This is a genomic window from Salipiger sp. H15 (assembly GCF_040409955.1).
Classification (GTDB): domain Bacteria; phylum Pseudomonadota; class Alphaproteobacteria; order Rhodobacterales; family Rhodobacteraceae; genus Salipiger.
Genome location: NZ_CP123385.1, coordinates 275,573 through 333,243 on the forward strand (window position 1 = coordinate 275,573; position 57,671 = coordinate 333,243).

The 57,671-nt window shown below is 69.2% G+C and carries 39 protein-coding genes, 1 tRNA gene, 4 pseudogenes and 1 other annotated feature (2 of these 45 running past the window's edge); of the genes and pseudogenes, 22 read left to right on the forward strand and 22 right to left on the reverse strand.

The window, feature by feature from the left end; translation table 11 throughout:
- Nucleotides 1-679 carry the beginning of an ABC transporter ATP-binding protein gene (locus PVT71_RS15650; RefSeq protein WP_353474997.1) on the reverse strand. 1,115 nt of this gene lie to the left of the window's left edge, so 679 of the gene's 1,794 nt are visible here — the first part of the coding sequence; the start codon lies at nt 677-679; its stop codon lies beyond the left edge, outside the window.
- 264 nt (nt 680-943) lie between these two features.
- On the opposite strand from PVT71_RS15650, the gene PVT71_RS15655 reads away from it, so the two are divergent.
- The 3 genes from PVT71_RS15655 (at nt 944) to PVT71_RS15665 (ending at nt 6,583) form a co-directional block, all read left to right on the forward strand.
- Complete coding sequence (locus PVT71_RS15655) at nt 944-1,969, forward strand: mitochondrial fission ELM1 family protein (protein WP_353474998.1); 1,026 nt, start codon at nt 944-946, stop codon at nt 1,967-1,969.
- Between the two features lie 250 nt (nt 1,970-2,219).
- Complete coding sequence (locus PVT71_RS15660; protein WP_353474999.1) at nt 2,220-3,815, forward strand: BCCT family transporter; 1,596 nt, start codon at nt 2,220-2,222, stop codon at nt 3,813-3,815.
- A 362-nt stretch (nt 3,816-4,177) separates the two neighbouring features.
- Entirely contained in the window at nt 4,178-6,583 is a 2,406-nt protein-coding gene (locus tag PVT71_RS15665) for a membrane-bound PQQ-dependent dehydrogenase, glucose/quinate/shikimate family (RefSeq protein WP_353475000.1), read from the forward strand.
- Nucleotides 6,584-6,638: 55 nt separating this feature from the next.
- Here the strand turns inward: PVT71_RS15665 and PVT71_RS15670 are convergent, their stop codons facing one another.
- The 9 genes from PVT71_RS15670 to PVT71_RS15710 all read right to left on the reverse strand — a co-directional run bounded on the left by PVT71_RS15670 (nt 6,639) and on the right by PVT71_RS15710 (nt 17,416).
- A complete protein-coding gene (locus PVT71_RS15670; protein ID WP_353475001.1) occupies nt 6,639-8,135 on the reverse strand; it encodes a tripartite tricarboxylate transporter permease in 1,497 nt (498 codons plus the stop codon).
- Nucleotides 8,136-8,144: 9 nt separating this feature from the next.
- Nucleotides 8,145-8,762 (reverse strand): tripartite tricarboxylate transporter TctB family protein, encoded by a 618-nt coding sequence (locus tag PVT71_RS15675; RefSeq protein WP_353475002.1) that lies wholly within the window; start codon nt 8,760-8,762, stop codon nt 8,145-8,147.
- 4 nt (nt 8,763-8,766) lie between these two features.
- Nucleotides 8,767-9,705: a tripartite tricarboxylate transporter substrate-binding protein gene (locus tag PVT71_RS15680; RefSeq protein ID WP_353475003.1), complete on the reverse strand. Its 939-nt coding sequence runs from the start codon at nt 9,703-9,705 to the stop codon at nt 8,767-8,769.
- Between the two features lie 41 nt (nt 9,706-9,746).
- On the reverse strand, nt 9,747-10,262 hold the full coding sequence (locus PVT71_RS15685) for a hypothetical protein (RefSeq protein ID WP_353475004.1): 516 nt from the start codon (nt 10,260-10,262) through the stop codon (nt 9,747-9,749).
- Nucleotides 10,263-10,265: 3 nt separating this feature from the next.
- The gene (locus PVT71_RS15690) at nt 10,266-12,245 is read right to left on the reverse strand and encodes a primary-amine oxidase (protein ID WP_353475005.1); all 1,980 of its coding nucleotides are present in this window, start codon (nt 12,243-12,245) and stop codon (nt 10,266-10,268) included.
- A 260-nt stretch (nt 12,246-12,505) separates the two neighbouring features.
- Nucleotides 12,506-13,537: an AraC family transcriptional regulator gene (locus PVT71_RS15695; RefSeq protein ID WP_353475006.1), complete on the reverse strand. Its 1,032-nt coding sequence runs from the start codon at nt 13,535-13,537 to the stop codon at nt 12,506-12,508.
- A 123-nt stretch (nt 13,538-13,660) separates the two neighbouring features.
- Nucleotides 13,661-15,901 (reverse strand): xanthine dehydrogenase family protein molybdopterin-binding subunit, encoded by a 2,241-nt coding sequence (locus PVT71_RS15700; RefSeq protein WP_353475007.1) that lies wholly within the window; start codon nt 15,899-15,901, stop codon nt 13,661-13,663.
- Complete coding sequence (locus PVT71_RS15705; RefSeq protein ID WP_353475008.1) at nt 15,894-16,919, reverse strand: xanthine dehydrogenase family protein subunit M; 1,026 nt, start codon at nt 16,917-16,919, stop codon at nt 15,894-15,896. The genes PVT71_RS15700 and PVT71_RS15705 overlap by 8 nt, the downstream gene beginning before the upstream one ends.
- Nucleotides 16,916-17,416: a (2Fe-2S)-binding protein gene (locus tag PVT71_RS15710; RefSeq protein WP_353475009.1), complete on the reverse strand. Its 501-nt coding sequence runs from the start codon at nt 17,414-17,416 to the stop codon at nt 16,916-16,918. Before PVT71_RS15710 ends, PVT71_RS15705 begins: the two co-directional genes overlap by 4 nt.
- A gap of 97 nt (nt 17,417-17,513) precedes the next feature.
- On the opposite strand from PVT71_RS15710, the gene PVT71_RS15715 reads away from it, so the two are divergent.
- Complete coding sequence (locus PVT71_RS15715; RefSeq protein WP_353475010.1) at nt 17,514-18,065, forward strand: helix-turn-helix domain-containing protein; 552 nt, start codon at nt 17,514-17,516, stop codon at nt 18,063-18,065.
- Nucleotides 18,066-18,196: 131 nt separating this feature from the next.
- On the opposite strand, the gene PVT71_RS15720 is transcribed toward PVT71_RS15715, so the two are convergent.
- Complete coding sequence (locus PVT71_RS15720) at nt 18,197-31,771, reverse strand: CBM35 domain-containing protein (RefSeq protein ID WP_353475011.1); 13,575 nt, start codon at nt 31,769-31,771, stop codon at nt 18,197-18,199.
- Nucleotides 31,772-32,823: 1,052 nt separating this feature from the next.
- Here PVT71_RS15720 and PVT71_RS15725 point away from each other — a divergent pair.
- The gene (locus tag PVT71_RS15725; RefSeq protein ID WP_353475012.1) at nt 32,824-33,123 is read left to right on the forward strand and encodes an SH3 domain-containing protein; all 300 of its coding nucleotides are present in this window, start codon (nt 32,824-32,826) and stop codon (nt 33,121-33,123) included.
- Between the two features lie 77 nt (nt 33,124-33,200).
- Here PVT71_RS15725 and PVT71_RS15730 read toward each other — a convergent pair whose 3' ends face one another.
- On the reverse strand, nt 33,201-34,550 hold the full coding sequence (locus PVT71_RS15730; RefSeq protein ID WP_353475013.1) for an aspartate ammonia-lyase: 1,350 nt from the start codon (nt 34,548-34,550) through the stop codon (nt 33,201-33,203).
- Nucleotides 34,551-34,762: 212 nt separating this feature from the next.
- Between PVT71_RS15730 and PVT71_RS15735 the strand changes: the two genes are divergently transcribed.
- Nucleotides 34,763-35,716: an asparaginase gene (locus PVT71_RS15735; RefSeq protein WP_353475014.1), complete on the forward strand. Its 954-nt coding sequence runs from the start codon at nt 34,763-34,765 to the stop codon at nt 35,714-35,716.
- Between the two features lie 3 nt (nt 35,717-35,719).
- Here the strand turns inward: PVT71_RS15735 and PVT71_RS15740 are convergent, their stop codons facing one another.
- A complete protein-coding gene (locus tag PVT71_RS15740; protein ID WP_353475015.1) occupies nt 35,720-36,532 on the reverse strand; it encodes a helix-turn-helix transcriptional regulator in 813 nt (270 codons plus the stop codon).
- 138 nt (nt 36,533-36,670) lie between these two features.
- On the opposite strand from PVT71_RS15740, the gene PVT71_RS15745 reads away from it, so the two are divergent.
- The 3 genes from PVT71_RS15745 (at nt 36,671) to PVT71_RS15755 (ending at nt 39,821) form a co-directional block, all read left to right on the forward strand.
- Entirely contained in the window at nt 36,671-38,098 is a 1,428-nt protein-coding gene (locus tag PVT71_RS15745; RefSeq protein ID WP_353475016.1) for an alanine/glycine:cation symporter family protein, read from the forward strand.
- 106 nt (nt 38,099-38,204) lie between these two features.
- Nucleotides 38,205-39,170 carry a DMT family transporter gene (locus tag PVT71_RS15750; protein ID WP_353475017.1) on the forward strand — a complete coding sequence of 322 codons (966 nt, stop codon included), beginning with the start codon at nt 38,205-38,207 and terminating at the stop codon, nt 39,168-39,170.
- 435 nt (nt 39,171-39,605) lie between these two features.
- Complete coding sequence (locus tag PVT71_RS15755) at nt 39,606-39,821, forward strand: hypothetical protein (protein ID WP_353475018.1); 216 nt, start codon at nt 39,606-39,608, stop codon at nt 39,819-39,821.
- 158 nt (nt 39,822-39,979) lie between these two features.
- Here the strand turns inward: PVT71_RS15755 and PVT71_RS15760 are convergent, their stop codons facing one another.
- The 4 genes from PVT71_RS15760 to PVT71_RS15775 are packed head-to-tail and all read right to left on the reverse strand — an operon-like array spanning nt 39,980 to nt 43,676.
- Nucleotides 39,980-41,209 carry an ABC transporter permease gene (locus PVT71_RS15760; protein WP_353475019.1) on the reverse strand — a complete coding sequence of 410 codons (1,230 nt, stop codon included), beginning with the start codon at nt 41,207-41,209 and terminating at the stop codon, nt 39,980-39,982.
- Entirely contained in the window at nt 41,206-41,910 is a 705-nt protein-coding gene (locus PVT71_RS15765; protein ID WP_353475020.1) for an ABC transporter ATP-binding protein, read from the reverse strand. The genes PVT71_RS15760 and PVT71_RS15765 overlap by 4 nt, the downstream gene beginning before the upstream one ends.
- Complete coding sequence (locus tag PVT71_RS15770) at nt 41,907-43,268, reverse strand: efflux RND transporter periplasmic adaptor subunit (RefSeq protein WP_353475021.1); 1,362 nt, start codon at nt 43,266-43,268, stop codon at nt 41,907-41,909. Before PVT71_RS15770 ends, PVT71_RS15765 begins: the two co-directional genes overlap by 4 nt.
- A gap of 60 nt (nt 43,269-43,328) precedes the next feature.
- Nucleotides 43,329-43,676, reverse strand: coding sequence for a hypothetical protein (locus PVT71_RS15775; protein ID WP_353475022.1), 348 nt, complete (start codon nt 43,674-43,676; stop codon nt 43,329-43,331).
- Nucleotides 43,677-44,503: 827 nt separating this feature from the next.
- Here PVT71_RS15775 and PVT71_RS15780 point away from each other — a divergent pair.
- From PVT71_RS15780 to PVT71_RS15835, 12 genes and pseudogenes are all read left to right on the forward strand, one after another.
- Nucleotides 44,504-45,184, forward strand: a complete 681-nt coding sequence (locus PVT71_RS15780) for a spermidine synthase (protein ID WP_353475023.1) — start codon at nt 44,504-44,506, stop codon at nt 45,182-45,184.
- 321 nt (nt 45,185-45,505) lie between these two features.
- On the forward strand, nt 45,506-47,437 hold the full coding sequence (locus PVT71_RS15785; RefSeq protein ID WP_353475024.1) for a DUF3604 domain-containing protein: 1,932 nt from the start codon (nt 45,506-45,508) through the stop codon (nt 47,435-47,437).
- Between the two features lie 156 nt (nt 47,438-47,593).
- Nucleotides 47,594-48,232 (forward strand): glutathione S-transferase family protein, encoded by a 639-nt coding sequence (locus tag PVT71_RS15790; protein WP_353475025.1) that lies wholly within the window; start codon nt 47,594-47,596, stop codon nt 48,230-48,232.
- Nucleotides 48,233-48,578: 346 nt separating this feature from the next.
- Nucleotides 48,579-49,172: a TetR/AcrR family transcriptional regulator gene (locus PVT71_RS15795; RefSeq protein ID WP_353475550.1), complete on the forward strand. Its 594-nt coding sequence runs from the start codon at nt 48,579-48,581 to the stop codon at nt 49,170-49,172.
- A gap of 431 nt (nt 49,173-49,603) precedes the next feature.
- On the forward strand, nt 49,604-49,732 hold the full coding sequence (locus tag PVT71_RS15800; RefSeq protein WP_353475026.1) for a hypothetical protein: 129 nt from the start codon (nt 49,604-49,606) through the stop codon (nt 49,730-49,732).
- A 15-nt stretch (nt 49,733-49,747) separates the two neighbouring features.
- Nucleotides 49,748-50,497 (forward strand): annotated as a pseudogene (locus tag PVT71_RS15805) (BMP family ABC transporter substrate-binding protein); the annotation flags it as partial.
- Nucleotides 50,497-51,294: an isochorismatase family cysteine hydrolase gene (locus PVT71_RS15810; RefSeq protein WP_353475027.1), complete on the forward strand. Its 798-nt coding sequence runs from the start codon at nt 50,497-50,499 to the stop codon at nt 51,292-51,294. The pseudogene PVT71_RS15805 and the gene PVT71_RS15810, both read left to right, overlap by 1 nt.
- Complete coding sequence (locus PVT71_RS15815) at nt 51,291-51,749, forward strand: RidA family protein (RefSeq protein WP_353475028.1); 459 nt, start codon at nt 51,291-51,293, stop codon at nt 51,747-51,749. The genes PVT71_RS15810 and PVT71_RS15815 overlap by 4 nt, the downstream gene beginning before the upstream one ends.
- Nucleotides 51,727-51,897 (forward strand): annotated as a pseudogene (locus tag PVT71_RS15820) (hypothetical protein); the annotation flags it as partial. The gene PVT71_RS15815 and the pseudogene PVT71_RS15820, both read left to right, overlap by 23 nt.
- Nucleotides 51,828-52,922, forward strand: coding sequence for an ATP-binding cassette domain-containing protein (locus PVT71_RS15825; RefSeq protein ID WP_353475551.1), 1,095 nt, complete (start codon nt 51,828-51,830; stop codon nt 52,920-52,922). The pseudogene PVT71_RS15820 and the gene PVT71_RS15825, both read left to right, overlap by 70 nt.
- Complete coding sequence (locus PVT71_RS15830) at nt 52,919-53,200, forward strand: hypothetical protein (RefSeq protein ID WP_353475029.1); 282 nt, start codon at nt 52,919-52,921, stop codon at nt 53,198-53,200. The genes PVT71_RS15825 and PVT71_RS15830 overlap by 4 nt, the downstream gene beginning before the upstream one ends.
- Complete coding sequence (locus PVT71_RS15835) at nt 53,197-54,231, forward strand: hypothetical protein (protein ID WP_353475030.1); 1,035 nt, start codon at nt 53,197-53,199, stop codon at nt 54,229-54,231. The genes PVT71_RS15830 and PVT71_RS15835 overlap by 4 nt, the downstream gene beginning before the upstream one ends.
- Nucleotides 54,232-54,548: 317 nt before the next feature.
- On the opposite strand, the gene PVT71_RS15840 is transcribed toward PVT71_RS15835, so the two are convergent.
- Nucleotides 54,549-54,722 carry a hypothetical protein gene (locus tag PVT71_RS15840; protein WP_353475031.1) on the reverse strand — a complete coding sequence of 58 codons (174 nt, stop codon included), beginning with the start codon at nt 54,720-54,722 and terminating at the stop codon, nt 54,549-54,551.
- Nucleotides 54,723-54,776: 54 nt separating this feature from the next.
- Here PVT71_RS15840 and PVT71_RS15845 point away from each other — a divergent pair, with 54 nt between their 5' ends.
- A complete protein-coding gene (locus PVT71_RS15845; protein WP_353475032.1) occupies nt 54,777-55,145 on the forward strand; it encodes a hypothetical protein in 369 nt (122 codons plus the stop codon).
- Between the two features lie 165 nt (nt 55,146-55,310).
- On the opposite strand, the pseudogene PVT71_RS15850 reads toward PVT71_RS15845, so the two are convergent.
- From PVT71_RS15850 to lon, 4 genes and pseudogenes are all read right to left on the reverse strand, one after another.
- Nucleotides 55,311-55,841, reverse strand: a pseudogene (locus PVT71_RS15850) (transposase); the annotation flags it as partial.
- Nucleotides 55,451-55,561 (reverse strand) — a sequence feature (AL1L pseudoknot). It overlaps the preceding pseudogene by 111 nt.
- 52 nt (nt 55,842-55,893) lie before the next feature.
- Nucleotides 55,894-56,724: pseudogene (locus PVT71_RS15855) on the reverse strand (IS3 family transposase); the annotation flags it as partial.
- Between the two features lie 321 nt (nt 56,725-57,045).
- Nucleotides 57,046-57,120: transfer RNA gene (locus PVT71_RS15860), tRNA-Val, on the reverse strand.
- Between the two features lie 251 nt (nt 57,121-57,371).
- Nucleotides 57,372-57,671 carry the 3' portion of an endopeptidase La gene (lon, locus tag PVT71_RS15865; protein ID WP_353475033.1) on the reverse strand. The gene runs 2,106 nt beyond the window's last position, so the window shows 300 of its 2,406 coding nt (coding positions 2,107-2,406); its start codon lies beyond the right edge, outside the window — the gene reads right to left on this strand; the stop codon is at nt 57,372-57,374.

Below are 57,671 nucleotides of genomic sequence, written 5' to 3' on the forward strand. Positions count from 1 at the left end.
AGCCCGCCAGCGCCTCGCTCAGAAGCCGCGCGGTCTCGCGCGTGGCGCGCATGCGCTCGGCGCCGACCCGGCGCATCGGCCCGCGCACCGCGGCGAAGATCGCGCCGTAGCCGAGCCCCAGCAGCAGCCCCATCGTCAGCGCCGCGCGCGGCTCGACCACCACCAGCATGATCGCCAGCGAGGCCGCGGTGCTGACCCCGGTGAGCAGGCGCACGGCGTTCATCATCACCCCGTTCACCACCCGCTCGACCTCGGACTGGATGTTGCTCACCAGCTCCGCCGAGTGCCGCCGCAGCCGCGTGTCGAGCGGCGCGCGCATGTAGCGCGACACCAGCCGCGAGGCGAGGCTCACGCTCTGGCCCCGCACGAAACCGCGCAGGAAGGTATGGCCCCAGATGCGGAAGAGGATGGCCGCGGTCAGCATCCCGAGCGAGCCGAGCGCCAGCAGCACCAGGAACCCCGTCTCGCCCTCGATGCCGAGCGCGCCGCGCAGCGCCGCGAGCCGCGGGTTCTCGAGCGCCGCCTGCGGGCGCGCCGCGACCATCAGGAAGGGCGCTATAGACAGCACCGCCGCCATGTCGGCGAGCCCCATGCCGATGCTGACGGCAAACACCCGCCAGAGCCGGCGGCGGGCGCGGCTGTCGAGCAGGAAGAGGATGCGATCCATCGTGCCGCCCAAGACAATCTCCCATGGGCTTCGCGGTCGAAATGCATGTTGCCGCCTTGCGGGACCGGAAGGCCCGGCGCGGGGCGGATGAAATATGTCGTCTGGAAATCGAGACCTCAGGATCGCCGATCCGGGCCGGAGAGCAAGGCTTTCCTCCGCCGGTGCCGGACCGTGCCCGGTCGCGCGGCGGAATCCCGCCGGTGCGCCCCGGGGGCGCCGCCCGGCCGTGCAGCAGGGCGGCTTGCCCCGTGCCGGGCGGCGGATAAGCTCGCCGCGATGACACAGCCTGACTTCGGCCCCATGGCCGACCCTTCGGATCGCGCCGCGGTGGTGTGCCTGACGCTGGGCGACGGCGGGACCCGGGCGCAGGCGCTCGGCCTTGCCGAGGCGCTGGCCCGCCGCTTCGACGCGCTCCTCGAGGAGCGGCGCTTCGCCTTCCGCCGCTGGTCGCGGCGGCTCTCGGCCCGGGCCTGGCACGGCGCGGCTCGGGTGGTTCCCGGCTGGCCCGAACTCGGGCTGGCGGAGGGCGCGCGGGTCATGGCGCCGCTGCCCACGGGCGGACCCGCCATCGTGCTCGGCGCGGGACGCCACGCCGCGCCGCTGGTCGCGGCGCTCTCGCGCCGGACCGCCGCGGCGGCGGTGATGATCCTCGACCCGGAACTGCCGCACGCGCTGTTCGACGCGGTGATCCTGCCCGCGCATGACGGCGTGACGGGCCCTTCGGTGCTGACCACGCTCGGCTCGCTCGGGCGGGTCACGCAGGAAAACATCACCGAGGCGGCGGGTGTGCAGGCGGCCCGCTTCGCCCATCTTCCCGGCCCGCGCCTCGCGGTGCTGCTCGGCGGCCCGGCGCGCGAGTTCACCTGGACCGGCGCCGACACCGGGCGCCTTGTGGCAAGCCTCGCGGCGGTGCAGGGCGCGGGCTGGTCGCTGCTCGTCACCCCCTCGCCGCGCAGCGATCCGGCGGTCATCGCGCAGCTGCGCGCGGCGCTGTCCGCGTCGGGCTGCTGGATCTGGGACGGGCAAGGCACGAACCCCTACCCGGCCCTGCTCGGCCTTGCCGACGCGGTGCTGGTGACCGAAGATTCGGTCAACATGGTCTCGGAGGCCGCCACCAGCGGCCTGCCGGTGCACGCCTTCCGGCTGACCGGGCGCGTGGCGAAGATGGACCGGTTCTACCAGGCGATCGAGGCGCAGGGCGCAGTGCGCGGCTTCCAGGGCACGATCGGGCGCTGGAGCTACCCGCCGCTCGACGAGACCGCCCGCATCGCCGCGATCCTCGGCAGCCGCCACCTGCGCTGAGCGCCCCGCCGCGGGCGGCGTTTTCAAATAGTCTCACAACAATTCGCCGCCACGCTTGCGCCATTCCCCGGGCCGCGACGCGGCCGTGTCACCCCCAAGGCCGAAACGCGGCCATCCCACCCCCAGGCCGCGAAGCGGCCGTCCCACCTCAAGGCGCCCCGCAGGGCAGCCCGTTCCCGAACGCGCCGGCCCCCATGGCCCGGCCGAAGGCCCCCCTGTGCCGCGCGCCCCTCCCCGAGGAGACCGCCCCATGCCCGCAGAGACCCGGACCGCGCAATTGCAGCTGAGGACGGTGCCCCAAGGCTTCTACCGCGGGTTCAACCCGGCCGTGTCGATCACCGCCAAGGCGCTCATCGTCGCGCTCATGCTGCTGATCCTGCTGGCGCCGGGACCGGCCACGGGCGAGCTGCAGGCGCTGAAGGACCTGGTGCTCACCCGCTTTGCCGGCTGGTACATCTACCTGCTGGCGGGCTTCGTGCTCTTCAACCTCGTGGTGATCTGCCTGCCGGTCTCGGGACGGCTGCGGCTCGGCCCGCCGGGCGCGCGGCCCGAGATCGGCACCTTCTCGTGGCTGGCGATGATGTTCTGCGCGGGGATCGGCATCGGCATCCTCGTCTTTTCCGTGAGCGAGCCGGTGTCCGACTTCCTCGCCAATCCCGACATCCTCGCCGGTGAGCTGCCCGCCGCCCGGCCCGAGACGCTGACCTCCGCCATGCGCTTCGTGTTTTTCCACTGGGGGCTCTCGGCCTGGAGCAGCTACGTCATCGTCGGGCTGGCGCTCGGGCTCGCCTGCCACCGCAACGGCCACCCGCTCACCATGCGCTCGGCGCTCGAGCCGCTGGTCGGCAAGCGGCTCGAGGGGCGGCTCGGCGACGTGATCGACGTGCTGGCCATCCTCGCGACGGTCTCGGGCATCGCGACCACGATCGTGCTCGGGCTCGAACACATCTGCTCGGGCCTCTCGGAGCTGACCGGCAGCGCGTTCTTCGCCGACCAGGCCGGCAACCCGCCGCTGGTCGCGCTGCTGACCGCGCTGGTCCTCGCCCTCGCCGCGACCATCGCCTCGATCTGCTCGGGGATGGAGCGCGGGGTGAAATGGACCTCGCATTGCGGCATCGCGCTGGCCTTCGTGGTGCTGGCGGTCTTCGTGGTCTGCGGCGGCGGCACCGGGGTGATCCGCGTCTTCGCCGAGAGCCTCTGGCACTACGCCGCAACGCTGCCGCGCCAGATGGTGACGCTCTACGACCCGGTCGCCGAGCGCGCCGAGCACCTCTGGCAGGGCGACTGGACGATCTTCTACTGGGCATGGTGGATCGCCTTCGCCCCCTTCGTCGGGCTCTTCCTCGTGCGCATCTCGAGGGGGCGGACGGTGCGCGAGTTCATCCTCGGCGCGATGCTCGGCCCGTCGCTCATGTGCTTTGCCTGGTTCTCGGGCACCGGCGGCTCGGCGCTGCTGATGGAGATCGACGGCCGCGCCGGCGGCACGATCCTCGGGGCCGAGCACGCCTACCGGCTGGTCGCGGCGGTGAACGTGATGCTGGGGCCGACCGGGGCGGCGCTGATGACCGGCGTTCTGACCCTGCTCTTCGTGGTGCTGATCATGGCCTCCTCGACCGCCGCGATCATCGCCATCAAGTCGATCGGCGCGGCGGGCAGCCCGCTGGGCGAGACGCCGCTGCACTCGATGCTCTGGGCCGTGGCGATCGCCGCGCTGACCGGGGCGATCATTGCTGCGGGCGGGATCGGGGCAATCCGCGACGCCATGCTGGTGATGACGCTGCCCTTCTCGCTGGTGCTGGCGGCGATGTTCCTCGCGGTGCTCCGGCAGCTGCTGCGCGGGGCCTGAGCCCCGACGATACCCGGCCTCTGCGGAGTGACTTCGCGGCACATCCCCTCCCGGCACCTTGAAAATGACCGGCGGTCACAATATTCCTGACCGCTGGTCATTTTCGGACAGCGCCACCTCTCTCGAAGCCGCAGACGGGGTCGCACGCGCTCCGACAAGCAGAAGGCTGGCCGAGGGGTGCAGGACACAACCGTCACGCAAGGCAGGACCGCGCGCCGCGAAACGCGCGCCGATCCCGCTTGCCGAGGGGGCTCGCCCCGTTGGCCCGGCGCCGCGTCCGCTCCCTTGCGGGCAGCGCCATCCGTCCGTTCCGCGCGCGCCGGCGCGCTCTTCCTCATCCTTGAAACCATGGGAGAATCCCTGTGACCGAGGTCGCAAAACGCCCCCGTCCGTCCGCCCTGCTCTGGGCCTTCGGACTTCTTCTCGCCGTCGTCGGGCTCGTGCTTGCCGCCGGCGGCATCTACCTCATCAGCCTTGGCGGGTCGTGGTACTACGGTATCGCGGGCCTGCTCATGCTCGTCTCCGCCGTCCTGACCTTCCGGGGCCGGGCCGCGGGGCTCACGCTCTTCCTCGCGCTCTTCGCGGGCACCGTGGTCTGGTCGTTCTGGGAGGCCGGGCTTGACTTCTGGGCCCTGGTGCCGCGCCTCGTCGCGCCGGTCTTCATGGCGGCGCTGGCGCTGCTGCTGCTGCCCGCCGCCCGTCGCCACGAAGGCAAGCCCGCCTGCGCCCTCGGCCTGCGGCTCGGCGGCCTTGGCATGCTGGCCGTCTTCGCCGGCTTCCTCGGCCTGATGTTCGTGCCGCACAACGTGGTGCAGAACGACCTGCCGATCGTGCCGGGCGAGGTTTCGGCCGCGACCGAGACCTCCGGCGAGAGCTGGCTCTCCTGGGGTAAGACCACCGAGGGCACGCGCTTCTCGACCGCCGGGCAGATCACCCCGGAGAACGTTGGCGAGCTCGAGGTCGCCTGGACCGCGCACACCGGCTTCGTCGCCGACCAGAGCAAGGATCTGCAGGACCAGAACACCCCGCTCTACGTCGACGGCACGCTCTACCAGTGCGCCGCCGCCTCGCAGGTCACCGCGCTTGACGGCACCACCGGCGAGATCAAGTGGCAGTTCGACCCCGAGGGCGCCTCGCCGCTGTGGAAGCGCTGCCGGACCATGGGCTATTACGAGCCGCCCGCCGGCGACGACTGCGGCCCGCGCATCGTGATGACCACCACCGACATGCGCCTCATCTCGCTCAAGGCCGAGACCGGCGAGGTGTGCGAGAGCTTCGGCGAGGGCGGCACGGTCGACCTTGCCGAGGGGATGACCCAGCTGACGCCGCAGAGCGATCTCGACGGCGCCGCCGAGGTCTCGCCGCTGCCGGGCTTCCTCGCCCAGACCACCGGGCCGTTCATCGGCCGGGGCAAGATCGTGCTCGGCGGCTGGGTCGCCGACAACATCAGCCGCGGCGAGCCCTCGGGCGTCGTGCGCGCCTTCAACGCGCTCACCGGCGAGCTCGAATGGGCCTGGGACCTCGGCAATCCCGAGATCACCAAGCTGCCGCCGGAAGGCGAAGGCTACACCAAGGGCACGCCCAACGTCTGGAGCGGCATCGCCATCGACGAGGAACTGGGCATGGTCTACCTGCCCATGGGCAACGCCACGCCGGACTACTACGGCGGCGCGCGGCGCGACATCGACGACGAGTATGGCGCGGCGCTGGTGGCGCTCAACCTCGACGACGGCCGCGAAGCCTGGCACTTCAGCACCGTGCACCATGACATCTGGGACTACGACCTGCCGGCGCAGCCCGCGCTCGCGGACATCCCCGACGGCAAGGGCGGCACCGACAAGGCGATCATCCAGGTCACCAAGCGCGGCCAGATCTTCGTGCTCGACCGGCGCACCGGCACGCCGCTGAAGAAGGTCGTCGAGAAACCCGTGCCCGCCTCGGACGGCAAGATCGAGGGCGAGTACTACTCGGAGACCCAGCCCTATTCGGTCGAGATGCCCACCATCGCGGCGGATCACCTGACCGAGGCCTCGATGTGGGGCGCGACGCCGATCGACCAGATGCTCTGCCGCATCATGTTCAGGAGCTACCGCTACGAGGGCGAGTTCACCACGCAGTCGACCGACAAGACGCTGATGAACCCGGGCAACGGCGGCGGCTTCAACTGGGCCTCGGTCTCCTACGACCAGACGCGCAACCGCATGATGGTCGTCGACATGCGCATGCCCACGGTGAACTGGCTGATCCCGCGCGACGAGTACGGCGACACCAGCGAGCTGGTGATGAACTCGCACGGCCGCTCGCCGCAGTTCGGCCTGCCCTACGGCCACGACCTGCACAACTTCATGTCGCCGCTCGGCGTGCCCTGCATCACCCCGCCCTGGGGCATGGTCTCGGCCATCGACCTCGCGACCGGGCAGATCGCCTGGCAGCAGCCGGCGGGCACCTCCGAGGACACGCCGCTCGGCACCCTCGGCAAGAGCCCCCTCAAGGCGCAGATCGGCATGCCGGGCATGGCGGGCCTCGTCTCGACCAAGTCGGGCCTGTCGTTCCACTCGGGCACCCAGGACTACTACCTGCGCGCCTATGACACCGAGACCGGTGACATCCTGTGGAAGGGCCGCCTGCCCTCGGGCTCGCAGGCCGCGCCGATGACCTACATCGGCAAGGACGGCCGGCAGTACGTGGTGCTGACCGCCGGGGGCGCGCGGTACAACCCGTTCGACCAGTCGGACTGGATCATCGCCTACGCCCTGCCGAAGAAGTGAGACAACGACCCCCGCGCCACCCGGCGCGGGGGTTTTCGCATGGGCTGTGGCGCTCTCAGGCCCCGGCCTTCTCCGCGCGCCGCTGCAGCGCCTGCCGCCGCAGCGAGGCGACATGGCCGACGACAAGCGCGAGGATCGCCAGCCCGAGGAAGGCCGCGACCGGGCGCTCGAAGAAATCGGTGAAGACCTCGACCCGCGCCATCGCCGGGCGGAACTTCGTCTCCATGATCCCGCCCAGCACCAGCCCGAGGATGATCGGCACCGGCGGCAGGTCCTGCCGCTTCAGCACCAGCCCGATCCAGCCGAAGACCGCCGCGAGCACGCAGTCGGTGATCGAGTTGCGCAGGCTGTAGACCCCGACGAAGCTCATCGTCAGGATCATCACCCCGAGGAAGCGCGTCGGGATGCGGATGATCTTCAGCAGAAGGTTGGACGAGACCATCATGAAGAGCACGACGATCACGTTGAGCAGGATCATCGCGGCGTAAAGCGCGTAGACGAAGTCGATCTGCCCCTGGAAGAGCTGCGGGCCGGGGATCACGTTGTGCACGTAGAAGACCGAGAGCATCATCGCGGTCAGCGCCTCGCCCGGGATGCCGAGCGCAAGGAGCGGGATCATCGCGGCGGCGGGCACGGCGTTGTTGGCCGACTCCGAGGCGACGAGCCCCTCTGGGCTGCCCTTGCCGAAGGCGTCCGGGTCCTTCGAGGTCTTCTGCGCGTAGGTGTAGCTGAGGAATTGCGCGGTGAACTCGCCCACGCCGGGGATCATCCCCATCAGCACGCCGAAGCCAGAGCCCACCGCGACGATCCGCTTGTAGCGGAAGGTGCCCAGCATCGCCCGCCCCATCGAGCCGCGGATCGGCTTCGCCTCGGGGGCCTCGTCGGGGCCGGAAAGCAGCACGAAGGCCTGGCTCAGCGCGAAGAGCCCCAGCACCACGACGATGAGATCGAAGCCCGAGGCGAGCCACGGCTGGTCGAAGGTGAAGCGCTGGGTGTACTTGAGCGGCTCGAGCCCGACGGTTCCGAGGAACACGCCGAAGCCCGCCAGCATCCCGGCGGCAAGGCTCTGGCCCCGGTGCGCGATCACCACCAGCACGAGGCCGAGCAGCGCCGCGAGGAAGATCTCCTTCGAGCCGAACATGGGCGCCACCTTCGCCAGCACCGGCGAGAGCAGGATCAGCGCGAGGATCGACAGGATGCCGCTGCCGAACGAGGCGCCATAGGCCAGCCCCAGCGCCCTCAACGCCTCGCCGCGCTTGGTCATCGGGTGGCCGTCATAGGTGGTGAGCGCGTTGACCGCGGTGCCCGGCGTGTTGATCAGGATCGCCGGCAGCGCGCCGCCGAACATCGACGAGCCGTAGATACCGAGCAGCATGACCAGCCCGACCAGCGGCGGCAGAGCGAAGGTCGCGGGCAACAGGATGGCGATCGCCACCGCCGGGCCGACCCCGGGGATGGCGCCGATGATCACCCCGCCGACCGAGCCGATCAGCAGGGCCATCAGCACGTCGAGATGCATCAGCATGCCGATGCCGGAAAGAAGCATGTCCATGTCGGGCCCTCAGAAACGGGTCATCAGGAACGAGCGGAAACCGCCCGGCGGAAGCAGCTCGTAGATCGCGCCCGAGGGGATGTTGACGCCGAGCAGGCTGCGGAACACCAGCACCACGCAGAGCGCGAAGAGCAGCGCGATCCCCATCCAGCGCGCCGAGCGGTAGCCCAGCCGCCAGCCGAGCGCAGAGGTAAAGCCGAGCGTCGACAGGAGGTACCCGGCCCATGGCACCAGTTGCACGTAGGCCAGGAACCACAGCGCGAATTCCAGCGGCCGCAGCCAGCCCAGCAGCTCCTGCCGCAGACCGCCGGCGGGCCGCGCCGCAAGGGCGCGCAGCAGGTGCCCGCCGGAGAAGACCAGCATCGTCAGGATCGCCACCGCCGGCCAGAAGCGCGGCTGCACGAAGGGCTTGGTGCGCGGCAGCCACTCGGTCTGCCAGGGCAGCAGCAGCAAAAGCAGCAGCGACAGGCCGAAGAAGGCGGCGGCGAAGACCACCTCTCCGGGCCCGGCGTCGCGGCGGCCGGTGACGTCGCGCATCCGGATCGTGCGGATCACGCGCTGGAAGCGGCTGCCGATGCGCTGCCCCGGGCGTGGAGGGATGTCCACGCCCGGCACCGGTTTGGTCATGCTCTCACTCATCGAGCAGCTCGGCGATCTTGGCCCGCGCCGCCATGTCGGCCTGGAGCTGCGCCTCGGCCTCCGCCGCGTCCTGCCAGTAGATCAGCGCGCCGGTGTCGGCGGCGAGCTTCTTGGCCGCGTCCGAGGCCATGACCTTCTCGGCCACCGCGGCGATCTTGTCGCGCGCCTCCAGCGGCACGTCCGACTTGACGAAAAGCCCGTTCCAGAGCGCGAGGTTCAGCTCGGGCAGCACCTCGCCGACGGTCGGCGTCTCGGGGGTCAGCGGGATGCGCTCCGAGCCGATCGAGGCCAGCACCTTGATGTCGCCGAGGCAGGGGAAGACCTGCTGCAGCGTGGTGTTCATCACGTCGACGTCGCCCGAGGCGAGCGTGTTGCAGTCGAGCGCGTCGAAGGCGCTCTCGTAGGCGAAGTCGAAGCCCTTGGCCTTGGCCACGGCGAAGGTGATCTGCGTCGGCGTCAGCATGGCGCCGAAATGGCCGAGCGCGACGTCGTTCTCCCTGGCGTAGTCCGCCAGCTCGTCGAGCGAGGAATAGGGCGCGTCACCCGAGGTGGCGATGACGAAGGGATAGGTGACGAAGATGCCGACCGGCTCGAACGGGTTCGGCGACAGCTGCGGGATGCCGATCTCGGGACCGGAAAGCGGCACGTCCGACACGAAGGAGCCGATGGTGTAGCCGTCCGCCGGGGCGCCGGCCACCTCGACCGCGCCGGGGAACGGGCCGCCGCCGCCGCCGGGCTTGTTCACCACCGCCGCGGCGACGCCGTAGTCCTTCTGGAACTCGTCGGCGATCATCCGGGTCAGGATGTCCTCGAGGTCGCCGGGCGGGAAGGGAATGACGAACTCGACCGGCTTCTCCGGGTAGTCCGCCAGCGCGGCCAGCGGAAGGGCCGCAAGGACGCCAGTGAGGGCGAGCGGGGCAATGCGTGTCATGGTCAGTCTCCTGTTGGGTTTGTTGGTCTTCTTGTTGTTCTTCAGGTGAGGCCCACGCCCATTCCGGCGGTGGCCAGCGTCATCGGCGCGATCTCGCCCAGCCGGGCGAAGTCTCCGCGCCAGAGCGCGCGCAGGCAGAGCAGCAGTCCGAACCCGGCGTAGAGCGCCAGCGCCAGCGCCGCGCCCTGCAAATAGAAGTCCGGCCCCGGCATCGGCAGTCGGGTGAGCCCCTGCACCGTGAGCAGCGGGATCGCGCCGCTGGCGCAGAGCGCGCTGCCGTTGAGGACGAAGAGCGCCCCCAGCACCAGCGCCATCACGAGGTTCGACGCCGCCCGGTTCGCGCAGAGCGCCGGGGCAGACCCCCGCGCGGCAAGAGGCACCAGCGCCAGCAGCGCCCCCGCCCCCAGCACCAGACCGGCCGCCCCCCCGGCCATGGCAACCGCCATGGCCAGAAGCGAGGCCAGCGCCGCCCCGCGCTGCGCCCGACCTGCCCCGGCCATGCAGCCGAAGGTGCCAAGCGCCGCGAGGGCCAGCAGGGTCAGGTGCCAGCCGGACACGGGCTATTCCGCCGCGACCTTGTTCGACCGGCAGCACTTGGCGCCGTTCGGGTCCTTCGGCACGTCCAGCGTCGGGTTGCGGTCGAAGAAGTTCTCGGGGCGCAGCTTGAAGCCCGCGTAGTCCACCGGCATCACCGGCCAGTCCTCGGTGCGCGGGAAATGCGTCAGCCCGAAGGTGTGCCAGACCACGATGTCCTCGCCGTCGACCGAGCGGTTCGCCGCGGCATAGGCCGGAAGCCCCGCGCCGCCCGGGTGCTGGTTCGGCGTGTAGCCCGCTGCCCACATCTCGTCGCGGTCGAAGCGGGTGACCCAGAGCGATCTGGTGGCAAAGCCCGCGCGCTTGCTGATCGAGGCCGCGTCATCCGCCAGCAGCAGCGGCAGCCCCTCGGGGGCCAGCACGTAGGCCGTGGGCTCGCCGAGGTAGTTGGTCGCCTCGGCCGAGGAGATGCGCCAGACCCGGCCCAGCTCGTTCCGCGCGACGCGCTGCGCGTCGCCTTCGGTTTCCAGCCGGGTGATCTGCCGGGTGAAGGCGTTGCCCACCGGGTTGCCCGGCCCCATCGGCACGCGCTTCACGTCGATCTCGTCGACGCGGTTCCTCAGCCCGTCGATGGCAAAGTCGAGCCGCGCCGAGAACATGTGCTGGTGCTGCGGCGCGCCGAGCTGCGGGGCAAGCTCGGTCGCCCATTCATACTCGCCCTCGGGACGCCCCGAGGTGAAGACGATGCCCGTCGCCTTGCACTCGAGCTCGATCTTCCCGTCGAGATAGAAGTACCAGTAGAAGCCGTAGTCGTAGTTGCCGACGGTGACGAAGAAGGACACCACAAGGCGGCGCTGGCGGCGCACGTCGGAGCGGCCGGTGAAGATATCGGTGTGCTTCCAGAGCGTGCCGAAATCCTCCTCGTGGATACAGACGGCGTTCCGGATCTCGATCGGGTTGCAGAAGTCGTCTACCACGGTGGCGTCGACGTAATGGATCTCGCCAAGGCAGTCGCAGCCCAGCACCAGCGAATTCGCCAGCCGCCCGAATTGGTACTCGCCCGCATCGAAGTAGTTCTGCCATTCATGCGTCGGCTGCGGCTCGCCGTAGGGCACCACCATCTCCGACACCGAGGCGCGGTTGAGGATCGACCGCTCGCGGCCGCCGTCGTTGAAGCGGATGTCATGCAGGGTCAGCCCCTCGCGACCGTTGAAGCCGACGCGGACGGACCAGTTCTCCCAGCTGAGCACGTTGTCCTTCATACTGAAGGAGCCGCCCTGCGGCTGGGTGATGTTGAGCGGCTTCATCGTCCGGCGCATCTCGATCGCCGGGTCGAGGTAGTTGTCCTTCTGCTGCGGGACATGGGTGAAGCCGGTGTCGACGAAGCGCAGCACCTTGCGCTCGGTCAGATCGACGTGGCAGACGACGCCCTCGATCGGATGGGCCCAGAGCGCGTGGATGGCATCGGCGCTCGGCGCCTGGAAGCTGAGCACGCGAAGCATGCGGCGGCCCTTCTCCTCCTCGAAGCCGAAGACCCCGGCCGAGAGAGGGCAGCAGAAGACGCTGTCCAGATCGGTGATGCCGCGCTTGGCCAGCGCCTCGACGAAGCGCGGGTCGGCCTTGGCGATCTGCTCGGCGGCGACGTAATCCTCGTCGAGCACCGGGCCCCAGCCGTCGGTCCTGGGATCGAGGCTGCGCTGGCTGATGATCTTCCGCGCCGGGATGTCGACGACGATCTCGGTCAGCGCGCCGGCGGCAAGGTCGGTGACCAGCACGCCGATCTCGCGCGGGACCGGGGCGCCGGGCACGAAGCGCGCCAGCGTCTCGCGGGCCGGCTCGCGCAGCATGACGTAGGAGTAGCGGGTGCTCTCGCCGGCGAAGCCCGCCGCTTCGAGCACGGCCTTCAGCGTGGTGATCTCGGCGGCGCAAATGGGGTCGAGCGGGTGCTTGACGGCTTGCGTGGCGGCGGCCTCGGCGGGCGGGGTCTGGGTGATGGTGTCGCTCATCTCGTCCTCTCGGGTGTCGCGGTTTCCCAAAGGCTGAAGAGAGGCGGCGGGTGCATCTATTGCGAGATGCGCCATAAATTCGATAATTTGCGCCAACTACGCCGCAAAATGCCGATTGGGGCGGTCCGAAGGCGCCGAATAGCCCGGTCTCGCCGCGAAGCTGTCTTCGATTTGCATGTTTGGCGGGCATTTTGTCGCACCCGAAGGGCACCGCGCCCGCAGGGCGCAAAGCCCGCCCGGTCCCGCACGGGGTGAGTCGCCTAGTCCCGGCTGCGCGAGGGCGCCTCTCCGGTCCAGCTGCGCCAGGCGCGCCAGAACACCGTCTCGTCGGAATAGCCGAGCGTCGCCGCCACCGCCTTCAGCCGCGTGCCGGGCCGGGCCAGCTGCGCCTCGGCGATCTGCCGGCGCTCGGCCTGCACCAGCGCGCGCAGCGAGGTGCCCTCCTGCGCGAGGTGGCGCTGCAGGCTGCGCGGCGCCATGCCGAGCGCGGCGGCGATGGCACCAAGGTCCACCGGCGCGCGCCCGAGGTTGCGGCTGACCACCAGCTGCACCCGGTCCGAGACGCTCATCTCGGGATCCTGCGCGCGCACGAGGTCCGAGACATGCCGCTCGATCACCGCGATCAGCCCGGCATCCTCGGTCCGGCGCGGCGTGTCGAGCCCCTCCTCGCCGAAGAGCACCCGGTTGGCGCTCTGCTCGAAGCGCACCGGCGCGCCGAAGAGCCGTTCCAGCAGGTCGGGCCGGCGTGAATGGGCATGGGCGAAATGCACCTCGGCGGGGGACCAGCCCCGGTCGAAGCACTGGCGCAGCAACTGGCAGAGCGACGAGAGCGAGAACTCGGCATCCTGCGCGCCGGAGGCCTTGGCCGCGCCGCGGATCTGGTAGCTGATGCCGAGCCAGCCGGTCTCGTCCGGCTGCTCGGTGAAGGTCATCTCGGTGGCGCTCTGCAGCGCCGCGAGCGCGCCGAGGAACCGGGTGATCCCCAGCCGCAGCGTCGCCGACTGCGCCAGCAAGAGGCCCGTGGGTCCGAGGTCGGCGGGGGTGATCGCCCGGCCGAGCCGCGCCCCCAGCACCGGGTCATGCGCGGCGCGGGCGGCGGCCTCGAAAAGGCGCAGGTAGGCGGCGAGGGGGATTTCCTCGTAGGGATCGCGCAGCGCGCCCGCCGCCAACCCCTCGGCCGCGAGGATCTCCGCCAGTTCTGCCTCGCGCCCCTCGAAATGGCGCAGCACCGGGGCGAGCGCGGTGGCACGCACGAAGGGCCGGTCATCGGGCAGGCGTTTCGGGAAGGTCATGCGGCAAGGGTCATGCGGCGGGGCGGGCTCCGGTCGGAACGGTCGCTGCCACTATCCTCCGCGTCCTTCCGCAGGGCAAGCCTGCGCCCCGGCGCGCCGCGAGGACGCGCCGGGGTGTGCCCGTCAGATCAGGCTCTCGGGGTGGATCGGGAAGCGCGTCGGCTGGATGCCGGTGGCGTGCCAGACCGCGTTGCCGATGGCCCCGACGGTGCCGGTGACGCCGATCTCGCCGACGCCCTTGATGCCGAGCGCGTTCACGTAGGGGTCGTCCTCGTGCACGGTCAGCGCCTCGATCATCGGCACGTCGGCATTGACCGGCACGTGGTAGCCCGCAAGGTCGGCATTGGTCAGCCGCCCGCTGCGCACGTCATGCACCGCCTCTTCCTGCAGCGCCATGCCGATGCCCCAGATCATCCCGCCCAGCAGCTGGCTGCGCGCCAGCCGCGGGTTGACGATCCGCCCCGCCGCGAAGGCGCCGATCAGGCGGCTGACCCGCACCTGCCCGAGATCGGGATCGACCAGCACCTCGGCGAACACCGCCCCGTGCGAGAACATCGCCCGCTCCGGCTCGCCCTCGCGCGCACCCTTGCCCTCGCCGCGGATGAGCTCGAGCCCGGCCCGCGCGAGGATGTCCTCGTAGGCCTCGGACCGCTCGTCGTCGTTGCGCCAGAGCCGTCCTGCGCGCGCCGTGACCCCGGCATTGCCCGCGCCGAAGAGCGGCGAGGCGGGATCCTTGGTGGCAAGGTCGGCCAGCTGCCGCACCGCGTCCGCGCCGGCGTTGAAGAGCGCCGTGCCGGCAGTGGCGGTGTGGCCAGAGCCGCCCGCGACACCCGCGTCGGGCAGATCGGAATGGCCCGAGCGGAACTCGACCTTGTCGATGTCGATGCCCAACCCGTCGGCGGCGATCTGCGCCAGCGCGGTCCATGCCCCCTGCCCCATATCGGCGGCCGAGGTCTCGACCACCGCGGTGCCGTCGGCGCGCAGCGAGGCATGGGCCGCGGCCTGGAACATCGGGCAGGGAAACTGCGCCGTGCCCATGCCCCAGCCCTTCAGCAGCCGCCCCTCGCGCAGGCTGCGCGGCTCGGCGGGGCGGCCCGCCCAGCCGAAGAGCTTCGCGGCCTCGGCGTAGCACTCGCGCAGGCCCTTCGAGGAAAACACCTGCCCGGTCGAGGGATCGTGCTCGGCGTAGTTCCTCAGGCGGAACTCCAGCGGGTCCATGCCGGCGGCCCGCGCCGCCGCGTCCATGGCGATCTCGAGCGCGGCCGAGCCCGGCGCCTCGCCCGGTGCGCGCATCGGCCCCGGCGTGCCCACATCCGCCCGCCGCCCGTGGTGCGAGGTGCGCAGGTTCGGCGCGGCATAGAGGCTGTGCGAGGCGTTGGACGCGCTCTCGAGGAACTGGTCGAAGCTCGAGGTCAGCGTCACCGTGTCATGTTCGAGCGCGGAGATGTTGCCGCCCTCGTCGAGGTCGATCTGCAGCGCCTGCCGGGTCGGCGCGCGGTGCCCGACCGGCCCGTACATCTGGTCGCGCCGCAGCACCAGCTTCACCGGGCGGCCAAGCTCGCGCGCGGCGAGGATCGCCAGCAGCTGCCCGCCGTAGAGGATCGCCTTGGACCCGAAGCCGCCGCCGATGAACGGGCTGCGCAGCAGGATCTGCGACGGGTCGATCCCGAGGAAGGCGGCGAAGGTCTGCTTCGAGAGGCCGATCGCCTGGTTGGGCGTGTCGAGCTCCAGCCGGTCGCCGTCCCAGCGGGCGGTGATGGCGTGGGGCTCGATGGCGTTGTGGTACTGTTGCGAGGTCTCGACCGTGGCGCTGACGTGATGCGCCGCCCCCGCGCGCGCCGCATCGACGTCGCCCGAGCTGTGCATCGCGGGCCTGCCAAAGACCGTGGTGTCGGTCTCGAAGGGCTCGGCATCGTCGAGCGTCACCCTGTGGGTCTCGGCCTCGTAGCGCGGGGCGAGCAGCCGCGCGCCCTCGGTCGCCGCCTCGAGCGTCTCGGCCAGCACCAGCGCCACCGGCTGCCCGGCATAGCGCACCCGGTCGTCGGTCAGCGTCTCCATCCGCCAGACGAAGAAGTGGATCTTCTCGTCCGGGCTGATCGCGAGCTTCGGCGCGTTGGCATGGGTGTAGACCTTGACCACGCCCGGATGCGCCTCGGCCGCCGCCACGTCGAGATGCGTGACCCGTCCCCTGGCGATGCCTGCGGTGGCGAGCACCGCGTGCAGCAGCCCCTCGGGGCGGTTGTCGGCGGCATAGGTGGCGGCGCCGGTCACCTTGAGGACCCCGTCGCGCCGTGTCAGCGCCTGCCCGGCGCTCGAGCCGAGGCGGACGTGGCCCTGCCCCTGCATGTTCATCAGGTCATCCATTGTCATCTCCTGCAAAGACGGAGGCGGGAAGCGCGGGCAGCCGGTCCGGCGTGCCGGCGGCGGCGCGGTCCAGCGCGCGCAGGGCAATGCGCTGCGCGAGGGGGATCTTGGCGGCGTTGTCGCCCGAGGGGCGCGCGCCCTCGGTGGCAAGCTCGGCGGCGCGGGCAAGGTTCTCGGGCGTGGCGGGCAGACCCTTCAGCGCCGCCTCGGCCTTGCGGCAGCGCCACGGGCGCGCGGCGACACCGCCGAGCGCCAGCCGGGCCTCGGTGATGGTGCCGTCCTCGATCGCCAGCGCAGCGGCGGCCGAGACGATGGCGAAGGCGAAGGAGGTGCGCTCGCGCAGCTTCACGTAGCGCGCATGGCGCGCCAGCGGCCCGGGATCGGGAAGGCGGATGTGGGTGATGATCTCGCCCGGCATGAGCGGCGGCGTTCCGGCCCCTTCGGCATCGGGCAGCGGGTGGAACTCCTCCATCGCCACCTCGCGCAGCCCGCCCGGCCCGGTGATCTCGACCACCGCGTCATAGGCGGCGAGCGCCACGCACATGTCCGACGGGTGCACGGCGATGCAGCCCTCGGTCCAGCCGAGCACCGCGTGGTTCCGCGTCACGCCGCCAAGCGCGCCGCAGCCGCTGCCCGGCTCGCGCCGGTTGCAGGGGGAAAGCGGGTCCTGGAAGTAGCTGCAGCGGGTGGCCTGCATGACGTTGCCGCCGGTGGTCGCAGCGTTGCGCAGCTGCGCCGAGGCCCCCGAGAGCAGCGCCTCGGCCAGCGCGGGATAGCGCGCCAGCACCTGCGCATCGCGCGCGATGTCGGAATTGCGCACCATGGCGCCGATGCGCAGCCCGCCGCCGCTTTCCTCGATCCGGTCGAGCGGCAGATGCGAGATGTCGACAAGACGCTCCGGCGTCGCGACGCCGATCTTCATCAGGTCGAGCAGGTTGGTGCCCCCGGCAAGGAAGGCCCCCTCCGCCCCGACGGCGGCGCCGAGCGTCTCGGCCCGGATGTAGTCGAAGCGGTTCATGCGGTTTCCCTTTCCCCGGTTCCCGCCGCGATCTCGCGGGTGGCCTCGAGCACGGCCTCGGTGATCCCGGCATAGGCGGCGCAGCGGCAGAGGTTGCCGCTCATCCCCTCGCGCACCCGCTCGGGGTCGAGCCCGGCCTCGCCCTCGGCGATGAGCCCGACGGCGGACATGATCTGGCCCGGCGTGCAGTAGCCGCACTGGAAGCCGTCATGGGCGATGAAGGCGGCCTGCACCGGGTGCAGCGTCTCGCCGCGGGCGAGGCCCTCGATGGTGGTGATCTCGGCGCCGTCATGGGAGAGCGCCAGCGCGAGGCAGGAGTTCATCCGCCGCCCGTCGATCAGCACCGTGCAGGCGCCGCACTGGCCGCGGTCGCAGCCCTTCTTGGTGCCGGTGAGGCCGATCCGCTCGCGCAGCACGTCGAGCAGCGTGGCGCGCGGATCGTCGAGGGCGATCTGCTGCGGCACTCCGTTTATTGTGAGATTGAGTGTCGGTGTCATCTTTCCCTCTCTTGCAATAAGCTGGTTGGGAAGCCGGAAGACCCGGCCGTGGATGATTAAATACGGAGGCACCCTCCGTTTTCAAGTGGGTTGACCTATGGAAAGCGAAATAGGCCAGGAAAAGCCGAAGGCGAGGAAGCCGCGGGCCGACACGCTGCGCAACCGCGAGCGGCTGCTGGACGCGGCGCGCGAGGTATTCCGCGAGGAAGGCGGCAGCCTCGAGGCGGTGGCGCGCGAGGCCGGCGTCGGAATCGGCACGCTTTACCGGCACTTCCCGTCTCGCGAGGCGCTGTTCCAGGCGGTCTATGCGCGCGAAGTCGAGACGCTCGAACGCCGCGCCAAGGAGGACGAGCTCGAGGAGTGGATGCGCGGCGCCTTGCGGCTCATGGCCACCAAGAAGGGCATGGTCGCGGCGCTTTCGCCGGTGTTCGAGCCCGACTCGACCTTCTTCGGCGAGCAGTCCCAGCGCCTGCGCGGCGCGGTGGCGGCACTGCACGCGCGCGCCGTCGCGGCCGGCCGGTTGCGCGAGGACGTGACCGCCGAAGACCTGCTGCGCGTGCTGCTCGGCCTCAACTACGGGCCCGGCGCCGACCCCGAGCGCTCGGGCGTGCTGCTCGACGTGTTCCTCGACGGGCTGCGGCCGCGGTAGCGGCGCGTCCCCGCTTGATGCTGTCCCCGCGGGGACAGGCATTTTCGCCTGGCGCCATGACCCCCGAAAGACGAACCACCCGCCCGGACTTCTCCGGGCGGGTGGCGCTTGGGCTTGCGGGCCGCGCGCGGTCAGACCGCGAGAAGCTCGTCGATGTAGACATACTCCAGGAAGTCGATGCGCAGTGGCTCGCCGGCGTTCGGGGTGCCCGACAGTTCCAGCACGTCGCCGGTCTCGATCGCGATCCCGGTGATCTCGCGCTCGGCATAGGAGGTGGCGTTGACGATCGCCGCCCCGGCATCCGCGTCCCAGATGAAGTCGTCGATCACCTCGCCGTTGAGCAACACCGAAAGCTGCGACTGCCCGTCGGACTCGTCGTAGTAGCCGAGCTTGAGGGTGTAGACCCCCGACGCCGCGGTGAAGCCGAAGCTTGCCACATGCGCCCCCGACCCGGTCGCCTGGACGAACTGCCCCCCAGAGGCGTGGCCGTTGTTCGTCACCTGCAGGCCGGTGAGGTCCATGGACTCGGCCTCGACCCGCACCGGCTCGGCATCCGGCGGCGGCGTGACCGGGACCGCGACGGTGAAGCCGGTGAGCGCCCCGTTCGCCGCAACCGCATTGCCGTTCGTGTCGAAGACCTGGTTGCCGAGCAGCGCGACGCTGTAGCTGCCGTTGTCGCCCGCATCCCAGCTGCCGCCCGGCGCTGCGACCGTATAGGTTGCGCTTCGCGGCGTGCCGTCGCCTCCGATGTCGAGCGTCACCCCGGTCACCGTCAGCGCCCCGCCCGGGCCGCTGACCGAGATGTCGGCGGTGCCGATGGTCGAGGCGTCCACCGCCACGTTGTCGGCATAGGTGACCGTCACCGTGGTCGAGACGCCGCCGCCGGAGGCGATGCCCGCGGCGCTGGCCGAGGCCACCGTGGGTGCCTGCAGATCCTCGACCGGCCCGCCGCCCGAGGTCGGCGTGAAGTCGAGGTAGTCGATCCGCAGCGGCTCGCCGCCGTCCGGCGCGCCGGCAAAGGCCACCACGTCGCCCGCCGACAGTGCCACGCCGGCAAAGGTGTACTCGGCGAAGGACGAGGCGTTGACGATGGCGTCCCCGGCGTTCTTGTTCCAGGTGAAGGTCTCGCGCACCGCGCCGTTGACCAGCAGGCTGAGCACCGCGTTGCCGTCGGATTCGTCGAAATGCCCGACGGTGATCTCGTAGGTGCCCGCCGTCTCGGCGAAGGTCATCGACGCGACGTGCGCCCCCGACCCCGTCGCCTGGATGAGCTGCCTGCCCGAGGCATGGGCATTGTTGCTCACCTGGAAGCCCTCGAGCGCGAGGTCCTCGGCCTCGACCCGGAACGGATCGCCCGTCGGCGGCGGCGTGGTCGGCACCGCGACGCTGAAGCTGGTCAGCGCGACGTTCGCCGCCACCGGGTTGCCGCTGGTGTCGACCACCTGCCCGCCCAGAAGCGCAACCGTGTAGGTGCCGTTGTCGCCGGTGTCCCAGCTGCCGCCGGGAGCCGCCACGGTGTAGGTCGCGCTGCGCGGCGTGCCGTCGCTGCCGACGCTGAGGCTCACCCCGGTCACCACCAGCGCGCCGCCCGGGCCGCTGACGGTGATGTCGTTCACCCCTATGCTCGAGGCGTCGATGGCCACGTTGTCGGCATAGGTGACCGTCACCGTGGTCGAGCTGCCGCCGGCGCTGGCGATGCTGGCCGCGCTGGCCGCGCTGACCGTCGGCGCCTGCAGGTCCTCGGGATCGCCGCCGCCCGAGGTCGGCGTGAAGTCGAGGTAGTCGACCCGCAGCGGCTCGCCACCGTTCGGCGTGCCCGAGACCGAGACCCTGTCCCCCGCCGCGAGGGTGATCGCGTCGAAGGTGAACTCGGAGAAGGAGGAGGCGTCGGCGATGGCGCCGCCCGCGTCCCTGTTCCAGACAAAGCTCTGCATCACCTCGCCGTTGCGCAGCAGGCTCAGCACCGACTGGCCGTCGGATTCGTCGAAGTGCCCGACGGTGATCGCGTAGGCGCCCGCCGCGGCGGCGAAGGTCATGCCCGCCTCGTGCGTGCCGCTGCCCGTGGCCTGGATGAACCGGTCGCCCGAGGCCTGGCCGTTGTTGACCACCTGGAAGCCCTGCAGGTCGAGGGTCTCGGCCTCGATGCGGAACGGATCGCCGGCGGGTGGCGGGGTGTCCGGCACCGAGACGTTGAAGCTGGCCAGCGCGGCGTTCGCCGCGACCGGGTTGCCGCTGGTGTCGGTCACCTGGCCTCCGAGCAGCGCGACCGTGTAGGCGCCGTTGTCGGCGCTGTCCCAGCTGCCGCCGGGCGCGGCGAGGGTATAGGTCACGCTGCGCGGGCTGCCGTTGCCCGCCGCGCTCAGGCTGAAGCCAGTCACCTGGAGCGCGCCGTTCGGACCGGTCACCGAGATGTCGCCGGTGCCGAAGCTCGAGGCGTCGAGCGCCACGTCGTCGCTGAAGGTGATGGTGACCGTGGCGCTTGCCCCGCCCGCGGCGGTGATGTCCGCCGCGACCACCGCCCCCACGAGCGGTGCGACCGTGTCCCCCGGTTCGGGATCAACCGTGACCTGCTCGAGCGTGAAGGAACGGAAGTCGAGGATGTAGCCGTTCGACGCCGGCGCCCCGTCGAAGGTGAAGCGCAGCGTCTGCAGCCCCGCCCCGAGCGTGACGGTGGTTGCCGCCGTCGCGGCGAAGACCGTGCCGTTGAACGAGGTCGAGCTGCCGTTGCTGTCGGGCAGCGCGAAGGTGGCGAGCGGCGTGCCGTCCTCCAGCGTCGCGGTGACCGTGTTGCCGCCGATCGGGGTCTTGGCGTTGACGCTGAGCGCGTAGCTGCCCGCCTGCGCCACGTCGATCGTGTACTCGACCCATTCGCCGGGCTGCACGTAGCCGATGTCGTTGCTCGAGCCGACCAGCTCGACATCGGTGTCGGCGCGCAGCGGGTGCGAGCCGTCGCGGCCCGGGTCGTCGTTCCACGACACGTCCTGCCCGCCGTTGTCGAAATTCGCGGCGAGCACGGTCAGGCTGTCTTCCAGCACCGGCGCCGCGGGGCCCGGATAGGGCGTCTGCACCGGGGCCGGCGTGTTGTCCTGGTCGAAGAAGTCCGGCGTGCCGTCGCCGTCGCTGTCGGTCTGCAGCGCGTCGTTGATCCCGTCGGCATTCGCGTCCTCGGCGGCAGAGAGGTCGTAGCCCTGCACGTTGGTCACGAGGAACATGTGGTCGTTGTAGTCGAAGTTCGACCCGCCGGGGTAATCCTGGATGCCGATGAAGGTGCCCTCGATGACGTTGCCCGCGGCGTCCTTCGCCTGGAAGAAGCGGATGTAGTGGCCCTCGTTCGGCGGCGTGATGCCGTAGGTGTCATCCGCCACGTTGGCATCGGGATCGCTCCAGGCCGAGTAGGTCGGCTGGCCGTCCACCGTGACCCGGAGCCCGAAGGCCCCGTCGCGGTCGATGCTTGCCCGCGCCACGCCCGGCTGCGCGCCCGGCCCCGCGACCAGCCCGTCCGGCAGGAGGGTCTGGTACTGGTTGTCGTCCTGCGCGTAGAGCTCGGTGAGCGCGCCGCTCGAGACGTCGTGCAGGCTCAGTCGGCTGGTGCCCGCGCTGAGGTAGGCGGCAAGCTGGATCACCTCGATCGGCCGGCTGTCGTCGAGCCGCTGCAGGTAGGGCAGCAGCACCTCGTCGCCCACCGTCTCGACGATGCCGCCGTTCGAGAGCAACCCCTGCGCCACGTCGGTCGAATAGCCGAAGGCCTGCACGATCTGCGCCACGGTCGGCTCCTCGCCGCCCTCGGACTGGATCTGCGCCAGACCGGCGAGCGCGATCTCGCGGGTCCCGGCAGAGCTGCCGATGGTCAGCGTGCCCTCGTAGGCGGTGGCCTGGTTGTCGTCGGCGGGGTCGATGCCGATGAAGGTGACGGTCAGCTGCGCCGAGGCGCCGGGGGCGATCACCTGCCCCTCGGCAAGGCCGCTGATGGTGAAGGCCCCGGTGACCTCGAGATCGTCGATGCTGAGCCCGGCGATGCCGTCGTTGGTGATGGTGATCACCGCGCTGTCGCGGAAGGCCTGGTTGCCGTTCGCGGGGTTGTCGATACGCGAGAAGACCAGCCGGTCGTCGGCCGCGGCATCGTCGAGCCCCTCGATGGTGGCAACCGCGCCGTAATAGACCGGAGCGACGCCCTCGATGACGAACATGTTGTCGTTGTAGTCGTAGTTGATCCCCGTGTAGTCCATCACGCCGAGGAAGACGTTCTCGATGATCGCGCCATCCTCGTCCACGGCCTGGTACATCCGCACGGTGTAGCCGTCCGAGACCTCGTTGCCCTCGGGGTCGTAGACCTGCCCGTTCACCACCGTGTAGCCGGGGAACCGCGCGTCGAGGTCGGCCTGCGTCGGCGTGCCGGCGCCGGTCGGGTTGAGCCGCGGGTCGGTCGACTGGTTGTTGATCTCGATGCCGAAGAGATCGTTGCCCGCCCAGCCATCGGGAATGTCGGCCGCGGTGAACACCCGCGTCGCGAAGCTGTTGCTGCTGGCCAGCGGCAGCAGCGTCTGGTTGTTCGAGCTGATGTGGGTGGTCATGCCGACGTCGATGCCGCTGTCACCCGGCGCGTGGAAGCGGATCCCCGCCCCGGAGGGGCTGTGGAAGGCCGCGATCTGCGTGATCCGCGCCTCGGTCACCCCGTCGGCGATCCGCCAGTAGGGAGACAGCACCTCGGTCTCGTCCGAGGGGATGTAGAGGTCGTAGAAGTCCAGCACGCTGCCGCCGCCGCCCGAGGAATAGCTCAGCCCCTCGATCCGGTTGCCGAAGCCGAAGACCTCCCAGACCTCGTTGAGGTTGGGCTCCTGCCCGCCCTCGTCCTGCGACTGCCAGAAGCCCGCGAGGTCGACCGTGGCGACCGGGGTGTCGGCATCGTTGCTGCGGATGTCGAGCGCGCCCTTGAAGACGCCGCTGACGTTGCCGCTGCCCGAGGTATAGGCGGCGCGGTCGAAGAGCACCTGAACGTTGATCGACTGTCCCGCCGCCAGCGTCAGCCCGTAGAAGACGTCGGGATCGGCCAGTTCGAAGGGTCCGGTGATCGTCGCCTCGAGCACCTCGAGCGGCTCGGTGCCGGAGTTCGAGATGGTGACGGTGGCGCTCTCCTTGTAGTCGCGCGGGGTGCCGGCCACCGCGTCGGGATCGTCGATCCACGAGAAGTGCAGGCGGTTGTCGAAATAGGCCGGATCGTTGCTGCGGATCTCGATGTCGGCATTGTCGTTGCCCGGCGCCGGGCGCACGTCGAGATAGTCGAGCGCGCTGGCCCCGGCGGCGTCGGAGATCACCGTCAGCTTGTACTGCACGCCTGCGGCCAGTTCGACATAGGCGGTGGTCTCGCCCGCGTCGCCCTGCCCCGGGAAGCCGATGTCGCCGATCTCGACCGGCTGCGCGCCGTTGGCGCTGAGATAGACCGTCAGGCCCGCGCCATCGGGTGCCCCGGCGTTGGCCGCGAGGTCGAGCGCGTAGGTGTCGTCCGCCGCGACGGTGAAGTAGAACTCCACCTGCGTCGCGCCGAGCGTGCGGGTGGTGTCGTCGGTGGCCTCGAGCTCGATCCGCCCCTCGCCGTCGATCGCGGCATAGGCGGGTACGAAGCTGTCCACCGGCGCCTGCGAGACGCGCAGGTAGTCGATGTTGGCGCCGTTGGCGTCGGGCACGCTGATCGAGATCGTGTTGAGCCCGGCGGAAAGCGAGACCTGCGCGCTCTGCGGGCCCCAGACGTTCTCGGCCGCGGTGCTGTTCGGCTCGAAGGCGAGGATGCCCTGGTCGATGCCGTTGACGAAGAGCGAGGCGGGACGCGCGGCCTTGGTGGTGGCGAGCGCATAGAGGATGTCCATGCCGTAGATGCCCGCCTCGGTGACCGAGACCGTCCAGGTGATGCTCTGCGTGCCGGTGCCGTCGAAGTCGACAAACTCGCCGCCGCTCTGGTTGCGCTCGTCGGTGGCGATCACCGCGCCGTCGAGCACCGCGTGTTCCGCCTCGTACCTGGTGTAGGTGACGCCGCCGACGGACTCGCTGCCGTCGTTCGGCGCGGTGGGCAGGTTGGGCACCACGGCGACGCTGTCGATGTTGGGCCCGCCCGCCGCGGCAAGCTGCTCGATGATCACCGTGTTCGGCCCCTCGACGAGGTCGAGGGTGATCTCGAAGCTCTGCCAGGTGGCGAAGCTGCCGGTGTCGGTCGAGGCGATCTGCACGGTCTGGATGCCCGCGTGGATGGCGACGGGCCGCGGCGTGCCGGAGCCGTTCGCCATGCGGAAGCTCAGCGTGTAGGACCCCGCGCTCGGCGCGTCGTAGACGAAGGACGCCTTGTCCTCGGCCCCGCCGTTCATGTCGAGATAGCCGGCGCCGTCGTAGCCGTCGTTCATGCCGTCGCCGTTGGCGTCGTAGGTGCCACCGGGCGTCTCGTGTGTGGCGGGATCGCTCAGCAACCGGATCAGCGTGCCGCCATCCGTGTCGAGCACGGTGAAGGCGCTGGCGTCGATGAAATTGCCGCTGGCGCTGTCGCCGGGGGTGAAGGCCGTGCTGGTCGAGGCGGTGTTGCCGTCGTCGTCGAAGACCTGCAGCGTGGCCGAGACCTGCTCGGTCCCGCCGCTGAGATCGACGCTGAAGCGGTTCTGCGCATCGAGGCTCACCGCCTGCGCCGGGCCGCCGTCGAAGCTGATCGTCAGGCTCTGGATGTCCGGGTCGAGCCCGATCACCTGGAAGAGCACGTTGGCCGGATCGGCGGCGCTGACCACCAGCAGCGCGAGATTGCCGCCCTCGTCGGCGGTGGTGTCCTCGATCGCCCCGCCCGGCGCCGCGTCGAGCCGGATGATCTGGCTGACGCCGTTGGCGCGGTTGAGCGTGAGCATGTAGAGCCGCCCGTCGGCGCCCTCGATCACGTCGAGCGGGTCGACGTAGTTGATCTCGTTGCCGTCGAGGTCGGTGAGGATGAAATCCGCCGCCGGGGTGCCGTCCTCGTTGAGCAGCACCGCCCGCAGGTTGTCGCCCGAGGAGTACTGGGTGAAGATCACCGCGTGCTGCAGCGAGGTGCCGAAGACGCCGCTCATGTACTCGATGGCGCCGTTGGGCGAACGGTTGTTGCCGAGGTTGTAGGCGCCTTCGAGGTCGTAGTCGGGATCGGGATCCGTGCCGACCGGGTAGTTGCCGACCTGGTTCGGATCGGTGCCGCTGGTCGGGTTGGCGCCGTTGAGGATGTACTTGTCGCGCAGCGGGTTCGGGTGGCCGTAATAGCCGCCCTCGACCATGCGGAAGAGGTAGTCGGCCTGCAGCCCGACGTTGGTGATCGCCTCGTTCTCGGGCGTCGAGGGATCGTCGGGCACGTTGCCGCCCGCCGCAGAGCCGTTGGTCGGCACGTAGAGATAGCCGTTGCTGTGCCAGACGAGGTCATAGCCGTTGCGGTTGCCCTCGGCGAAGATGCTGAGCACCGCATCCTCGGCGAAGGGGTCGTAGTAGCGTACGATCAGCTCGGACGAGGCATCCTCGCCGGTGCGCACCTCGGCCACGCCGTTCTCGTCGAAATGCAGGTAGTTGCCGACATAGATGCCGTCGGTGATCGCGATGCCGCCGTTCTTGAGGTCATTGTCCGTGTCGGCGTAGCGCCGGTTCTGCCCGTCCGCCGGCAGCGGCTCGGTCGAGACGTCGAAGCCGCCTTCCGGGGCCTCGCGCGAGCGGTCGATCTCGAGGATGGCGGCGTTGAGCAGCCGCTCGGGGCGGTTGCCCCAGGCCGAGTCCGGCGCGCCCATGGCCGAGTTCGAGCCCTGCGTGAGGTAGAGCAGGTATTGCGGCGCGTCGCCGCCCTCGACGAAGTCGGGGTTGAGCCGGAACTCGAGGCTGTTGGTCACGTGGTCGCCGTTCGAGCGCGGCAGGCCGGTGATGTAGGTCTCGATGGTCGCGTCCTCGAGCGAGCCGCCGTCGCCGAGCGTCACCTTCGAGATGCGGCCCGAGAAGTCCGGCACCGCGTTCGACCGGCCGTTGAGCGGGATCGGGTAGTTGTCCGAGATCCAGATGGTGTTCTCGTCCTCGGGGTCGAAGGCGATGCCGATGATCCCGCGGGTGCCCTCGCCCGGCACGACGAAGTCGCCGCCGGGGAACCAGACCTCCTTGCTGGCCTGATCCAGCGAGCCGTCGGCATTCACCGCCCAGCGGGTGATCGAGCCGGTGATCGAGGTGACATAGAGGAACTGCTTGTCGGGCGACATCTCGATCGAGGTGTAGCTCTCGCCCTGCATCGGGTTCGAATTGACCTCGACCGTGTCGCTGAAGGCCACCTCGCGCGCCTCGACCAGCGGCGCGGCGCCGGTGGTGAAGGTGGTGGTGAACTTCTGGAACTCACGGGTCAGCGCCGCGCTGTCGTCGTTGTCGCCGCGGTCGCGGAAGCCGTCGATGACCACGGTGTAGCTGGTGTAGGGCTTGAGGTCGGTCACCGGGGCGATGGTGACGGAGTCGAAACCGCCGGTGGTGTTGGCGTTGTAGGCCACCTCCTGCCCGGTCAGCGTCTCGTAGATGCGGATCGAGCCGTCCTCTAGGCTTTCGAGCAGCACGCCGCCGCGCCCGTCCACCACGCTCACGCCCAGCACAATGTCGGAGGTCGGGTCGATGTCGGTGGGCAGATCGCCGCCGTGGATGCCGAGGTCCACCTCACCGCCGGTCGAGACCGCGCGCGGGTTGATGAAGAAGGCATAGTCGTCCGGCGCCTCGTTGCCGTCCTCCGGGGTGAGGTCGGGCAGCGCGCGGATCTCGAGATACTGCATCTCGGTGATCGTCCCGCCCTGCGCCGAGAGCGTCAGGTGCCCGTCCTGCACATGCGCCAGCGTGGTCAGCAGCTCGGTCTTGAAGGCCGAGGTGCTGGTCCATTCCGTCGCCAGCGCCCCCTCGATGAAGAGCCGGTTGTGGCTGTCGTTGGCGCCGCCGGTATCGCCGACCGAGACCGTCACCTCGTACCAGCCGTTGTCGAGCTCGATCTCCCAGGCGGTGCGGCCCGGGAAGGTGCCCTCGAGGTCGAAATGCGCGTAGCCGGTCAGGCGCGGGTCCATGGCGTTGAAGTTCACGCTGAGCTTGTCGGCCGGAAGCGTGCCGTCGTCGGGCAGCGTGCCGGTGCCGGTGCGCACGTTGACCGCGATCGCCGGGTAGGCCGAGCCGGTGGGCGTGTTGGTGGTGCCGTCGGCATCGAGCGCCGAGGCCTCGGTGACGAAGCCGTAGGTCAGCCCGTTCGACTGCAGCCCATAGTCGGTGAAGTTGCCGACGAGGTAGTCGGGATCGACCGGCGTGCTGCCGTCCTGGAAGTTGATGCGGATGGTCTCGCGCACGCCCGGCTCGGAGGGCGTCGGCGGCGGCGTCACGTCGTTGAAGATCGTCACGCTGTCGATGTTGGGCCCGTTCGCGACGGTGTTGGCCAGCGTCACGGTGTTGGCGCCCGCCGCCAGAGTCACCTCGACCTCGACGTCGAGCCAGACGTCCCAGTCGGGGGTCATGCCGAAGGGCACGATCACCGTCTGGCCGTTGACCTGCATCTCCATCGGGCGGTCGGGGGTGGTGGGCGAGCCGTTGGCGTAGCGGAAGCTCATCGTGTAGGTGCCCGCCTCGGGGACGCTCACGTCGAACTGCACCGCGTCTCCGATGTCGCCACCCATGTCGAGATAGCCGGTGCCGGTGTAGTTCGACCAGATGCCCTCGGGCCGGTCGGCGGTGACGCCCTCGGGGTTCGAGGCGTCGCGGACCTGGGTCGAGAGCGGGTCGCCCTCGCCCGTGCCGGTGTCGTCGAGGATGAGGATCGAGCCGTCGCGGTTCTCGAGCTGGATCGTGGTCGAGAAGGCCTCGGGCGCGTCGCCGATGGCGATCAACGCCGAGGTCTCGGCGGTGTTCCCGGTCCCGTCGGTCACCCGGAAGACCAGCGCCAGCGAGGTCTCGGCGGCAAAGGCCGAGAGGTCGAGCGTGACAGTGCCGCCCGAGGGCACGATCGGCGCGAAGCTGGCGCCGCCGTCGGTCGAGACCTCTAAGAGCACGATGTCGGGATCGACGCCGGCGAGCGCGAACTCGACCGCGCCGAGCGCGGCGGGGTCGATGGTCGACGCCTCGGGCGCGGCGGCGAGGTCATTGCCCTCGTCGGCGGTGGTGTCGGGCTCGGGGATCGGGCCGGTTCCGGCCTCGGTGATCTCGATCCGGTCGACGTTGGGGCCCGAGGTGGCCCCCGCCGGGATCGCCAGCGCAAGCGTGTTGTCGCCCGCGACCAGCGTCACGGTGGTGGTCTGGAAGAGCCAGTGGTCGAAGCCCTCCTCGGCGCCGGAGCCGTCGGGATCGGTGGTGACGAAGGGCAGCGACACCGCCCCGCCGCCATTCACCGACAGGTCGAGCGGGCGCGCGCCGTTCGAGGCGTAGCGCACGTTCAGGTCATAGCTGCCGCCGGCGGCGACGGTCACGGTGAAGGTGACCGCATCGCCGGGCGTGTCGCCGAAGTCGAGGTAGCCGGTGCCGCTGAAGTCCGGCCGCAACCCGTTGACGAGGTTGACGTTGCTCTCGGGGTTGTCGGCATCGCGGATCTGCGTGTCGTTGGTGTTCGCGTCCACATCGAGGATGGTGAGCTGCGCGAGGGTCTCGTCCTCGGCCTCGATGACGATGGGCTCGAAGGTTGCGCCGGGATCGGTGACGGCGATGACGAAGGTCTGGCTGGACTGCTGGCCGGTCTCGTCGAAGGCGGTGACCACCACCTCGACCGTGGGCTCGGTGGCGAAGTCGAGGCTCTGGTTGGCCAGCAGGGTCAGCTGGTCGTCGCCGTCGATCTGGAAGCGCGGATCATCGACGCTGAACGAGACCGCCGTGCCCTCGGGATCGACCGCCGAGACCGTGCCGATGATCGCGCCCGCGACGCCTGAGCCGACGCTCAGCGAGGTGATCTGCGGCAGCGAGGGCGCCTCGTCGACGTCGAGCGTGGTGATGGTGAGCGTCGTGGTGGTGGACTCGTTCGCGGCATCGGTGGCGGTGACCGCCACCTGCACGCTCGGCGTGGTCTCGAAATCGAGCGACTCCCCGTCCTTGAGCTTCAGCGCGCCGCCGACGACCTCGAAGTCCGAGGCCGGATCGACGCTGAAGGTGATCGCGGCGCTGTCGCCGTCCGGATCGACCGCCGAGAGCGTGCCGATCACTGCACCCGCGGCGTTCTCGGCCACCGCGCTCGCGCTCAGCGCGATGGAATTGGGCTGCGTCGCCTCGATCACGTCGGTGACGGTGACCGAGATGTCCTGCGAGGTGACGAGCACGCCGTCGCTGGTGCTCAGCGTGACCTCGTAGACGTTGTCGCCGTCAAGGTCCGCCGGGGCCTCGAAATCGGGGGCGCTGGCAAAGCTGAGCGTGCCGGTGGCCTCGTCGAACACGAAGGCCGCGGCATCGTCGCCGGTCAGCTCGTAGCTGAGCGCGTCGCCCTCGCCATCCGCGGCGGTGAGGCCGGTCGCGACCTCGGTGGCGTTCTCGGCCATCGTCACGTCGCCCGCCGTCCCGTCGAATTCGGGCGCGGAGTTGACCGGCGGGAAGACCGCCGCCTCGCCCGTGCTGGTGATCGCGATGGCGTCGATGTTGGGTCCGTTGCTGAAGCCCGCGGGGATCGCCAGAGTCAGGCTGTTCTCGCCCGCCTCGAGCGCGATCTGCACCGGCGCGCGCACGGCCCAGTTGGCAAAGCCGCTGCGCTCGGGGAAGCCGAGGACGCCGCCCACCGCATCAGTGCCGTTGACCAGCACCGCCAGCGGCCGGTCTGTCGCGGCCGCGTCCACCGAGGCGTAGCGGATATGCAGGTCGTAGAGCCCGGCCTCGGCCACGGTCACGGTCCAGGTGATGGTTTCGTCGCCATCCGCCCCGTCGCCGCCGAAGTCGGTGTAGCCGAAGCCGCTGTAGCCCACACGCAGGCTGTAGGCGTCGATCGGGCCGTCGCTGCCGGTCTCGGCGGTCGTGACGTCGTTCTGCACGCGATGGAAGGTTGCCGCGCCCTCGGGGATCACCCCGCTCTCGCTTTGCAGCACGATCGGCGCGATGCTCGGCGAGGGCAGTTCCGGCTCGACGTCGGTGACGGTGATCGAGAGATCCTGCGTCACGCTGCGCACACCGTCCGAGACCTCGACCGTCACCTCGAAGACGCCGTCGAGATCGGCATCACTTGCGAGCTCGAAGTCCGCCGGGGCGTTCAGCGTCAGGAGACCCGAGGTGCTGATCGAGACCTTGTCCGCGTCGGGGCCGGAAAGCTGGTAGCTCAACACGTCGGGCGCAAGATCGGCAAGCTCGCGGTCATCCGCCAGCACCTGCCCGATCTCGGTCGAATTCTCGGCGATCTCGAAGCCCGCGGCGCTCAGGATCTCGGGCGCGGCGAAGCTGACCGCCGTGCCCGGCAGCGCGACGGCGACCGCGTCGATGTTGGGCGCGACCGAGGCCGCGTCCTGGATCAGCACCACCTGGTGCGTGCCATCGCCCACGGTGACGGTGAAGCTCTGCGTGCCCCAGGTGCTCCACCCGCCGGTGCGGCTGTCGGCCAGCGTGCCGGCGCCGGCACCGTCGACCTCGACCGAGAGCGGGCGCAGCGCCGTGGAGCCGTTGGCATAGCGCAGGGTGATCTCGTAGGTGCCGGCGGGCGCGTCGAAGGAGAAGGCGATCTTGGGCCCGGCGCTGCCGTTGATGTCAATGTAGCCGCTGCCGCTGTAGTCGTGGCGCAGGCCGAACTCGTCGAACTCGTTGCCCTCGCTCTCGGGGCCGGTGTTGTCCCCCGCCCCCGAGAAGACCGCGCCGTCCTCGGGGTTGGAAAGCTCGGTGCGCTTGAGCGACGTGCCGCCCGCGTCGACGATCTCGAGCGCCTCGACGCCGAGATAGACCGGCGCGAAGGGCGCGATGACCGTGACGGTGACCGCCTGCTCGGTGGTGCCGCCCTCGGGATCGGTGGCGGAGACGAGGAGCGCGTAGCTCGGCTGGGTGGCGGATTCGGCCGGGGAGAGCAGGCGCAGCGCGCCGGTCGCGGGGTCGATCTCGAAGGCGGCCGCGTCGGCACCGCCGGTGATCGCGTAGGTCATCGCCTCGCGCGCGGGCGCGTCGGCCGAAGTGTCGTTGGCGATGTCGCTGGCCAGCACCGAGCCGACCGCGGTCTCGTTCTCGACGACCGTCAGGCTTGCCTCGCTCTCGAAGGTCGGCAGCGAGAAGTTCGGCACCACGCCGACGTCGTGGATGGCGATGGCGTCGATGTTCGGCGCCCCGGCGGCGCTGTCCTGGTTGACGACGAGCGCGTGCTCGCCGCCGCTGGCGAGGGTGATGGTGACCGTGCGGGTCTCCCAGCCGTAGAAGGCGCCGGTGTCGGTGTCTTCGATCACGTAGCTCACCCCGTCGACGGTGAGCGAGATCGGCCGGGGATCGTTGCCGCCGTTCGACAGGCGCAGGGTGATCTCGTAGGTGCCGGCCTCGGCGGTGAAGCTGGTCGAGGCCTGGGCGCCGGTGTCGCTGCCGTTGATGTCGAGATAGCCCCAGTCATCCAGGTCGCCGCTGCCGGTATAGCCGGGGCGCAGCCCGTAGGCGTCGTAGCTCGGCGCGCCGGTGTTGGCGGCGCCGGTGACCTCGACGTTGCTGCTGCGCGTGCGGATGAGGTTCGCGGGGGTCGCCTCGCCGACCACGTCGAGCACGAAATCCTCGCCTTGGATGAAAATGGTTTCGATCGGCATCTAACTCTCCCACGACAAGACACGGGCCGCCCGGGGCCCGGAAATGAACTTCGCGCCGAGGCGCACAAATGAATTCGCCCTGCGGCGCAATTACCAGGCGGGCGTGAGATATCGGCCGGTCAGGGACCGGGAATACGGGAATTGACCAATACGCCGGAAGCCGGCGCACAGGACAAAGCGGAGGCGTCTCCAGGGGTCGGAGGCTGCCAGTGATCAGGATGTTTCTGAGAGGGGCCGCGCCAATTCTTGGCCGCCGATTTGTAAGAAAGAAGCTGGGTTGAATGAAAAACTATGAAAATCGTACACTACAAAGCGCGGCGAGGCCGAGGGCCCCGTGCCCAAAAAACAGGCAAGGCGCACCTCAAATTCTTAACACTCGATGCCAATCTGGCAATACCTTTTTCACCTTCCGCGTCCACGTCCCGCTTCCGCGGCTGTCGGGAGGAAGGTGCCAGAAGGTCCGTTCGGGGATAATCCGGGCGATCATATCTCATATATCTTTTTATAGTCTAATGTATTGACGCATGAAGTTCATCCTATTCCCCGATCCGGGGCCTTCCCCGGGCACATGGCGAGCGCGAGACGGCAATTTCCCGGGCCAGGACGAAGTGACCCAGTTGGTTAAAATACCTGGCGCCACGTCGGAGCGAACTCTCCTTTGGGTAGAGTGCGAACATTTGAAAACTACCATTTCACGTAAAAAGGACTTTTACGCCACTTGACCTGCGACTTTAGTCGCGGCGAGGTTGCGTCAATTGGCGCCGAATGTCAGCGAGGCGACATTTCCAAGGACAATTCTTAAATTCCGGAATTGATATTTGTTCACGCCCTCAGTCGTATTTCAGTCCGGCGGATCGCCCCTCGGAATACACCTATATCCGCAATACCGCGGTTGCGTCCGGGCAGGGACGGAACGGCGGGCATCACGGGGGTTCTCGCGGCGGCGCGGAGAACACAGCCGCCAGCCGAGCGCCTCGGATGCAAATCAACCCGTGCCTTTCCCCGCCCGGTCGCGCTAGACCGGTCGGAGGCACACCGAGCAGGAGAAAAAGATGCGCAAGACCATCTGGGCCGCGATTTCGCTGGCGACACTGGCCGCATGTGGCGGCGAACCCGGGGCGGTTGCCCTCGGCCACCGGTACGAGGTGCAGGGCGTCGAGGAAGGCGACTTCCTCAAGCTGCGCGGCGGCCCCGGCACCGGCTTCGACACCTATGTCGGCCTGCCCAACGGCACCGTCGTGCGCGTGAGGGAATGCACCCAGACCGGCGGCACGCGCTGGTGCCGGGTCGCGCTGGACCGCGCGCCGGACCTCACGGGCTACGTGTCCTGGGCCTACCTGAGGGAGCTCTAGGAGCCCCCTTCCGACAATGCAAAACGGGCCGCCCTTCCGGGGCGGCCCGCCGATCTGTCCGGCCTGCGGTCCGGGCCTCAGGAGGCCAGCGGCTCGGCCTCGATCCCCAGCTCGGCCAGCGCCTCGTAGACCGAGATGCCGTTGTTCAGCGCGTGCTTGGCGACCCGCGCCGCGCTCTCGTAGCCGATCTGCGGCACCAGCGAGGTGGCGACGGCGAGGCTGTTCTCGAGCAGGTTCCGGCAGCGCGCCTCGTCCGCCTCGATGCCCACCACGCAGCGGTCGGTCAGGCAGGCCATGGCGCGCTTGAGGATGCGGATCGATTGCAGGATATTGAGGATCGCCACCGGCTCCATGGCGTTGAGCTGGAGCTGCCCCGCCTCGGCCGCCATGGTCACGGTGAGGTCGTTGCCGATCACCTGGTAGGCCACCTGGTTGACCACCTCGGGGATCACCGGGTTGACCTTGCCCGGCATGATCGACGAGCCGGCCTGCACCGCCGGCAGGCGGATCTCGCCGATGCCCGAGCGCGGGCCCGAGCTCAGCAGCCTCAGGTCGTTGCAGATCTTCGAGAGCTTCACCGCGACGCGCTTGAGGATGCCCGAGAAGGCCACGAAGGCGCCGAGGTCGGACGACGCCTCGACGAGGTTGCGTGCCTGGCGCAGCGGCAGGCCCGAGACCCGGCGCAGCTCTTCCACCGCCACCGGGGCGTAGCCGAGCGGCGCGTTGACGCCTGTGCCGATCGCCGTGCCGCCGAGGTTCACCTCCATCAGCAGGTCCGACACGTCGCGCAGCCGCTCGATGTCCTCCTCGATGGTGTTGGCGAAGGAGCGGAACTCCTGCCCCAACGTCATCGGCACCGCGTCCTGCAGCTGCGTGCGGCCGAGCTTGGGGATGGCATCGAACTCCACCGCCTTGGCCTCGAAGGCGTCGCAGAGGCGCTGGTGCTCGACCGAGAGCCCCTCGAGCCGCTGCAGGATCGCGAGGCGCAGTGCGGTCGGGTAGGCGTCGTTGGTCGACTGCGAGCGGTTCACGTCGTCGTTCGGGTGCAGGTGGGCGTAGCTGCCCGGCGGGTGGCCCAAGTGGCGCAGCCCGAGGTTGGCGATCACCTCGTTGGCGTTCATGTTGGTCGAGGTCCCCGCACCGCCCTGCACCATGTCGACGATGAAGGCCTCGTGGTGCTCGCCCGCCAGCAGCGCGTCGCAGGCGAGGTCGATGGCATGGGCCTTCTCGGCGCTCAGCACGCCCATGCGCAGGTTGGCGGCGGCGGCGGCCTTCTTGACCATCGCGAGCCCGCGCACCAGTTCGGGGAACTCCGAGACCGGCACGTCCGAGATCCGGAAGTTGTCGTAGGCGCGCATGGTGTGAATGCCATAGAGCGCATCGTCGGGCACATCGTACTGGCCCAGTGAATCGAATTCAGTCCGCATCGTCGGTCCTCCCGGTGACTTCGCGGCGGCATTTACCGCGCCAGGTTCAGCTGGCAACGTGCAATCTTGCCGGTAGCGCCGAAGCTGACGCTGGTTGACGCGACCTGTGGCAAGATCGGCGTCAGGGGCACTCCCCGGCGCATCTGGCCCGCGACCGGCATCTGGGCGAGACAGGCCGCAACCCGACGCGCCGCAAAGAGGAAAGGACTCACGTGCGACTTCTGCTGATCCATACCGGCGGCACCATCGGCATGGCCGCGACGCCGCAGGGCTTCGCGCCGCAAGCCGGTGTGCTCGAGGACGCGCTGCAACGGCTCGGGGCCGAGGGGCGCTGTCCGGCAGGGGTCACGCTGCGCCCGCTCGAGCGGCTGATCGACAGCGCCGAGGCGACGCCCGAGGACTGGAACCGCCTGACCCGCCTGCTGGCCGAGGCGCAGGGCGCGTTCGACGGCATCGTCGTGACGCATGGCACCGACACGCTGGCTTTCTCCGCCGCCGCGCTGTGCCTGTCGCTGCGCGGGCTGGCGATGCCGGTGGTCCTGACCGGCTCGATGCTGCCGCTGACGGTCGAGGGCAGCGACGGCTGGGACAACCTCGCGGACGCGCTGCGGGCCGCGCAGACGGCGACGCCGGGGGTCTGGGTGCAGTTCGCCGGCAAGCTCCTTCACGGCGCGCGGGTCCGCAAGGCGCATTCGAGCTTCGCCGATGCCTTCGCCGGGGCCGAGGACGCGACGCCGCCGCTCACCCCGGCGGACAGCTTCGCGCCCGCCCTGCTGAGCCCGCAGCGGGTGGCGATCCACTCGGTCGCGCCGGGCGGCTGCATCGAACTGCTGGACTTCGCCGCGCAGCACTGCGACGGCATCGTGCTGCGCTGCTACGGCTCGGGCACCGCGCCCGACACGCCGCAGATGCGCGCTGCGCTGCGCCGCGCCGCCGAGCGGCAGGTGCCGGTGGTCGCGGTCAGCCAGTCGCCCGAGGGCGGCGTCAGCCTCGGTACCTATGCCGCGGGCGGTGTGCTGCGCGAGGGCGGCGTCATCGACGGCCGCGACATGACCCCCGAGATGGCCTATGCCAAGCTGCACCATGCGCTGTCGGCGCATGCGGAGTTCGAGGCGCGCCGCGCCTTCCTCGCGACCCCGGTCTGCGGCGAAATGCACACGGGCTGATCCTCAGGCCAGCGGCGCCTCGATCAGCGGGCCGGGATGCCGCGCCCAGGAGCCGAGCATCTCGCGCACTTCCTCGGGGATGTCGGGGCTGTCGGGTGCATAGAGCGCGCTGCGCCGCATGTTCCGGCGCAGGTCGATGTTCTCGCCCAAGTACTCGAAGACGATCTGCGTCGCCGCGGGCGGCCGCGGCGCCCGCGCCGCCACGCCCGAGACCACGCCGGTCAGGTAGCGGATGCGGTTGTTGTAGCTCGGGTAGAGGATGATCTGCATCACCTCGTTGCGGGTCAGCGTCTCCATCACCGTCATGAAGATGCGGTCGCCCAGCACGAAGCAGGCGCCCTGGTACTTGCAGGTGAACTTCGAGCGCCCCGGCTTGCCGACGTTCTCGATGGTCTTCACGTTCATCCCGAAGGGCGTCTCGTAGATCCGCCCGACCGAGAGCAGGATCTGCCCCGGGTGCGACATCGAGTTGTAATAGACGAGGTAGTAGCCGGTGTAGGCCATCAGCGCGCGCTGCGAGTCGAGCCGGATGTCATTGGCCATGGCGGCGACCACGTTGCGCTCGACCGTCGCGCCGATGCTGCCGGGGCGCAGCCGCACCAGTTCGGCGAACTGCGCGTGCGGCAGCAGGAGCTCGCTCTCGTCCACCCCGAAGAAGTCGCACATGCGCTGCATCAGCCGCAGCGAGGGATAGGTCTCTCCCGACAGGTAGCGGTTGAACTGCGAGCGGTTCACGCCGAGCTGCCTGCAGACCTCGGCGATGGATCTGTGGTAACTACACAGAAGCCTCAGATTTCGGGGCAAATCGCGCGACATGCGCTCATCCTTCGCTAGTTGATGCTTTTCAGTACCAAGCAGCGCCAGGGGGGTGCAAGCTAGTGAAATGGTATTTCGACCTCGCCTGCCTAGTGTGCGCGCACTTCGCGCCAAAATGATCGCAGAACTGGAGGACACATGGAATTTCTGGAAATGATCTTCGGCAAGATCGGAGATCTCACATGGGGCTGGTCGCTGATCCCGATCCTGGTGATCTTCGGCTGCTTCGTTACCCTGGCAACCGGTTTCGTCCAGTTCCGCTTCTTCGGGCGGATGTTCCGCGTGCTGAGCCGCTCGAACAACTCGGCCGACCCGAGCCGCATCTCGGCCCGCGAGGCGCTGCTGGTCTCGGTCGGCGGCCGCGTCGGCGGCGGCAACATCGCGGGTGTCGCGGTGGCCATCACCCTCGGCGGACCGGGCGCCGTCTTCTGGATGTGGGCGGTGGCGCTGGTCGGCATGGCCACCAGCCTCGTCGAATGCTCGATCGCCCAGCTCTACAAGCGCCGGGTTGACGAGAAGACCTTCCGCGGCGGCCCTGCCCTGTCGATCATCCACGGCCTCGGCTTCGAGTTCCGCTGGCTCGCCGTGGTCTACGCGATCTGCCTGATCGCCGCCTTCGGCCTCGGCTTCAACGCCTTCCAGGGCAACACCGTGGCGGGTGCGCTGCAGGACAGCCTCGGCATCGATCGCCTGTGGACCGGCATCGCGCTGTCGCTGGCGGCGGGCGCGATCATCTTCGGCGGCATCCACCGCATCGCCAAGGCCTCGGACGTGATCGTGCCGATCATGGCGGTCGGCTACCTGGCGCTGGCGCTGCTGGTCATCGTGCTCAACATCACCGAGATCCCGGGCGTCATCTCCTCGATCGTCAGCAACGCCTTCGGCTTCGAGCAGGCGGTCGGCGGCGGCATGGGCGCGGCACTCGCACAAGGCCTGCGGCGCGGTCTCTTCTCGAACGAGGCCGGCCTTGGCTCGGCGCCCAACGTGGCGGCAACCGCCGAGGTGCGTCACCCGATCAGCCAGGGCATCACCCAGTCCTTCTCGGTGTTCATCGACACGATCCTGATCTGCTCCTGCACCGCCTTCATCATCCTGCTCGGCGATGTCTACGTGCCGGGCGCCGAGGGCATCGACGGCGTGGCGCTGACCCAGCAGTCGCTGGTCTCGCACCTTGGGACCTGGTCGCAGTACTACCTGACCGGGGCGATCCTGCTCTTCGCCTTCTCGTCGATCATCTACAACTACTACCTCGGCGAGAACGCCCTGACGGTGCTGTCGAAGAACCCGGTGTCGCTGGTGATCTTCCGCCTCGCGATCATGGCGATCGTCTTCGTCGGCGCGGTGGCGCCCGGAGCGACGGCGGTGTTCTTCTTCTCCGACCCGATGATGGGCGTGCTGGCGCTGGTCAACCTCCTGGTGATCATGATGCTCTTCCCGACCGCCCTGCGGCTGCTGCGCGACTTCAAGACGCAGCTTGCGGCGGGTGTCGACCGTCCGGTGCTGAACCCGGACGACTACGCCGACCTCGACATCGACCGGGACGCCTGGCGCAACCCGATCGAGTGATCCGGAGACATCCGAACGAAGGGGGCCGCCACCGCGCGGCCCCTTTTTCATGTCCCGCCCCACGCGCCCCCTTGCCGAATCCGGCGGCGCTGCGCATGGGCTTTGCATGACAACGACGCAAGCGCCCCTCGCGGCCCCCGTGGCCAGCCCCCATCTCGACCGCCCGCTGCTCGGCGCCCTGCTGATGCTGGGGTTCTGCGCCACGGCGCCGCTGATCGACGTGGGCTCGAAACTCGCCACCCGCAGCCTGCCGGTGGCCGAGATCACCGTCGCGCGCTTCGTCGTGCAGGGGGTGCTCATGGTCGCGCTGGCGCTGGTGCTGCGCATCCGCCTGCGCCTCACCCCGCGCGAGCTCTTCCTGACCGTGATCCGCGCCGCGCTGTCGCTGGTCGCCACCATCGCCTTCGTCGGGGCCATGGTCTACCTGCCGATCGCCGACGCGCTGGCCATCGCGCAGATCGAGCCCTTCGTGCTGATGTTCCTCGGCTGGGCGCTGCTGGGCGAGAGCGTCGGGCCGCGGCGCATCCTCGCCTCGATCGTCGGCTTCGCCGGGGCGCTGCTGGTGGTGCAGCCGGGCTTCTCGACCTACGGGTTCCCGGCGGTGCTGCCGCTGGTCACCGCCGTCGCCTTCGCCGGCTACATGCTGGTCACGCGCAAGCTGCGCGGCCTGCCGCCGGTGGCGCAGCAGGCGACCACCGCCATCGCCGCCGTGGTCATCGGCCTGCCCTTCCTGTGGCTGCTGCCCGAGAGCCTCGGCGGCGGCGCGGTGCTGCCCGAGGGTCCGGCCTGGGCCTATCTCGGCGGCATGGGCATGGCCGCGACCCTGTCGCACATCTTCCTGACCTACGCGCTGCGCCTCGCGCCCTCGGCGCTGATCGCACCGCTCGGCTACGTCGAGCTTGCCTCGGCGACGCTGCTCGGCTGGCTGGTCTTCGGCGACTTCCCGGCGCCGCTGGTCTGGGCGGGCATCGCGCTGATCGTCGGATCGGGGCTCTACCTCATCCACCGCGAGCGGCTGGCGCACCGGCGGCCGCAGGACCCGATGACGGGCCACCCGCATCCGCCTGCCTGATCCGCGGCTCGCGCTTGCAGCCCTTGAGAGAGACGCCGCGGGAATGGCTTTCGGCCGCTGGAAGCGCGCCGATGGAATCGGCCCCCGGCATCTCCGGGCCTGCCGCGCGCCGATCGGAAGCGCCACAGGCATGGGGACGGCACGGAGATCGGCGGAAACCTGCCGCCTCCCTCCCGCGGCCTGCCCAAGTCTTGCACCCTTGCGGAATGCGGCACCCAAGGGCTGTACCGCGCCCTCCCCACGGCACCCCGCGCCGGATTTTCGCGCGCAACGTGCCGGGTCGCATAAAATCCCGCCGCAACATTTGGTTGCATGAATGGGAGGCTCTATGTAACCTCTGATTCATATTAATCTGGAGTTATTGAAATGAAGTTGAGCACAGTTGCCGTTTATTCCTTTGCGCTTATCCTTTCCTCCGGCGCGGCTTTCGCAAACGTGACGCAGGTGAAGTGTGACAAGTTCATCGTCGCGGTCGAGGATGCAATCGCCGCCGCGGCGGAAGAGAAGGCCGGGTCCAAGACCGCTGCCGACGAGAAGATCTGCGAGGCAGCAACCCAGATCAGCATCTCGGGCGACGATCCCGAAGTGCACGAGATCATCATCCTTCCGTACAACATCTCGACCACGGTCGTGATGATCCCGGTGGACTGACGGACCACGCCACACCGCCGACAGGGCCCGGGACCGGCTGACCTGCAAGGTCCCATGGTCCCGCGGCGATGTCGCTTCAAACTCCTGGACCACCTCCGTCGCTCGCCCGGCGGGGGTGGTTCTCTTTCCAGACCTGCGCAGGGCGCGACGGGACCGCGCTAGTCCTGCCGGAGCGCCTCGAGCGGCGACTTCCGTGCCGCCATCATCGCGGGATAGATGCCGAAGAGCAGGCCCACGAGGGTCGCGAAGAGAAGCGCCAGCACCAGTGGCTCGGTGCTCGGCAGCGCCCGCAGCCCGAACCTGCTGTCGGCGAGCCAGGCCGCCAGCAGGCCGCAGCCCGCCCCCGCCGCGCCGCCCGCGACCGACAGGGTCACCGCCTCTGCGAGGAACTGCGCCAGGATCGCCCGCGGCTCGGCACCGAGCGCCATGCGGATGCCGATCTCGCGCGTGCGCTCGGTGACCGAGACCAGCATGATGTTCATGATGCCGATCCCCCCCACCACAAGCGAGATCGAGGCGATGGCGGCGAGCAGCCGGGTCATCGCCGCCGAGGCCTCCTGCTGCAGGCTCAGCATCTCGGCGAGGTTGGTGAGGCGGAAGTCGTCGGGCTGGCCCGGAGGCAGCGCGTGGCGCAGGCGCAGGATGTCGCGGATCTCGGCGATGCCTTCCTCGATGCGGCGGCTGTCGGCGATCTTGACCGTGACCATGCCGACCGAGCGGGCGGTGACCCCCTGCCGGCCGATGATCTGCTCGCGCGCGGTGGTGAGCGGCAGAAGGACGACGTCATCCTCGTCCGAGCCGTCCATCGACCTGCCCTTGGCCTCCAGCACGCCGATCACCTCCATCTGCACCTCGTTGACGCGCAGCACGGCGCCGACCGGATCCTGACCCGGAAAGAGGTTCTCGGCGACCGTCGCGCCGATCATCGCGACCCGGGACGAGGTGAGCAGGTCCTCCTCGACGATGCTGCGCCCCGAGGCGAGGCGCCAGTTGCGCACCGCGAAGAAGTCGTCGGTCACCCCCTGCAGCGTCGAGGAGACACCCCCCGCGGGCGAGGCGAGGCGGACGACGCTGGCCACGGTGGGCGCCACGGCGACGATGCCATAGCCTTCGTCGGCGAGGATCCTCGCGTCCTCGTCGGTCAGCAGGCCGCGCACCGGCCCGGCCGCGGGACGCGCCGACGCGGGTGCACCGGGCATGACCAGCACGAGGTTGGTGCCGGTCCGCTCGATCTCGTCGTGGATGCTGGCCTGCGTGCCGGCGCCGATCGCCATCAGCAGCACCACCGACGCCACCCCGATGATGACGCCGAGCGTGGTGAGCCCGGCCCGCAGGCGGTTCGCGCCAAGCGAGCGCAGCGCCTCGGCGATGACGTCGGGCGCCCTCATGCGACCGCCGCCCCCGCAGGCCGGGCGCGGCTGTCCGCGAGGATCGTGCCGTCCCTCACCTCGATGCAGCGGCCCATCCGCCCGGCCACCGCCGCGTCATGGGTGACGATCACCAGCGCCGTGCCGCGCCGGTTCACCTCCTGCAGCAGCGCGAGGATGTCCTGCCCCGTGGCGCTGTCGAGCGCGCCGGTCGGCTCGTCCGCGAGGATCAGCTCCGGCCGGTTCACCAGCGCCCGCGCGATCGCGACGCGCTGCTGCTGGCCGCCGGACAGCTGCGCCGGAAGGTGATGCATGCGCCCGCCGAGGCCGACGAGGTCGAGCATCTCGCGCGCCTCGGCGCGGCGCTCGCGGCGGGGCCGGCGGGCATAGGCCAGCGGCAGCTCGACGTTTTCCAGCGCGGTGAGGCGCGGCAGCAGGTTGAAGCTCTGGAAGACGAAGCCGAGGATGCGCCCGCGCAGCCGCGCGAGCTCCGACAGGGTCAGCCGCGAGACGTCCTGCCCCGCGACGAGGCAGCGACCGGCGGTCGGCGGCTCGAGGCAGCCCATGATCCCGAGCAGCGTCGACTTGCCCGAGCCCGAGGGGCCGACGATCGCCACCGACTCCCCTGCCCCGATGGCAAGGCTCACCCCGCGCAACGCCTCGACCGCGCCGCCTCCAGAGCTGTAGCTGCGGCCGATGCCCGACAGCTCGACGATGCTCATTGCAGGAACCCGAACAGGCTGGCCGACGCGGGCGCGGGCGGCGTGCGGCGCATGTCGACGAGCCCGGTCACCACCTCGACGCCCGGCGCGATGCCCGGCCCGCTGATCTCGGTGAAGCCGCCGTCGCTGGTCCCGATCGACACCTCGGTCGGGACCACCGCACCGCCCGTCAGCACGTAGACCTTCGGGCTGCCCTGCCGGGTGTCTCCCGGCGGGCGGAAGCGCAGCGCGGCCGAGGGAACCGCGAGCGTCGGCGCGGTCTGCTGGACGATGATGGTCGAGGTCGCGGTCATGCCCGGCAGCAGCAGCAGGTCCGGGTTCGGCGCGCTGGCGACGACCGTGTAGGCCACCACGTTCTGCACCGAGTGCGGCTGGACGCGGATCTGCAGCACCTCGCCCCGGAACAGCCGGCCCGGGTAGGCGTCGACGCTGAATTCGAAGGCCTGGCCGACGCGGATACGGCCGATGTCCGCCTCGCCGACCGTCGCCATGACCTGCATCCGCCGCAAATCCTGCGCGATGGTGAAGAGGACCGGTGCCTGCAGGCTGGCGGCCACGGTCTGCCCGGGCTCGACGCTGCGCACCGTGACGCTGCCGTCGACCGGCGCACGGATCACCGTGCGCTCGAGCTCCGCCGTCGCCTGCAGCAGCGCCGCCTCGCGCTGGCGGACCCCGGCGCGGATGTTCTCGAGCTGGGCCTCGGCGGCGCGCAGCCCGGCCTGTCCCTGGAGGATCGCGGCCTCGCGCGCCTTCCGTGCGGCCTCGGCATTGCGCAGCTGCGCCTCGGCGCTGGCAAGGGCGGTGCGCGCCTTCTGCTGCTCGGCAACGCTCGACAGGCTGCTCAGCACGGTCTTGCGCCCGACATCCGCCTCGGCGTCGTCGCGCAGCACCCTGGCCTGGTCCTCGGCCGCCGTGGCGGCGTCGCGCTCGTGCCCGCGCGCCAGGAGATCGGCACGCAGCCCGGCGATGCTTTCTTCCTGCGCCGTCACGCTGGCCTTCGCCACGTCCAGCTCGGCCTGCGCCATGCTGACAGCGATCTCGAAGCTCAGCGGGTCGATCTGCGCCAGCGCGTCGCCCTTGGCGACCCGCGCGTTGAAATCCACATAGATCGTCTTGATCTGCCCCGACACCTGCGAGCTGACCGAGACCAGCGCGACGGGTTCGACGGAGCCGGTCGCGGGCACCCTCTCGACGAGGACGCGGGACGTGACCGGCGCAAGCCGATAGGTCTCGGTGAGCGGCGCGAGCTCGGAAGCCCCGCCCTCGGCACCGCCGGGATGCGCGAGCCGATCAGCGCCGACGAGCTGCCAGAGCCCGAGGCACAACAAGACGATCAGGAAAACGGTACGTTTCCGCATAGACATGACCCCGATATGCCACCCGCCGGAGAAAGTCCGGCGGGCAGCGGTGATGTTGGGTCAGCTGCAGGGCTCGAGGTTCGGCCCGCAGACCTTGACCTGGCTCGTCTTCTCCTCGGAAGACGATCCCGGATCGATCATCGTCATCTCGCCCAGGATCGTGGTCGAGTGATCGAGGTTGATTTTCCCCTGGGGGTTCAGTGCCGTGCAGGTGATGTTCACCTGCTCGTAGGTCGGCTCGATGGTCGTGACGGTATAGGTGTCGAGGAACTGGTTCCGGCCAGCGGTTCGAAGCTCGTCATAGGTCGAGGTCGAGGTATCGCCGCCGATGGTCACCGTGTCGTAGGAGACGGCCCAGCTCCACTTGCTGTTCGGCAGTTCGCCGCATGTGGCCGAACCTTCGACCACGGCGGCCTGGGCGCACGAAATCCCCAGGAAAACAAAACAGGCGGAAGTACGCAGAATATTCATAATTGTTACCCACACAAAAGAGACGTAAATGAGCCTCTCCCTAATTCCGTGCACCAACCGGTATTTTCGTCAAGATAAAGTTAATCAATTTGCACCAAGACGTTAAAAATACATCCCGCGCGTGTCGGCGTCCCGGTGGGATTTCAACTATGGGGAGAATGCGCGCGTTTTCCGGGACATCTGCAAGGCCACTTGTTCCGTTGCGTTTGACGGGGAACGAGGTCGGGAGTTTTATCGGGAATGAATTCCAGGGGATTGCAGCGTGGAATGCCCTGACACATCTCTAGATTGCGGATTTCAGAAAAAGTATCTCGTTTGCGATCATTGCACTTCAAGTTTCCGGTTCTGGCGCACCCCGAAATAAAGCTGGCGTATTGATTTCCATGAGACTTTACTGGAAACCGCCGCACGGAACTCGCCATGAGGGATATGGCCAGACGCCATCCGTAGCCGCTTCATCGCGGACGGCATCAACCCGGCGCATGTTTTTCTAGCTGAAGAAGGGCGCCCTGCCGATCCCCGCCGTTCGGCAGACCCCGACATTCGTACCATCCTCCGCCTGCTCGACGAAGGTGGCCCGCGCCCGCGGTCCTCGAGGCCTTCATGTGTCCCCACGCCTCTGCCGCCGAGGGGTGCCGTCCGGAAACCCCGGGCCGCGACGCGGGCGCTTGCGGGGATCACGTCGCGCGCGCCCTGCTCCTGCGCCTTTCCCATGGGCTCCGGATCGGGTAGGCCCTCCACGAACCTTGCAGCAGGAGCCGCACATGCTTCCCTGGGAACTTCTGGCGAGTGCCCCCGCCCCCGAGGGCGACACGCTCCGTCTCTTCCGGCGCGGCGAGGAATACTCGATCCGCCTCAGCGACGGGAACGAGCTGATGAACAGCCGGCTCGGAGGCTCCGAGGAGGCGCTGGCGACGCTCGCCTTCGAAAGGCTGGGCGGACGGCCCGCGCCGCGGGTGCTGATCGGCGGGCTCGGCATGGGCTTCACGCTGCGCGCCGCGCAGGCGGTCGCACCGCGGGAGGCGCGGCTGGTCGTCTCCGAGATCGTCGCCGAGCTGATCGACTGGGCGCGCGGCCCCATGGCGCCGGTCTTCGGCGACTGCCTTGCGGATCCGCGGGTGGAGATCCGCCGCGGCGACGTCGTCGCCGAGATCCGCGGCGCGACCGGGGCCTATGACGCCATCCTTCTCGACGTCGACAACGGGCCCGACGGGCTGACCCGTCCGGGCAATGACACGCTCTACGGCGAGCGCGGCCTGCAGGCGGCGCGGCGGGCGCTGACGCCGGGCGGGATCCTCGCGGTCTGGTCGGCGCATCCGGACCAGGCCTTCACCCGCCGCCTCACGCAGAACGGCTTCGAGGCACACGCCCATTCCGTCCGCGCCGGCCGCACCAAGCGCGGCTCGCGCCACACGGTCTGGATCGCGCGCCGCACCGGCGGGTGAGCGCGGCGCGATAAGGCGCGGGTCACGCGGCCCCAAGGCAGGTCGCGGAGAAACGCCGCGGCCCGCCCTGAGCTCATAGTGCGGCACCAGACCCTCGCCCTGCCGCGAGCCGCCGTTCAGGCAGGACGTGGTGACCGATCCCTCGGCCCTCCATGCCGGTGCGCCGCCCGCAGTCATGCCCGAGCGCCATGCGCACGAACCGGCCTGCCGGAGCGCCAGGGTTCACACATTCATCCCTCGGCATAGGAAAATGTGGTAGCATCCTACCTGTATTTTGGTTGGTGCTTCCTTTGAGCGTCTGTCTTGGGGAGGAGACATCCGATGCTGCATTTGTTCAATCATAGATACACCTTAACATTTCACACGGCCCTCGCGCTGATCGTCTGCGGTGGCGCGGTCTGCCCGCCCTTCGCCCGCGCGCAGGAATACTCGACCGAGCAGAAGGACACCGAGGCGGTGCTCGCGCCCGAGGACTTCTCGCCCTACGCCGGGAGGAACTTTCCGCAGATCCCGCTCTGGGGGGACTCGCACCTGCACACGATGGTCTCGGTCGATGCCGGCACCATGACGCGCCTGTCGCAGGAGGATGCCTACCGCTTCGCCCGCGGCGAGGAGGTGACCACCACCCACGGGCTGCGGGCCAAGCTCTCGCGGCCGCTCGACTGGCTGGTGATCTCGGACCATGCCGAGATGTACGGGCTGATGCCGCAGCTTCTGTCCGGCGACGCGCAGGTGCTCTCCACCGAGCAGGGGCGGCTCTGGTACGAGGCGCTGACCGCCGGAGACCCGAAGAAGGCCTTCGACACCGCGATGGAGATCGTCGCCTCGCTCTCGGATGAAAAGCCGCCGATCGACAACCCCAAGGCGATCAAGCACGCCTGGGAGGCCTACACGGCGCTCGCCGACCGCTACAACGAACCGGGCGTGTTCTCGGCCATCATCGGCTACGAGTACACCACCGAGGGCGCCAACAACCTGCACCGCAACGTGCTCTTCCGCGACGACGCGCTGCGGGCGAACCAGACGCGCCCCTTCTCGCAATACGACAGCAAGAACCCCGAGGACCTCTGGGCGTCGCTGGCGGATTTCGAGGCGCGGACCGGCGGCGAGGTGCTCGCCATCCCGCACAACGGCAACCTGTCGAACGGGCGGATGTTCTCGCTCAATGCCTATGACGGCTCGCCCCTCACCGAGGAGATCGCGCAGATGCGGGCGCGGTTCGAGCCGCTCTACGAGGCGACGCAGATCAAGGGCGACGGCGAGGCGCATCCCTTCCTCAGCCCCGATGACGAGTTCGCCGATTTCGACACCTGGGACGCGGCGAACCTCAACGGCACCGAGGTCAAGACCCCCGACATGCTGGCCGGGGAATACGCGCGCGAGGCGCTGAAGCGCGGCCTCGCCATCGAGCGCAAGCTCGGCGTCAACCCGTTCAAGTTCGGCATGGTCGGCGCCACGGACTCGCACACCGGGCTGTCGACGGCGCAGGAGGACAACTTCTTCGGCAAGCACTCGGGCGTCGAGCCCGAGCCGCACCGCTGGGAGCACGTGGTGATCGAGGCGCCGGACCCGGCGCTCACCATCTACGGCTGGAAGCAGGCCGCCGGCGGGCTCGGCGCGGTCTGGGCCACCGAGAACACGCGGGCGGCGATCTTCGACGCGATGATGCGCAAGGAGACCTATGCCACGACCGGCTCGCGGATGACCGTGCGCTTCTTCGGCGGCTACGACTTCACCGAGGCCGACACGCTCACCCGCCTGCCAGCCGACGCGGGCTATGCCAGGGGCGTGCCGATGGGCGGCGATCTCGGCACGGCCCCCGAGGGCGGCGCGCCGAGCTTCCTCGTCGCGGCGATGAAGGACCCGCTCTCGGGCAACCTCGACCGTATCCAGATCGTGAAGGGCTGGATCGACGCCGAGGATGAGACCCACGAGAAGGTCTACAACGTCGTCTGGTCGGGGGACCGGGTGCCGGACGAAGCCGGCAAGCTGCCCGACGTCGGCAACACCGTCGATGTGGCAAGCGCCAGCTGGACGAACTCCATCGGGGCGCCCGAGCTGATCGGCGTCTGGAAGGATCCCGAGTTCGACGCGACGCAACCCGCCTTCTACTACGCCCGCGTCATCGAGATACCGACCCCGCGCTGGACCGCCTACGAGGCCAAGCGGTTCAATGTGAAGATGTCCGACGACGTGCCGATGACCACCACCGAGCGCGCCTATACCTCGCCGATCTGGTACAGCCCGATGTGAACGCTTGCGTCGGCGCCTCCTGAGTACGGGCGGCCCCTCGGTCGCCCGGCTTCCTTTTCGCCTTCGCCCGCCTGCCCCCGGCCCCCTTGCCGGCGCTGGACCCGGGGTGAAACTCTGCTACGACTTCGGGGAGGAATTCGACCGAAGGGTGCGGTAATGATCGAGATTTTTGGCCGGCGGAACTCTTCCAGCGTGCAGCTGGTCATGTGGGCGATCTGCGAACTTGGCCTCGATCACAGACGGCATGACTATGGCCACGGGCACGCCTCCACGCAGACCACCGACTATCTGAAGATGAACCCGATGGGCCGCGTCCCGGTCCTTCTCGACGGCGATGTCTGCATGTTCGAAAGCGCCGCGATCCTGCGCTACCTCGCCGCAAGATACGGCTCCGGAGACTTCTGGCCCTCCGACCCCGCGCGCCGCGCGCGGCTGGACAGCTGGGCGGAATGGGCAAAGGGAACCTTCACCGAGGCCGTGCTCGAGGTCTTCGTCTACGACGTGCGGCTGCCCCCGGAAACGCGCGATCCCCAACTGCTTCAGCGGGCGACCGAACGGCTCGTCCCGCTTGCCCGGATGCTCGACGATCGGCTCGCCGAGGGTCCATGGCTGGACGGCGAGCGCTTCACCTTCGCGGATATCGCCTGCGGCCACATCCTGCACCGGTTCTACACCCTCGACTGGCCAAGGCCGCAACTGGAGAACCTGCGCCGTTACTACGAGCGCCTGCAGACGAGACCCGCCTACCGCGAAAACGCCATGGTGTCCTACGAGGCGCTTCGCGGCTCCTATTGAGGGGGCGCGGGGACCGAGCTGCACCCGGAGGGCGTTCGGCTCGGCCTTGTGTCAGCGCGACACGACAGCGCCGTCATTCGCGGCCTGTGCGAAGCTCCTGCCCGGCCAGATAGAACTGAAGAGACCAATGCCCTTGCCGGAACCCATTTCTTCGTAGACCCTCTCGAAGGGAACCGGCGCGCCCGCGTTTCCTGCTCTGTCGGTTACCGGGGTTCTCATCCTGCCGCGTTGTGCCTATTCCTGTAGCCCGGGCAGTCATCCTGGGAACCGCCGCAGTGCAAAAGAAGAAGATCGGACCTCCGACCGGCCGCGGGCGAAGAACGCGGCCGAGACGCGCGAGCGCATCCTGCGCTCGGCGATCGACCATTTCGCACGGGGCGGGTTCAGCGGCGCGAAGACCGAGGCGATCTCGCGCGATGCGGATGTCGGCAACCGGATGATCTACCACTATTTCGGCGACAAGAAGGGGCTCTATGTCGCCGCGCTCGACCATGTTCTGGGCGGGCTGCGGTCCGAGGAACTCAAGCTCGACCTGAGCGTCGCGCCGCCGCTCGACGGGCTGCTGACGATGTTCGATTTCACCTCGGGCCAATTCGAACGGCACCCGGAGCTGGTCCGGATGCTGTCGGCGGAGAACCTCATGGGGGCCACCTTCCTTCGCCGCTCCGAGGCGACGCCGCTCGTCGCCTCGCCAGTCGTCGGGCAGATCCGCGACCTCTTGCGCCGGGGCGAGGGGGAGGGCAGCGTGCGCTCCGGGCTCGACCCGCTGCATGTCTACGTGATGATGGTCGCGCTCAGCTACTTCCACCTGTCGAACGCGCCGACGCTCTCGGCGATCTGGAATCAGGACCTGACCGACAGCGCGTGGCGGGCGGAGCACCGCCAGCTTTCGCGCGACATGCTGCGGACCTTCCTGCGTCCGGAGGCGGCGCCGAGCTGATCCGAAGCCCTCCCTTGGGCAAGAATGTGGGTAAATTTTGATCGGGTCCCCACGGTTTTTCCGGGGCGCCCGACTGACGGTATCTGCGCACAAATTCACAAAATACAATTTAAGAACAAGCACATGAATCGGGCACCGCCCTCGCGAGCCGCGAGCCGCGTGCCCGCCTCCATGCGACCGTGAAGATTCCTGATGCCGGACAGAAAGGCACGTCCCCATTTTAGTAACAGAAGAATTACTAAATCTTGCATCGGGGAAGGTCCATGAAACTGCGCATCTTCACGGCCGTCGCTCTCGTGACGGGCACCTCCGCCTTCGCCGAACCCGACATGAACAAGGTCGGGTTCATCTACGTCGGCCCCGCCGCCGACTAAGGCTACAACATGTCGATGGACCTTGGCCGGACCGAGATCTAGAAAGCCATTCCGGGCATGGAGACCCAGGTCTTCGAAGCCATCCCCGAGACCGCCGAGGTCAGCCGGGTGATGGAGCGGATGATCCGCTCGGACACCGGCATAAACTTCGCCACCAGCTATGGCTATCTCGACTACGCCATCTAGCTCGGCGAGAAATACCCGGAGGTGAAGTTCCTGCATGCCGGGGGCCTGAAGACCCCGGACAACGTCGGCACCTACCGGGCCGACAGCGATGACGGCATGTATCTTGCCGGGATGGTCGCGGGGCGAATGACCAGCTCGAACAAGCTGGGCTTCATCGGCGCCTTCCAGATCCCGCAACTCTTCCGCTCGATCAACGCCTTCACGATGGACGCGCAATCTGTGAACCCCGAGGTGACCATGACCGTGGTCTGGACCGGTGGATGGTGGGAGCCGCAGAAGGAGGCCGACGCGGTCAGCGCCTTTGCAGATCAGGGTATCGACGTCGTGGCCCAGCAGGTCGACAGCCCGATCACCATCGCCGAGACCGCGCAGAAGACCGGCACCATGGTTGTCGGCACGGACGTCGACATCTCGGACCGGGCGGGGGATGTCTGGCTGACCGGCGTGTCCTTGAACTGGGGGCCGATGATGGCCGAGCAGGTCAAGGCCATCCAGGACGGCAGCTGGACCCCGGGCCACGTGCGTGGCGATCTCAAGAGCGGCCATGCGGTGCTCGACCCCTTCGGGCCCAAGGTACCGCAGGAGGTGATCGACGAGGTGCTGGCCGCCAAGGAGAAGATCCTGTCGGGCGAGCTGGACATCTGGTCCGGCCCCATCGTGAGCCAGTCCGGCGAGACCATCGTGCCCGAGGGCGAGGTGATGAAGATGGAGGCCATCGAGTCCATGGGCTTCATGGTCGAGGGCGTCACGGGGTCGGCAAGCTGATGACCGTGCAGAAGACACCGACCGCCGCGGCCCATCCCATGGGCGCGGCCCCCTCGACGAGCTGGCAGGTCACGCCGGACCATGTCGCCATGACACGTCCCGCCCGGCCCGTCCGGCCGGTGACGCTGGCCGCCGAGCCGCAGGCCATCACCGTCTATGCCGCGAAGACCGCGCTGCTGATCGTCGACATCCAGAACGACTTCTGCACCGAGGGCGGGTGGATGCACTCGCGCGGCATCGACATCACCCCGAACCGGGCGCCGATCGGTCCGCTCAAGAGGCTGATCGAGGCCTTCCGCGCCGAGGACATGCCGGTGGTCTGGGTGAACTGGGGGGTCCGGAAGGACCTGCTCAACATCCATCCCTCGCTGCGCCACGCGCACCACCCCACCGGGCTCGAGACCGACCTCGGCCAGCCGGTGCCGGGCACCCGGTCCGCGATCATCGCCAAGGGCCTCTGGGGCGCCGAGGTGGTTGACGAGATCAACCCCGGAGCCGGCGACTGCCAGATCACCAAGCACAGGTTCAGCGCCTTCTGGGACTGCGAGGCCGATGCCGTGCTGCGCAATCTCGGGATCACCACGCTTCTGATCGGCGGGGTGAACATGGACCAATGCGTGATGACGACGCTCGAGGACGCCTCGTTCCTCGGCTACGACACGATCCTGATCGAGGACGCGACCGCGACGACCTCGCCGCAATACTGCGTGCAGGCCGTGCTCTACAATGTGAAGCTGCTCTTCGGCTTCGTCACCGGATCGCAGGCCGTCCTCGACGGGCTGGCAGCCGCAAGATGACGACGCTGACGATGACTCCCGACGATCGCCTTGCCCTGCTGCCGGTCCCGATTGCCAATTTCCAGCCCTTCCGGCGGCATGGCGACCTTGTCTATCTCGCGGGGCAGACCTGCGAATGGAACGGGCGGATGGTCTACGCTGGCAAGGTCGGCCGCGATTTCGGCCTCGAGACCGGCGAGAGGGCCGCGCGGATTTGTGCCCTCAACCTGATCGCCGCCCTGCGCCTGTCGCTCGGCGGATCGCTGAACGGCGTTGTCGCCTGTCTCCGGCTCGGCGGCTTCGTGAACGCCGACCCCGAGTTCCCGCTGGTGCCCAGGGTGGTGAACGGCGTCTCGGACCTGATGGCCGAGGTCTTCGGCCCCGAGATCGGCCCCCACGCCCGGACGGCCATCGGCGTGGCCACCCTTCCCCAGAACGCGGCGGTCGAGGTCGATGCAATATTCGCCGTTGGATAACCTCAGCGCCGCCCCGGCGGGCGCGGCCCCTTTGGTCTCGTTCCGGGGCGTGGTGAAACGCTTCGGCGCGATCACCGCCTGCGACGACGTCAGCTTCGACGTCGCCGCCGGAGAGGTCGTGGCACTGCTCGGCGAGAACGGCGCGGGCAAGTCGACGCCCTCTCCCGTCCGGCGGAGGCGATGGCGGCCGGCATCGGCATGGTGTTCCAGACCTTTTCGCTGCTGCCGGCGCTGTCGGTGCGGGACAACCTTGCCATGGCCTGGCCCGGCACGCCCTGGTACCTCGGCAAGCGCGGGCGGAACGCCCAGGGCGCCCTCTCGCGCCTCGCGCAGCTCGCCCCCGCCATCGACCCCGATGCCCGGCTCGGCACCCTCTCCACCGGCGAGCAGCAGCTCGTGGAGCTCGCCAAGGTCCTGAACCTGAACGCGCGGCTGGTGATCCTCGACGAGCCCACCTCGGTCCTGACGCCGGCCGAGGCGGAGCGGCTCTACGGCCTGATCCTCGGCCTCGCGGCGGAGGGCGTCGCCGTGGTGCTCATCACGCACAAGCTGGCCGACGTCGAGGCCTGCGCCGATCGCGTGGTCATCCTGCGCCGGGGGCGGATCTCCGGAGAGGGCCAAGTCGCGGCACTCTCGCGGGCCGAGATCGTGACGATGATGATGGGCACATCCGACGCCGGAGCCGACCCGCGCGGCCCGCCGGCCCGTCCGCCCCTGCCCGCCCGTCCTCGCCCGCAGCTGCTGCTGCGCGGGGTGACCACCGGCACGGCGCCAGCCGATGCCAAGGACGTCACCCTCACCGTGCACCGCGGCGAGATCGTGGAAATAGCAGGGGTGACCGGGAACGGCCAGACGGCGCTCGCCGGGGCCGTGGCCGGGATACGCGACCTGAGCGAGGGCGACGTGCTGCTCGACGGCACGACGATCAGTCGCCGCCGCCACGATCCACGCCGTCCGCTGCGCATTGGCTACGTGCCCGAGAACCCGCGCGAGAACGGCATCGTCGCGGGCCTGAGCCTTGCCTCCAACCTCGCCCTTCGCGGGATCGCCGCCCCCCTTGGCCGCGGTGCGGAACGGACAGGCGGCGAGGTGGCCGAACGGCTGGCCGCCTACGATGTCCGCCCGCCCGAACCGCCGGTACGCTCTCCGGCGGCAATGTCCAGAAACTGGTGATCGCCCGCGAAACCGGGGAGCCCCGCGAGGCCCTGCTGATGGTCTTCCCGACCATGGGCCTCGACATCACCGCGACGGCCTTCGTCTACCGCCGGATGGTCGAGGCGGCCGCGGCGGGCACGGCGGTGCTCTGGATATCCGAGGAACTCGACGACCTGCTGGCGCTCGCGCACCGCGTCGCCGTCATCTGCGACGCGCGCATCATGGCCGAGTTGCCGGTCACGCCCGACCTGACCCGCGCCGAGGTCGGCGCCCTGATGACGGGTGGCCGGACATGAGCAGCATCACCCCCCGGGGCCCCAGACCCTTCGGCCTGGCCTTGCTGACCACCTGTCTCGTCTTCCTGCTCGCCGCCGCCACCTTCTTCACCGCCATAGGCCAGCCACCCCTGCGGGTGATGACCGACCTCGTCCTCTTCGCCACCGGCGATGGTTTCAGCCGCGAGGAATCCCTGCTCAAGGCGTCGCCGATCCTGCTCTGCGCGCTCGCGGCGGCGATCCCCGGCCGGCTGGGGCTGATCTCGGTCGGGGCGGAGGGGCAGCTGCACCTCGGCGCGATCTCCGGGACAGCGCTCGTGCTGGCGATGCCGGACGCCCCGGCGGTCCTTCTCCTGCCGGCGACCCTGCTCGCCGCGGCGCTCGGCGGCGCCGCCTGGGGAGCCTTCCCCGGATGGCTGCGCGGACGGCTCGCGGTGAACGAGACGATCACGACGCAGGTCATGAACTACATCCGCGTGCTCATGGTGAACGCGCTCGTCTTCGGACCGTGGCGCGACCCCGGCAACCTCGGCTGGCCGGCGACCGCCCGCTTTCCCGAGGCGGTCCGGCTGCCCGTCCTGCCGGGCACCCGGCTGCATCTCGGCCTGCTGCTCGGCGTCGCGCTCGCCCTCGCCTGCGCCCTGGCCTTCTCCCGCGGCATCCGTGCCGAGCGCGTCCGGGTCCTCGCGATGAACCGCAAGGTCGGAGAGACCTTCAGCCTCAGCGTCCCGCGCCACGCCGCCATGCTGATGGCGCTCGGCGGCGCGGCGGTCGGGCTCGGCGGCATCAGCGAGGCGATCGCCATCCAGGGCCGCCTGCAGCCCGGCCTTTCGCTTGGCTACGGGCTGACCGGGTTCCTCGTGGCCTGGCTCTGCGGCCACAGGTTCCTGCCGATCCTGCTGGTGTCGATCCTCGTCGGCGGGCTGCTGGCGGCGGGGGACTCCCTGCAGCTCTACGCCAAGATCCCCGCCTCCTCGGCGCTGATCCTGCAAGGGCTGCTCTTCGTGACCGTTCTCGCCATTCCCGGCCTGATGCAACGGAGGGCGTCCTGATGGAGCTCGCGACCCTCTGCTTCGTCTGGGGCTCTGCCGCGCTCGCCAACGCGACGCCGCTGATCCTCGTCACGCGGGGCGAGACGCTGGGCCAGCGCACCGGCATCATCAACCTCGGCTGCGAGGGCGCGATGTTCGGCGGGGCCTGCGCCGGGTTCGGTGCCGCGATGTCCACCGGCAACCCGTGGATCAGCATGGCCGCGGGCGCCGCGAGCGGGCTGCTCCTCGCCAGCCTGCACGCCGCGCTGGTCCTCGGCGCGCGCCAAACAGCTGGCCGCAGGCATCGCGGTCTGGACGCTCGCGCTCGGCCTCGCCTCCTACATCGGGCGCGGCTTCGTCGGCGGCAAGGTCGAGGCGCTGCCCTCCTTCGCGGGAACATGGCTGGCCGGGCTGCCGGTGATCGGCAAGGGGCTGGACCAGCTGAGCGTCGCGACCCCGGTCGCGGTGTTGCTGGTCGTGGCGGCAAACTGGTGGCTGGAGCGCACCCGCACCGGCCTGTCATGGCGCGTGGCCGGAGAATCCGCCCTCATCGCCGTGGAGGACGCATGTCGCCGACCCTGTCGCGGCTGTCCGCGCTGCTCGTCGGCGGATGCCTCGCCGGGCTCGGCGGCGCCGTGCTGTCGGTCGACTACACCCAGACCTGGGCGAACGAGATCACCAAGGGGCGCGGCCTTGTCGCCGTGGGACTGGTGATCGTGGCGCGCTGGAACCCCCGCCTCGTCCTGCCGGTCTGCCTGCTCTTCGGCCTTGCCGAGACCGCCGCCCTGCGGCTCCCGGCGATGGGGGTGGAGCTGTCGTCCTGCATCCTCTCCGCGCTGCCCCACGCCGCCGTGCTGGTCGCGCTGGTCGCCAACCAGCTCACCTTAAATCCGGGCACGGTCATGCCAGCCGACCTGAAGCCGGTGTTCGAGTGACGGGCCCTGCGAGGCCGGGTCTCGCGGCGTGCCTTCCTCGGCGCGGGCGGTAGGTGTGCTGAGTCCCGTGAGGGGTTTGGGTTGAATGCGGTGCATAGTGGGCCTTCGATGTGATGGGATGAAGGTCTCCGGCGCGCGGGCCCGATGTCCAAATGCGCGGGTTGGCCAGCCTTTGCAGACGCCATGGACCCGCCAGTTCTCTTCGAACACACGTCCGATTTCGGGCCGCAAGGCGGCATCGCGACGGGCACGGCCCGACAGGCGCGCCGGATCAGCCCGCTTCGCCAAGGGATCGTCGCAGGGGAAGGGGCGATCGGCAGCACCGTGCAAATCGGCTCGACCCCGTGCGCCTCACGATGCGCCTCGTTGAATTCCACCACGACCGGCCGTCGAGCTCTGCCATCGCAAAACCCACCGAGGCGTTACGATTAATCGCGTTCGCCTCGCGCAGGTCGCGGTTCTCCCGCTCGAGCGACTTCATCCTCTCGGCCATGTCGCTGGAGATGCCTGCGCGTCTGACACTGTCGACCTCGGCTTTCTTGACCCAGTCGTTCAACGTGTTCGCGGAAAACCGAATTTCGCGGCGATGGACCTGATCGCCTGCCACCAAAAACCGTGGCGACCCGCGCCGCCCAGAACCATCCGCACGGCGCGCTCGCGGACTTCAGGGGAAAACTTGTTCGTGGTCTTGCCGATGATGCTTCATCCTGTTCAGGAGTTGGAGCCTCCGGCCAAACCCGAGGCGGTTCAGGATGAAGAGGTCCGTCAGCGCGTCAAGGACATCGGTGGAGTTCAGCCGCTTGCCGACACGGATCATCAGCGGCTCCCGCGTAGGAAACTGAGCGTCCAGTACGCCCGACCGTCGCTGGTCCGGTCCTGCACGAAGTCGTAGGACCAGTCGTGGTTGGGATGCTCGGGTTTCAGCCGCACGCAGGAGCCATCGCCCAGCCAGAGCCGGCCGCGTTTCTTTTGCTTGTGCGGGACCTTGAGCCCTTCGCGCCGCCGTTCGCCGCGGGCCTCGAACCGATGGCGGACCACGGCTCACCGCGCCACGCGCTTGTGGTTCACCTGCCAGCCAGCCCGGCGCAGCAGCACGGCGACCCGGCAGTAGCCGTAGCGGCCATACTCCCGGGCCAGCTCGATGACGTCGGCGGTCAGCTGCGCCTCATCGTCCCGGCCCAGTGACGGCGTGCGCTGAGTGGAGCGGTGCTGACCGAGCACCCGGCAGGCGCGGCGTTCGGAGATGCCGAGTGTCTGGCGCACATGCTCCACGCATTCGCGGCGGCGCGAAGGGCTTAGGGGCTCCGCCCGTTCAGGGCTCAAACGGTCCCCCGGACCGTTTCCGGGACGCCCTTCACTCCCCGTGCAGCCTCGGCCAGGATCAGCTTCTCGAGGTCCTTCAGCCGAGACAACTGAGCCCGGTTCATCCCGCCATACTGCTTCCGCCACCGGTAGAACATATGCTGCGATATCCCGATCTGCCGCACCGCATCGGCCATCGACAGGCCTTGGCCGTGCAACACCTCGACCAGGCGCAGTTTGGTGAAATGTCTTCCGGCTTCTCTCGCTTTCCAGCCATTCAGTAGTCCTCCTGTTCGCCGAAATCCTACCGGACTTCGCGCTTCGTCGATGGACCACTTCAAAGGGGCTGGCTCGATAGAGGGCGGTCACCGTTCCGCGCTCGGCAATGCCGATCGAAGAGGGCGCGCGGGTTTCCAGTCTTGGCACCATGTCGGTGACTTTTCCGACCTGTGGCGGATACCTTCTCCGGCACATGCAGGACGGCATCGGTGTCCCCGATTTCGGGAGCCCACGGCATGGTGCCCGCCGTGACCGAGACAGAACCGATGTCACGAAAAGCAGAAGGGCCTCGATATCATCGAGGCCCTTCTGGGAAGGATGGTGGGTGATGAGGGATTTGAACCCCCGACATCTTCGATGTGAACGAAGCGCTCTACCACTGAGCTAATCACCCGGTAGGCGGGCTTTTACTCATATGGGCTGGGGGGAGCAAGAGGGTTCGGATGAAAAAATTCACAAATTTTACGCCCTGCCGCCACGGCATCCGGGCGGCTTTGGTGGCGGGTCCGGATGGGGGCTCCGCCCCCGTCCGCTGCGCGGACTCCCCCGGGATATTTGGACCATGTGGAAGACCCGAAGGGTGCCCCGGATGCGAAAAAGCGGGCCCCGTGGGACCCGCTTTCTCAGTCTGACCATGCAGTGCCGTCAGTGCGCCGTGGCGCCCGTGGCCTGCTCGTCCTTGGCGCGCAGGGCGGCGGCGGCCTCCTCGGTCTCCTCGTCCCACTCGATGGGCTCGGGCTTGCCGATCAGCGCCATCTCCAGCACCTCGGAGACGTGCTTGACCGGGATGATCTCGAGCCCCTGCTTCACGTTGTCCGGCAGTTCGGCGAGGTCCTTCTCGTTCTCCTCGGGGATGAACACCGTCTTGATGCCGCCCCGCAGCGCCGCGAGAAGCTTCTCCTTGAGCCCGCCGATGGCGGAGGCATTGCCGCGCAGCGTGACCTC

Bases quoted from the DNA above. Each gene is read 5' to 3' on its own strand.
- PVT71_RS15655 (WP_353474998.1), top strand. From the start codon at position 944: ATGACACAGCCTGACTTCGGCCCCATGGCCGACCCTTCGGATCGCGCC.
- PVT71_RS15660 (WP_353474999.1), top strand. From the start codon at position 2,220: ATGCCCGCAGAGACCCGGACCGCGCAATTGCAGCTGAGGACGGTGCCC.
- PVT71_RS15670 (WP_353475001.1), bottom strand. From the start codon at position 8,135: ATGGACATGCTTCTTTCCGGCATCGGCATGCTGATGCATCTCGACGTG.
- PVT71_RS15675 (WP_353475002.1), bottom strand. From the start codon at position 8,762: ATGACCAAACCGGTGCCGGGCGTGGACATCCCTCCACGCCCGGGGCAG.
- PVT71_RS15680 (WP_353475003.1), bottom strand. From the start codon at position 9,705: ATGACACGCATTGCCCCGCTCGCCCTCACTGGCGTCCTTGCGGCCCTT.
- PVT71_RS15690 (WP_353475005.1), bottom strand. From the start codon at position 12,245: ATGAGCGACACCATCACCCAGACCCCGCCCGCCGAGGCCGCCGCCACG.
- PVT71_RS15695 (WP_353475006.1), bottom strand. From the start codon at position 13,537: ATGACCTTCCCGAAACGCCTGCCCGATGACCGGCCCTTCGTGCGTGCC.
- PVT71_RS15700 (WP_353475007.1), bottom strand. From the start codon at position 15,901: ATGGATGACCTGATGAACATGCAGGGGCAGGGCCACGTCCGCCTCGGC.
- PVT71_RS15705 (WP_353475008.1), bottom strand. From the start codon at position 16,919: ATGAACCGCTTCGACTACATCCGGGCCGAGACGCTCGGCGCCGCCGTC.
- PVT71_RS15710 (WP_353475009.1), bottom strand. From the start codon at position 17,416: ATGACACCGACACTCAATCTCACAATAAACGGAGTGCCGCAGCAGATC.
- PVT71_RS15715 (WP_353475010.1), top strand. From the start codon at position 17,514: ATGGAAAGCGAAATAGGCCAGGAAAAGCCGAAGGCGAGGAAGCCGCGG.
- PVT71_RS15720 (WP_353475011.1), bottom strand. From the start codon at position 31,771: ATGCCGATCGAAACCATTTTCATCCAAGGCGAGGATTTCGTGCTCGAC.
- PVT71_RS15725 (WP_353475012.1), top strand. From the start codon at position 32,824: ATGCGCAAGACCATCTGGGCCGCGATTTCGCTGGCGACACTGGCCGCA.
- PVT71_RS15730 (WP_353475013.1), bottom strand. From the start codon at position 34,550: ATGCGGACTGAATTCGATTCACTGGGCCAGTACGATGTGCCCGACGAT.
- PVT71_RS15740 (WP_353475015.1), bottom strand. From the start codon at position 36,532: ATGTCGCGCGATTTGCCCCGAAATCTGAGGCTTCTGTGTAGTTACCAC.
- PVT71_RS15745 (WP_353475016.1), top strand. From the start codon at position 36,671: ATGGAATTTCTGGAAATGATCTTCGGCAAGATCGGAGATCTCACATGG.
- PVT71_RS15750 (WP_353475017.1), top strand. From the start codon at position 38,205: ATGACAACGACGCAAGCGCCCCTCGCGGCCCCCGTGGCCAGCCCCCAT.
- PVT71_RS15760 (WP_353475019.1), bottom strand. From the start codon at position 41,209: ATGAGGGCGCCCGACGTCATCGCCGAGGCGCTGCGCTCGCTTGGCGCG.
- PVT71_RS15765 (WP_353475020.1), bottom strand. From the start codon at position 41,910: ATGAGCATCGTCGAGCTGTCGGGCATCGGCCGCAGCTACAGCTCTGGA.
- PVT71_RS15770 (WP_353475021.1), bottom strand. From the start codon at position 43,268: ATGCGGAAACGTACCGTTTTCCTGATCGTCTTGTTGTGCCTCGGGCTC.
- PVT71_RS15780 (WP_353475023.1), top strand. From the start codon at position 44,504: ATGCTTCCCTGGGAACTTCTGGCGAGTGCCCCCGCCCCCGAGGGCGAC.
- PVT71_RS15785 (WP_353475024.1), top strand. From the start codon at position 45,506: ATGCTGCATTTGTTCAATCATAGATACACCTTAACATTTCACACGGCC.
- PVT71_RS15790 (WP_353475025.1), top strand. From the start codon at position 47,594: ATGATCGAGATTTTTGGCCGGCGGAACTCTTCCAGCGTGCAGCTGGTC.
- PVT71_RS15800 (WP_353475026.1), top strand. From the start codon at position 49,604: ATGGAGACCCAGGTCTTCGAAGCCATCCCCGAGACCGCCGAGGTCAGC.
- PVT71_RS15810 (WP_353475027.1), top strand. From the start codon at position 50,497: ATGACCGTGCAGAAGACACCGACCGCCGCGGCCCATCCCATGGGCGCG.
- PVT71_RS15815 (WP_353475028.1), top strand. From the start codon at position 51,291: ATGACGACGCTGACGATGACTCCCGACGATCGCCTTGCCCTGCTGCCG.
- PVT71_RS15835 (WP_353475030.1), top strand. From the start codon at position 53,197: ATGAGCAGCATCACCCCCCGGGGCCCCAGACCCTTCGGCCTGGCCTTG.
- PVT71_RS15845 (WP_353475032.1), top strand. From the start codon at position 54,777: ATGTCGCCGACCCTGTCGCGGCTGTCCGCGCTGCTCGTCGGCGGATGC.